Source organism: Psychromonas sp. (assembly GCF_047632995.1).
Classification (GTDB): domain Bacteria; phylum Pseudomonadota; class Gammaproteobacteria; order Enterobacterales; family Psychromonadaceae; genus Psychromonas.
On the sequence record NZ_JBLIEK010000022.1, the window covers coordinates 1 to 43,695 of the forward strand.

Here is a 43,695-nt window from a genome sequence, read left to right on the forward strand (position 1 = left end):
TTAATTCATTCATGGGGAGCCTCCGCATAGACGTGTTTTAACAGCGTTTCTACAGATTCAAAAGCCGCGGCCTGCGCAGCACCCACGGCTTCTTCAATCTCTTGATCAACCGCGTGTTCGATCGTCTGCAGTTCACCCGCTTCAATTTGATTATTATCTTCGAGCCAATGCGTTAATTGCACAATGGGATCTTTCTTTTTCCATGTTTCAACTTCACTGCTGTTACGGTAAAGCTGCGTATCAAACATCGAGTGACCACGGAAACGGTAGGTTAGACATTCAATAAATTGCGGCCCGCTGCCATTGCGTATGGCACTGCAAGCTGATTTGGCTGCCGCTTCCACTTCTATTACATTCATGCCATCAACCACTTGTGAGGTTAAACCGTAACTTTCCGCTTTTTGATAAATTTTTTGATTCGATTCTTCAAGCTCCAGTGCAGTGCCCATCGCATATAAATTATTCTCACAGACAAAGAGAATTGGAAGCTGCCATAACTTTGCAAGGTTTAGGCTCTCATGAAATTCACCTTCAGCAACCGCGCCATCACCAAAAATACAACAGGTCACAAGCGGACGCTGCTGCATTTTATCGGCTAATGCCAAACCAACCGCGAGCGGCAGGGCACCTGCGACAATAGCATTGCCGCCGAAAAAACGACGGCTACAGTCAAAGAGATGCATTGAACCGCCCCGTCCGCCGCTACATCCTGTTTCTTTTGCAAACATCTCTGCCATAACTGCATTCATCGGCAGTCCTCTTGCTAGGGCATGACCGTGTTCGCGATACGTTGATAATAGCGCGTCTTCAGCGGTCAGTGCTTGCATCAGGCCAACCGATATCGCCTCTTCTCCGTTATATAGATGTAAAAAACCGCGAATTTTTTCTTCGCTGTACAAGGTTACACAACGTTCTTCAAAGCGGCGAATGCGAATCATCTGCTTAAGTAGATGATGCAAATGTTCACGATTTATATGCACTTTATTATTAGTCATGAAATACTCCCCAAGTATTGCGCTTTAGCAATCGTTTATGATTCGTCGCTCTCAAGTGTGGAAATATCACCTTCAGGCAAGCCGAGTTCCCGTGCTTTGAGTAAACGTCTCATGATTTTTCCGCTGCGTGTTTTGGGCAAATTCTGACGGAATACTATTTCCCTTGGTGCGACGGCAGGACCCAATCGTTTACGCGCATGACCGAGCAGGGTTTTACGTAATGTCTCATCTTCCTCATAACCGGGTTTTAGTGCGACAAAAGCTTTTACTATCTCCCCGGCAACCTCATCAGGTAGACCAATAACCGCAACTTCAGCGACAGCGGGTTGCTCCATCAGTACACTTTCAACTTCAAAGGGGCCAATTAAATGGCCTGAGCTTTTAATCACATCATCGGCTCGACCTACAAACCAGTAATAACCGTCGACATCACAGAAGGCCAAATCGCCCGTTAAATACCAATCACCGACAAAACATTTTTGGTAGCGCTCATTTTCATGAAGGTATCCTCGAAACATAGAGGGCCAACCCCGTTTTAGTGCAAGTTCCCCAATTTGATTCGCTTCCGTTATGGGGGTTTTTATGCCGTTATTACCCTGCATAATGGCAACCTCTATACCCGGTAGTGGTCGCCCCATAGAGCCTGGCCGGACTGCTGAGGTTGCAAAGTTGGCGATCATGATGCCACCTGTTTCACTCTGCCACCAGTTGTCATGAAATGGTTTAGCGAAGACTTTTTGCCCCCATATTACCGCCTCGGGATTAAGTGGCTCTCCGACACTGGAGATAAAGCGTAAAGCACTGAGATCATACGCTTTTGCAAGCTCTTCTCCCGCTTTCATTAGCATGCGGATAGCAGTTGGTGCGGTATACCAGATATTGATTTTCTGCTCACTGAGCAGTTGATACCAGTGCTGAGCATCAAATTCGGCTTCATCTATGATTAAGGTGACTCTATTACATAAGGGCGAGATAATTCCATAAGAGGTGCCTGTCACCCATCCGGGATCGGCTGTACACCAATAATTATCCCCCGGCCTTAGATCAAGCGCATAAAATCCGGAAATACTGTGGTAAATAACCGCCTTGTGAACATGCATCGCCCCTTTAGGTTTGCCGGTCGTCCCTGATGTGAAATGTAATAAGGCGAGTTCTTCGGGATTGCATAAACGGGTTGCGAAAGCAGGACTCATTTGTGCTAATAAAGCATCTAGATCGTAGCAATTTTCAGCTAGGGGCTGCGTGACATTATATAAAAAGATCCATTTTAAGCTGGGTAATTCACTACACCAGCCATGCACTTTTTTACGATAAAGTGCCTCGCTTGTTACCAATGCCCGCGCTTCACCAATTTCCATGCGCGAACGGATTGGCTCGGGTCCAAATGCAGAAAAAAGTGGCGAAAATACCGCGCCGAATTTAAGCGTGCCTAATAAGGCGATGTAAAGTTGCGGAACGCGATTACATAGACCAAAAACTGTATCACCTGACTGTAAGCCAACCCCCTTTAAAATATTCGCAAAACGGTTGGTTTGCTCTTTTAAATCTGCGTAGCTAATATCTTTTTGCTGGCCTTTTTTACTTAACCAACGAATGGCTGTTTGTGTACCAAAGCCTTCTTCGACATGCCTGTCTACCGCTTCAAATGCGATATTTAATCCCTTTTCTCCTCCTTTTATACGCAGCTCTGCTGTTTTCCAATCAAATTGGTCGTAAATATCTTGATAGGAAGTTAAATTGTGATTCGAAGCCTGTAATGGATCTTTTTTTATTTCAGGAAAACGCATTTCAATCTCCTTAGGTTTAATCCTAAAAAAATAACTTTCTATTGAATAGTAGATGAAAGATAACAATATCGCCTAAATAAACAGCAGATTTACGGCGTATTGTTTGAATAAAATAAAAGTGGTGGGTGGAACTGGTTATGCTTATTTGGCTACTCGCCTATATTAATGTGTCCACTAAATTTATTGCTAATAGATTTTTACTGAATAGTTTGCTTGTCTGATTAATGCCAAAACCCTTTGCTACTGCCCAACAAGATAATTTTCGAACCTATTTTCATTAATTTGCAAGCGCTTTCTTTGTGTTTTATTTATACAAGTAATCGCTTTCTTTTTTTATCTTGTAAAAAGTGAATAGCAATCTTTATCTCATTTAGTTCGATTTTCAAGTGATTCATGTCACTTTATTCCTCTGGTTGTGTCTATTTTTTATTCGAAAATTGGTTTTTTATCTCATCCAAGAGGAATGGAAGTATTTTAGCCTCACTCAAAAAGAAAGCGCTTTCATTGCTTTTTTGTTAAATCAAGCGATATTTTCCATAAAAGATATTTTGAGGGTGACGTCGATCACAAAGATCAATTGAAGAATGTTTTATGAGATTTTAAAGGGATATTTCCACCGCTTGGATCACATCTTAAGCCGCGCTGATCCAATATGATTTGGCGTCGTAAAAGAGGAGTTTTTACTGTAATAACTACAATAATAATTATTTAATCATTAATAAAACAGGAATGATCAATGGAATTGAAAATAAAAACATTAGCGCGTTTTACCATGCCGCTATTCGTCGCTGCCACGCTAGCTGCATGTGGCAGTAGCAATGAAACTGTTGTTGTTACACCTGACGTTATACCTGACGTTGTTATAGCTGACAGTGACGCTGAGCTTAATTACCTGCGTAAAGATGCCAGTTATGATGGTTGGGGCTTGCATATCTGGAATGATGATCCCACTTGTAATGGTGCTGCTGACAGTGCGGTGACTAGCTGGGATGAACCTCTTTTGGCTTCTGGTACAGGTACTCATGGTGCTATTTATAATATTCCCTTAAAAGAAGGGGCTACTTGTATAACCTACATTATGCACAACGCAGGCGATAAAGAGCCTGGTGGTGATCGCAAGTGGGATATGAGCAGCTTAGGTAAAAAAGTTTATTTGGCACAAGGCAATGTAGATCTTTCTGCTACGCCCCTCGCATTGAGTGTTTACGAAAGTCAAAAAGGCGCATTAATTGATGCGACGACCCTCGTTTGGGATACAAGTGGCGATGATTCTTATGAAATTCATTATTTAGCAGAGGGTGGTTTTGAACTTGATGATGATACGGGTGAATTTGTATCTACCTCTACCCAAGTTCTTGCGCTTACTGACAAAGAGATGCCAGCTGGCGTCGCTAAACGTTACGAAAGCTATAAAGCATTTTCTTTTACACTGCCTGACGGTGTGACAATTGATACATTAGTGCAAGGTCAACTGGTTGTTGTTGCTAAAAATACCGAAGGCAAAGTCTTCGACGCAACAGGTGTACAATTAGCGCCAGCATTAGATGCTGTTTACGCAAATGCGGTCACTGATCCAGCAAAAGATGAAACATTAGGTGCGGTAGTTAATGGCACTGCTGCGATGTTTAAATTATGGGCGCCAACCGCTAAAAATGTAGCGCTTTACCTTTATGATGAAAATTTAGATCCAATAGGTGATGCTGTAGCCATGACGCGTAAAGCAAATGGTACTTGGGAAACGGCTGAAGTTGCAGACGCGCTGGGTAAATACTACCGCTATGAAGTTGAGGTATACCATGCTGCGCTAGATAATGTAGAAACACTACAGGTAACCGACCCGTACTCTTTAAGTTTATCGGTTAACAGTAAATACTCGCAAGTGGTGGATTTAGCAAATCAAGCTAAACCATCCGGTTGGGATACGCAAACTATACCTACAGTTGCTACACCAGAAGAGCTGGTTATCTATGAAACTCATCTTCGTGATTTAACCTCTGCTCCAAATGATTTTGGTACTGATGCGTTAGATGGCAAATACACGGCAATTACTGAAACTGATCGTGCCAGTGTTAAGCAGCTCGTTTCGCTTGCAGACAATGGTATGAATGTAATTCATCTAATGAATTTGTTTGATATTGCAACGGTTGATGAAGATCCGGCAAAACATGTTGAACTAAGCGATACAGTTGCAAAACTTTGTGGTCTGAATGCAAGTGCTGCTGTGTGTGCGGGTGATCAGAGTGTGACACTGCGTGAGCTGCTCGATGGTTTTGATCCGGAATCTGGTGAAGCACAAGCGTTAATGAATGATCTGCGTATGTATGACAGCTTCAACTGGGGCTATGATCCATTCCATTACACAACACCTGAAGGCAGTTATGCAACAGATGCTAAAGGCACTGTGCGTATTGAAGAGTACCGTACGCTGATTAAAACATTGCATGCCATGGGTTACCGCGTAGTAATGGATGTGGTTTATAATCACACTAACTCAGCTGGTACTGATGATAAGTCAGTTCTGGATAAAATCGTCCCTGGATATTATCAGCGTCTTAATGCCTCTGGCTATGTAGAGAATTCTACCTGTTGTTCAAATACAGCAACAGAAAATACCATGATGGGCAAGCTAATGACTGACTCTCTGGTTACTTGGGCTAAAGAGTACAAGATTGATGGTTTCCGTTTCGATTTAATGGGACATCAACCTAAGCAACTGATGGTTGATTCACTGGCAGCAGTTAAAGTAGAAGATCCTGACACTTATTTCTATGGTGAAGGTTGGAACTTTGGTGAAGTTGCCGATGATGCACTGTTTGTACAAGCAACTCAGGCGAATATGGCCGGTACTGAAATAGGTACTTTCTCAGATCGCTTGCGTGATGCTGTTCGTGGTGGTGGTCCCTTTGATGGTGGCGATACATTACGTGCAAACCAAGGTTTTGCTAATGCCGGTGTTTGGAATGAGATGCAAACAGATACTGATGCCTCAACACTTAAACTAAGACAAGATGGCGACATCATTCGTTTAGGTATGGCGGGTAACTTAGCTAACTTTGTATTACTTGATCAAGAAGGTCTTACTAAACGCGGCCAGGATGTTGACTATAACGGTCAAAAAGCAGGTTACACAGCCGATCCGCAAGAGAATATCTCTTATGTCTCTAAGCATGATAACCAAACGCTTTGGGATAACAATATGTACAAGATCGACGCCAGTGTAAGTTCTGCACAGCGTGCACAAATGCAGATATTGGCGTTAAGTACCAATATGTTGGGTCAAGGTATTCCATTTTTCCATATGGGATCAGAACTGTTACGCTCTAAATCAATGCAGCGTGATAGCTACGATTCTGGAGACTGGTTTAATACCGTTAACTACGATATGTTCAGTAATAACTGGAATGTCGGTCTGCCGCGTGAAGATAAAGATGGAAGTAACTGGCCATTAATCAAAACCATCATTGCGGATGTCAATGCAGAGCCAACCTCTGCTGATATCGTATGGACAGATGCTCGCTTTAAAGAGTTATTGAAAATCCGTACAAGCTCACCGCTGTTTAGTCTTGCAACTGAAGCTGAAGTTAAAGCACGTGTTGATTTCCAAAATACAGGCCCGACTTCAATTCCTGGTGTGATTGTGATGAGCATTGATGATGGCACAGGTGTTGCAGATTTAGATCCTGCTGCTGATGCCATTGTTACTGTGATTAATGCGACAGATCAAATGCAAACTGTCCCTGTAACAGGTGCGACTGGTTTTGCATTGCACAGCGCATTAGTTTCAGGAACTGCTTCTTTTGCTTCTGGTCAATTTACAGTGCCTGCATTAACCACCGCGGTATTTGTTAAAGCGCAAGTGGGTGCTCAAGGTGTTGGTCTTGCAGTTGATAATAGTACTAAAGACTTATCATCTATCCCGCCATTTGGTGATGATATCCCGCATATTCAAGGTGATATGAATAGTTGGAAAGCGACTGATGCAATGGAGTTCACTGGCGCTGGTGTTTACACATCAACAATGACATTAGATGCTGGTACTTACGGCTTTAAAGTGTCGGATCCAACTTGGGGCCCTATTAATTACGGCGGTTCAAGTGCTTTGACTATAGGTGAAGTATTCCCGCTAGATGGCGGAGATAATATCTCTTTAGTTTTAGACGTCAATTCGGTCGTTACTTTCAGCTTTGATGCAAGTGATAAAGATGCAGCAACGCTTACTGTGACTGCTGTTGAAGTTAAAAGCTGCTCAGTGCTTGCTGATAGTGCAGATGTAGGTCCTTTAGGTGACACTAAGATAGCTCTAATCGGTAATATTTCTAGTTGGAATTACGATGCTACTTACCAGTTCAGCTACAAAGGTAATAATACTTACCAGGCCGTAGTAACGGATGTGGCGCTTCTAGGTGCTGATGGTTTCAAGATGCGTGGTGACGCTGATTGGGATACCCAACTCAACGTGACTATGGATGATGTTGCTGTCGCTAACGTTCAAGCTGATGTTGAATATGACCTATCTGGTGCAGTGAATGTCTCTGGGATCAACTTAACAAATAACAACACAACAGTGGATACCAGTGCGGGTACTTATGCATACACAGTTGTCTTTAATGAAAGTGCTGACTTAAGTGCTGAAGCCGTACAAGGTACGTTTAGCATGTGTGAAGTTGCTGCTCAGTAAAATATAGAGTTAACAACTATTGAAAAATCGGTGCCTTGTGCGCCGATTTTTTTTATCTTAAAACGCTGTTCTTACTTTATTACCACTGGTGATGAATCTCTAATGGCCAATATTACAATGATAATTGAAGACAATTTACGCTTAGTAATAGCTCTTTATCTTATTTTTTATTGTAGAGAAATAGAGCTTAGTCAGAGGAACCGGGCATATAGTTTTGAGGCGTTATTTTAGGGGACGAAGTGGTTAATAAATAGAGGGAATCTATAGCCCTTTATTTATTTAATTATGCCTATTGAAGAGTTAACTTTATTACAGACATAAAAAAACCACGCTAATTAGCGTGGTTTTTTGTATCGCTCTATGAACAGGTTAGCTATTTATTAATCAGGTAAAACACCATTGTGATAGACATTCTGTACATCATCGCAGTCTTCTAGCATCTCCATAAACTTTTCAAATTTTTCAACATGCTCTGGTGTGATATCTGTATCGGTCTGCGCTACAAAAGTGATCTCTTCAACATCGAGTTCAAGATCTGGGTAAGCATCATTAAGCGCTGTTTTTGCTTTGTAGAAATCAGTGTGAGGACAAAATACAGTGATATTACCCTCTTCACTTTCAACGTCGCTTACGTCAACATCAGCCGACATTAATACTTCTAAAACAGCGTCTTCATCTGAGCCATTAAATACAAATACGGCTTGATGTTCAAACATGTGGGCAACGGTGCCTGTTGAGCCAATTTTAGCGCCTGTTTTCATAAAACAGTTACGCACATCAGTCCAAGTACGTTTATTATTATCCGTCAAGCAGTCGACAATAACCGAGCAACCACCCGGGCCAAAACCTTCATAAGTTGCGCGTTCATAATCTTCACCACCACCGCCTTTGGCTTTTTCAAGTGCTCGTTCGATTACATGGGTGGGGACTTGATCTTTTTTTGCAGCATCAATTAAACGTCGTAATGAAAGATTCCCATCGGGATCAAATCCGCCATTTTTTGCACAAACGTAGATCTCTTTACCATACTTTGAATAAACTTTAGTTTTCGCGCCCGCAGTTTTAGCCATAGACTCTTTACGGTTTTGATATGCTCTTCCCATCTAATCAGACTCTTTTTGTTAGTTATACCAATTATGCTATGCAACTATAACTGGTATAGGTGAAAATTGTTGGCAATAATTTTACCTTGTTAAGGTAGTTCTGCGCTAGTCTGACATCAATAAAAATTGAGTTGGCTGATAAATTGTCCATTACAATCAATATTTTTTGCTATTTAAGCAATGCAAGCTAAGCAGATATACAATAAAACAGCTTAAATATTCAAGCTGCTGAATAATATTTTACGGACAGAGAAAGTTACAAGTTACTTAAGGTAAGGCTCAGCTAACAATTTGTAGTTTTTTACACTGACTTTAGTCGGCCCGTAAGTTCGCGCAGAACGGAAACTATCCCGGCCGATGGTGATAGATACATCACTGTATAACTCTTTTTGTGTGATAACTTTTGCATTTTCAAAATAGAGCTGCAATTCAGCAGTATTATTTTCTAGCTCTGTTTGTAGTAGAGCTAATTGTATTTTTACCGCTTCTTTAGTCAGCATTAAACGTGCATCTAACATCTGTTTTTTTTCTGATGCGGGTAAGCAGTCTATTTTTCGTTGTGCAACGATTAAACTTTGTAATTTTTCTTGCTCTTGCACAATGTCGCTGTTGATCCGTTTTTTAGCGGCCATAAGTTCTGGATACAAACCGGTAAGATCAATAGTCGTTTTACTGCCCGCGCTGGCACCGAGTGTAACAGTATTAACCCCCTTATTGGTGGATAAAAAACCGCCTAAAATTACGCCTTTGTTACCAGCGTCATCTTTAACATTTATATTCCCTCCAGCGAACACATAGCAGTGTGATAATTGCTTTTGGATATTGACATCGAGGCCGGCGTTAATTTTTGAATATTGACTAAAGTTGGCAATCACCGCACCCTTACAATCTATATCGCAAGAAAAGTTGCCACCACCTAATTCTACTTGATGACCTAAAATACCTTTACCAACAATCAGATCGCCGCCACAATCAACGTGTGCAGATTCAATAAAACCGGAGACGGTAACATCACCCGTGGCAGAGACTTTCATCCCATCACAAATGTCACCTTCAACAATAACACTACCTTCATAATTAACATTACCATAAGTAACATCAACATTTTTGACCATTAAAACATCATCTACTACCATGCCATTATTCAATGCTTTGGGAATGCCCGGTATGCTGGCGATAAGTAGATTAGGATCAGTAGAGCAAACCTCTGTGTTTGTGCCTGCCTCTAAAGAGAAATCTTTGCCTGAAGTATGTTTAACGATTGCACCCGTAACATCAATACCCGCGAAGCCTTCGCTATGGGGGATTTTACGCATTAGCTGATCGCCAGGTTTTACGGTAATCAGTTGCCCGAGATTGCGCATATCAACGCGGCCATCTTCAATTTGTTGGGGTTTAAATAATCGTTCTCTAGGTGTCTCAACGAGGCGTTTAAAGGAGGCGTCAGTGCCGTTAACTGGTTGCTTCCCCTTGGCTATAGTCACTTGATAGATGCTACCAGGCTTTGCTTGTTGTGATTTATCGATCAGTAAAGTTAACGCTTTGTGATTAATTCCGTGCTTTATTTCTAATTTATCCATCTCATTTTTTAACTGCTCTGCAGTGACGGGCAAACCACCATAAGCGGAGATGATGTGTGCTTTAGCAACCATTTTAAGAGGATCAAGTGTTATGCTGAGTTGTGCATCAAGCCTGTCTGCAATGGCCACTGATTCTAATTCCGCACTACGTTCACTTTCATACTCAAGACGCTGAAAACTCTGAATTGCTTGATTGACACCTGAGATATTTAATTTGAGCTGAGAATAATCTGACTGCTGAAAAATACGCGATAAGCTGTCCACACTAACATCGTCTTGAACAGGGGTGATCAAAACCAGTAATTGCTGTTTATCGGGAGATAAACGCAGTAAGTTAGTTGAAAGTGGTTGGTTATTTTTCATATCATTTATTCTTTTAATTATGAAGCCAGATTATATTTAATCACAATGTAATAACCTATCTATAAAGCGCTTACAAGAGCGGTAGATGGAGATATTTAATACTATGCTGGAGCAGTAAACATGTTTTAATAGCAGCCTGCGGGAGGTTAGCTACTTTTTTTGTATTTTCTTATTAGAATATAGCGATTTTTATAAGCTAATGGAAAATAAAACAAATTACCGAATATTTAATAAAAACATTGGTGGAGCTAACAGTCTAAGCGAGTAAATGGTCAGATATTAAGCTTATATCACAACTTTATTAATTGTGATTTAACTGTGATTTAATTGTGACTGGCCCGCCTATAGTAATCAGTTATCTGTTTTTTATAACGCCAAAAATCCAGAAACTGTCGCACAGATGGCTAAATAAAGCGACTATCTAATAGAGGTCAACGACTAAATGATCGTTTTTAACGCGAACTTTACTTGCACCATAACTGCGTGAGGAGCGGAAAACATGGTCACCTATCAAAATATCGACATCACTGTGCAATGCTTTTAATACCAGCACATGGGTATTACTGAAGTATTCTTGTATTTCAATATAGTTATTTTCCCGTGCACGAGTATGTGTGATTAGCTGATTTTTTATCTCCTTTATCGTAAGCGTTAAGCGTTCATCTAATAATTGTACTTTCTCGGAATTACCTGCATTGGTGAGTTTACGTTGCGCGCCAAGTACTACCCGCAACTTTTCCTGTACCAAGTCTAGCGATGAGTTAATCTGTTTTTTGTTTTCCAATAACGCTGTATATCTGCCGATCAAATTAATAGTCGTTTTAATCCCTACCGGTGCGCCGAGCGTAACGGTACAAATACCTTTGCTGGCAGATACAACGCCACCAAAAATAGTTCCTTTTTTTCCTTCTTCATCTTTAACGTTTATATAACCTTTGCACTGCACATGGCTGTGCAATAACTGATGCTTTATATGTAAATCGTGACTAACTTTGACTGTTGCATACTGAATAAAATTAGCAAAAAGAGATCCTTTGCAATTTATCTCAGAAGAAAATTTATTCTCGCCTTTAATGGGATGGCCTAATATCCCTTTAGTGACGAACAGATCACCACCACATTGAACTTTTGACGAATCAATAAAGCCGATAACTGTAATATCACCAGTTGCAATTATCTCCTTACAACCGCGAACATCACCGGCAATAATAAGACTGCCTGTATGCTTGATATGCCCAGAATCAGCATTAAGGCTATCCATCATTAACAGTTGGTCGACCTTCATACCTCTGTCTAATATTATTGGTGTACCTACCTCTGTGGCGATGAGAAGGCTCTCATCAGAATTACAGATGGCAGTGTTTTTACCAACATTGAACGGATATTCTTTGCCGGGTGTATGTTTAATTATTTCGCCTGTCACTGTCATGCCATCGTGACCTATGCTGACAGGAATGCGTCGCATCAATTGATCCCCTGGTTTGACAGAGATCAAATTACTAATACTACTCATATCAAAACTACCATAGTCTAGCTTCATGGCATTTTGTAATATCTCTTTAGGTGTATCGAGTAAACATTCAAATTGGCTATCACAGCCATCGACGGCTGCTATGCCCTTGGCTATTGTGATCTGATAGGCGGTGCCCGCTGTTGCTAGTGCTGATTTTTCTAAAAGTTGTTTTATCGCAGGCTGTGAAATACCCACAGTAATGTGCCGCTGATTGATTGTATCCATCAGTTGCTGATAGGTTTTGTTTCCCCCCGCAAATGCAGAAATTATTTTTGCCTTTGCGGTGAGTTTTTCGGGATCGAAAGTAATGGATAATTGTGCATCACAGCGTTCTGCAATAACAATAGATTGAAATTCAGTGTTACTGGCTACGCCGCTTTTAATCTCTTTATAGCATCGGATCGCATCATTCAAACCCGCTTTGTTAAATTTGAAGTTTTTATAATCAGAGTCTTTAACGAGAAAAATTATATCTGCGCTACTGACCTCCTTTTTAACGTATGAAATTAAGAGTCGTAGTTGCTGTTTATCTTCCGATAAACTGAGTTGGGTTGCTGAAAGTGTGAGTGCTTTATCCATTGAATACTTCTTACTATAAAAATATAAGCTTGGCGTACAGCTCTTACAAGTCGTTTAATATAAAGAACATTTATATAATAATCTATTTGCAGTAGCCATCTTTTATTATTTTCAATTGGAAATAACTATCCCATCACCTGTTTTTGTTACCTAGTAACAGCAATGAATAACGATCATGATTATAAAATTTCTTATGATCTACAATATAGCATAGAGCTGCCAATTTTATTGTCTGCCCAATCAGGTCGCACAGATCGCTAAATAAAGGCCCCGGCAACTTAACCCCTGCATATTATTGGTAGGGATCAATGACTAAAAGATCGTTTTTAACGCGAACGTCACTTGCGCAATAGCTGCGCGATGAACGGAAAAGATGTTCACCTATTGAAATAGTGACATCACTATGTAACGCTTTTAATGCTAGAACATGGGTATTACTGAAGTATTCCTGTATTGCAATATAGTTATTTTCCCGCGCATCCGTGAGTGCTATTAGCTGGTTTTTTATCTCTTTTATAGTAAGCGTCAAACGTTCATCTAATAATTGTAGTTTCTCGGAATTACCCGCATTGGTGAGTTTACGTTGCGCACTAAGCACTGTCCGTAATTTTTCCTGATTCAAATCTAGTTCTAAGTTAATACGTTTTTTGTTATCCAAAAAGCTTTCATATGCGCCGATCAAATTAATGGTTGTTTTTATCCCTACCGGTGCGCCAAGTGTGACGGTACAAATACCTTTTTCGGCCGATAAAACACCACCAAAAATCGTCCCTTTTTTGCCATCTTCATCTTTAACATTGATATAACCTTTGCACTGCACATAACAGTGCAATAACTGGTGTTTGATATTTAAATCGTAACCAACATCGACTGTTGCATACTGAATAAAGTTAGCAAAAAGAGAGCCTTTGCAATTTATCTCAGAAGAAAACCTCTTATCGCCTTTAACCGGGTGGCCTAATATCCCTTTGGTGACAAACAGATCACCACCACATTGAACTTTTGACGACTCAATAAAGCCGATAACAGTGATATCACCGGTTGCAATTATCTCCTTACAACCGCGAATATCACCGGCAATAATAAGACTGCCTGTATGATTGACACACCCAGAAGTCGGATTAAGGCTATCCATCATTAACAGTTGATCGACTTCCATGCCCCTATTTGAAATTATTGGTGTACCTACTGCGGTGGCTATTAGAATATTCTCATCAGAATCACAAATGGCAGTATTATGTCCAACGTTGAAAGGAAATTCATTGCCCGGTGTATGCTCAATTATTTCACCGGTAACAGTAATGCCATCGTGACCATTGCAAGCAGGGATGCGGCGCATCAGTTGCTCACCTGGTTGGACAGAAATTAATTTACTAATATTGTTCATATCAAAACTGCCATAGTCCAGGTTTATGGCCGTTTTTAATATCTCTTTAGGAGAATCGAGTAAACATTCAAACTGGCTATCATAGCCATCAACGGCTTGTATGCCTTTAGCGATTATTATTTGATAAGCTGTACCCGGTTTTGAAAGTGCTGATTTTTCTATAATTTGATTTATCGCTGAGTGGGAAATACCTATGCTAATGTGTTGCTCATTGATGCCATCCATCAGTTGTTGATAAGTGATTTTTTTTCCCGCAAAAGGAGACGTTATTTGCGCTTTTGCTGTGATTTTTTGAGGATCAAACGTAATGATTAATTGTGCATCACGGCGATCGGCAATGATCACAGATTGCAGTTTAGTATGACGGGGTACACCGCGTTTAATCCCTTCATAGTGTTGAATCGCCTCCTGCAGGCCTGCTTTGCTAAATTTAAAGTTGTTATAATCTGAGTCTTTAACAAGGGCGATGATGTCTGCATTACTTACCTCCCCTGCAACGTCTGAAATCAAGAGTCGTAGTTGCTGCTTATCTTTTGATAACTGCAGTTGGGCGGGTGAAAGTGTGAGTGTGTTATTCATGGCATGCTTCTTATTACTATAAAAAATTTTTTGCGGCGAATAATTGCTTTAAGTCATTCTAATATAAAGAATATATTATTCTATTTATTTCTGTAATAAAATATTTGCAGCGGGCCTCTTTGATGATTTTTGAGTAAAAATGACTATCAGATCACTTGCATTCATTGCCTGGTAACTGCAATGAATAATCAGTATGACCATAATATAGTCGTTAAGAGCTACAAGATAACCTAGAACAGCCGATTTTATTGCGCGCCCAATCAGGTCGTTTTTTTGCGTAATCTTGATGATCCGGTTGTTCTTGATAAGGATTTTTTAAAATCATCTGTAGTTTTAAAATCTCACTAAAATCGCCTTGTTCGGCAAGCTCGATCGCTTGTTGGGCGAGGTAATTACGCAATACATATTTAGGATTGACCCTATTCATTTTTTGCGCGCGCGCGCGCTGCGTTAAACCGTCAACATTGATCCGCTTAAGGTAACCTGTTAGCCATAAACTAAAATCGTCTAAATACTTATTATCAAGCTTTTGCAGATCGTAATAGCAAGGAGCAAAGAGCTTTAACCACTGATCGTGTGATTGCAGATCGAGTTCATTGGGCACATTTGCAAGCAAGCGATAAAAAATAGTCATATCGGTCTCAACGGCACTTAACAGCTGTTCCAAAGCGTGAAACATCTGCAAGTCACTCTGCCCCTGAAATGCTTTAAAACCCAGTTTTTCAGCCATCATAGTGCACCAGCTGTTTTGATAGTTAACGGCATAATCACTTAATATGGCCTGTAATGGCTCAGCTTCACCAATCAATGGAAATATTGCGTTAGCTAATTGAAAAAGATTCCATTGCGTAATTTGTGATTGATTGCCAAAGCGATAGCGTTTTTCATGTTCGTCCGTTGTATTGGGTGTCCAGTTTAAATCAAAGTCATCAATCCAGCCGTAAGGACCGTAATCGATGGTTTCACCGAGAATAGACATATTATCGGTATTCATAACACCATGTACAAAACCCACGCGCATCCAGTGCACAACCATCTCACTGCTGCGGGCGCAAACTTCACTAAACCAGGCCAGGTAGGTCTCGGTAGTGAACTGCTTATCCGCGGTCAGTAGATGGCTAAAATCGGTTTCGATAGCGTGCTGCAGCAACTGTGTCAGAAGGTTTTCATCGCCTCGCGATGCGGGCAGTTGGAAACTCCCAAAACGCAGGAATGAAGGGGATACTCGGCAGACAATCGCGCAGGGTTCAAATGCCGGATGGCCGTCATACATTTTATCGCGCAGCACTTGCTCACCTGTTAAACATAAACTTAACGCGCGTGTTGTAGGAATGCCTAAATGAAACATCGCTTCTGAGCATAAAAATTCACGGATTGATGAGCGTAAAACCGCCATGCCGTCTGCATTGCGTGAGTAGGGCGTTTTACCGGCGCCTTTAAGTTGTAGAGTCTGGTTGCCTGTCGGGGTAACGAGTTCGCCCAGATTAATGGCGCGCCCGTCACCAAGCTGTCCCGCCCACTGACCAAACTGGTGTCCACCGTAGCAAAGTGCGTAACTTTTCATGCCCGGTAGCAAGCGATTACCTGTCATAACTTGCGAAAACTCAGGTGAGCGAATGGCTTTGTTTGAGAAACCTAATTGCGTGGCTAAATCATCTGTCACTGCAATTAATTTGGGTGCTGCCGTTTTAGCGGTTGAGACAAAAGAATAGGCGGCGTTTTCGACACTGCGGCAATAATTATCCGTTTGTGGATCTGCGGGTAAATTATTAATTAAGCGGTTGTTAAAAGAGAGGCTGTTCATAGGCATTCGGTTACTTTATTGGAAGCAGATATTAATAGTATACTAATTTACTAGGGTATTGCATAGATTAGTGTGCTTTGCATTTGTGGTCCTTGCTTAGTGCTGTTTAATTTCTGTTGCAGGCTAAAGATGAGTGTTACTTAAAACGGATGTTATAATAGCCGCAATTATTATTAATTTAAGTTTAAAACCAATGAAAGTGCTTCAGTATGTTAACCATTATCCTGCCAATATAGTGGACCAAGTTAAGTCGTTAATTGAGCAAAATAAACTCTCTGGTTATCTGCTAAGCAGATACCCAAGCAAGCATGCAATCAGCACTGAAAAAGCGCTTTATGAGTATGTGCTGGAGTATAAAAAACGCTTTTTAAAAAAGTCATCACCCATTAGTAAAGTCAGTTACGACGCTAAGTTGCAACTGGTAAAACATGCGTTAGGTACACATACCTACATATCACGTGTACAGGGGGGCAAGTTAAAAGCGAAACAGGAAATCCGTATTGCAAGTTTGTTTAAAGATGCGCCGCAGGCGATGTTAGATATGATTGTGGTGCATGAGCTGGCCCACCTTAAAGAGAAGGATCACAATCGGGCGTTCTATCAATTGTGCGCGCATATGCTCCCTGATTACCAGCAGCTAGAGCTGGATACGCGCTTATTTCTTATTGAAAATGAGCTGCACGGATCTCTTTATAAAAACGCTTAGCAAAGACGCTATTGCAACGAGGCTTGTAGTTTAAGCATGCCTTGCTCTATGCTCACAAGGGGCTGATAGTCAAGATCGCGCTTTGCGGCGCTAATATTGAAATAATGGCTGGTGGAAAGTTGTCGAGCGACAAAACGGGTCATCATCGGCTCCTCTTTTTTGCGCAGGCCTAAATAGATCCATTCTAATATCATGCCAACATTATAGGCTAATGCGGCAGGCAGACGTTTTGTAACAGGGGGTAATCCTTTGCAGGCAAGAATTTTGTTAAGCATCTCGGCCATTAATAGAGGTTGATCGTTACTTAAAAAGTAAGCTTTACCGGCGCAAACGGGTTGTGATTCATTTAATTTAACTGCCGCTAACAGGTGTGCGTAGACTGCATTATCGATATAAATGGTATCAACCAGCTTATCTGTTTTACCGACTAACTTGAGTTTCCCTGCCTCTGCACGTTGTAACACCCGCGGTACTAAATGCGGATCTCCCGGCCCCCAAATCAGGTGTGGGCGCAGTGCAACTGTTTTCAGCGCAGCACAATTTGCATCTAGCACTCTTTTTTCTGCAATCGCTTTAGAGAGGCCGTAAAAATTTAAAAACTGTTGCGCATAAGGCTGAGTTTCATCAATGCCGTTTTCATCCAAGCCGCAGAAGGTGACGCTCGGTGTACTGGTATAAACTAAACGCGGGATATTAAGCGCCTGACAGATCTGGATAATATTTTCAGTGCCGCTAACGTTCGGTTGAAAATAGGATTCTTTACTGCCCCATACGCCTGCTTTTGAGGCAACATGGAAAACCAGATCGCACCCTAGCATCGCATCTGATAGAGCGTGTTGATCGGCGATATCACCCTTAATCAACACCACCCCCATCTGTTTAAGCTCCGGGTAGTCAGAGCGTGCAAAACCGACCACCTCAATATTTGCCGCGCGTAAAGAACGACATAATGCTTTGCCTAAAAAACCACCGGCACCCGTGACAAACACACGCTTCACTTGATTTGCAAGCTGCTTCAATATAGCTTGCTGTTTTTCATCTAACTGTGAGAGTGGTGTTGTTTGAGTTGTCGGCATAGGTGCTACTCCAAATATTTATTGGCCAATTATTTATTGATTTGTTGCTGCGCCCAAACAGCCAATTTTTCGCGGAATATTTTTGCATTGTGGCGGATATCCATGGGAAAGCTAGGGTGAATCAAAAACTGCTGGATACCTGCTGTCTGCGGATATCTGCCCGCAATAAATTTTAATTCATTAAACAGTTTAGTTGGGCTTGTTGAAGGTTTGCTGAGTAGCTCAATACATAATAGCGGCACTGTTTTTTGATTGTGCTCAACGGCAACTAAGGCAGTGCGTTTAATTTCCGGATGGGTATTAAATATGCGCTCGCAGGGGATTGAAAAATAGTTTTTTATTTTATCCTGATAGACTGAATTAACGGCATGAGACTTACGTCCGCACATCCATAACTTCCCATGCTCATCAATATAACCCAGATCACCCATGCGGTGGCGTACTGTCTCACCATCCTTTATTTTACTGGCAATATTTGCCTGCTCTCTGCGGTAGTAGCTGCGGCTTACTTGCGGACCTTTAACAACAATCTCGCCAATCTCATAGGCGGGAAGAGCAAGCTGAGAGTGCCACTCTGTAATGCTTTTTTCACTGTTTTTAATGATTGAAATTTCCATACCATCAACCGCCAACCCGACACAAATACCGCCGCCCGTATCTGTTATTGCCTCTGTCCTGAGTAGCTGCTGGCTGCCTATTTTACTGATCGGTAAAGATTCAGTCGCACCATAAGAGTTTATTATCTCCACCTCTTTATTAAGTAACTTAGTAAATCGTTCAATGGAGGGTAGGGTAGCGGGTGCACCTGCTGAAATAACGCGTTTGATGCTAGGTAACCTTAGGCTTCGCGATACTCCTGCTTGCCCGAGCAGTTCAATTAATGCGGGGTTGGCAAAGAGATTTGAACACTGATATTTTTCGATGGCAGAAAATATATTATCGGGATTGGCAGTGATAGGTTTGCTGGCATCCATATCCGGGACAATCGATGCCATTCCGAGCGCGGGTCCGAACAGTGAAAATAGCGGAAAGGTAGCTAAGTCGCGTTCACCGTTGGCAATTGCATAATCATGCTTTAACACATTTATTTGTGATTCAAACATTGCATGACTGTAAACAACACCTTTAGGGGCACCAGTACTGCCACTAGTGAAAAGAATGGCCGCCATCTGCTGCGCCGCGAGTTTGACCATAGGGTAAGGTAGATCGGTTTTATATTGTTTTAATAACGAATTTAAACTGTGCCCCCATAAACTTGTTCCTGCAACCGTAATATTATGCTTTATGCTCACTTTTCCCCAGCCAAATAGGCGTCTGGCAATATGCGCTTTAGGGATGCCGATAAATATATTAGGCTGCGCTTCATTGAAACACTGTTTAAGATTTTTAATACCCATGCCAGGATCGACCAGAATAGGAATAATTCCCGCTTTAAAAAGGGCAAAGGTGATGGCGAAAAAATCGATGCTGGGGGTCACCATCAAAACTGCTTTGTCACCACTTTTTAAACCATATTGATTAAGCGCAAAAGCTATCTGGTCACTGCGTTGGTTAAGAGAATGAAAATCAATTTCTTGGTAAGTCAGTTTATTGAATCTTTTCTTTTGTACAGCAACTGCAAGTGCGTTGGGGTTTTTATCTGCGGCATCGACAAGATGCCGGCAAAGATTGGCTTGTTCACTGTTTTGCATAAGAGTATGAGTATCTAATGTTAAATGGTTTAGTTGATATTATCGCCATTAGGAATCAATGGCGACATAGATTTTTAATTTATGGATTATCGGCCATAAATGTTTCAATTAGAAGAATAACCTCATCGCTTGCATCTTCAAGAATATAATGTCCGCAATCAGTAAAAACATTAACGCCTGCATGCGGCATTTTTTCTTTCCAAAGATCTAAGAAATGTTTATCAAAAATAAAGTCTTTTAGGCCCCAGCAGATAATTGTCGGTACTTGTTGGAAGTGTATCAAACTTTTGTCAATATCAGAAACTAATTGATAGTTTTTATCACTGGTAAATAAGGGGATGTCCTGCACAAAACGTAATGTGGAGATGCGATTTTTCCAAGAGTTAAAGGGCATCACATAGGCAGCGCGAATATCTTTAGCCATCGCTTTGCGTTTAACACCAATATAAGATGCAATGGAAGAGAATGCATTAAAACCGCGCACTAATAGGGTGCCCAGCAGTGTATTACGGCAGATCCATAACGCTATTGGAAAAGATTTGGCTTTAGGAAGATGAAAAGCCCCGGTATTTAAAATGACTAACCGTTTGATGCGTTCCGGGTAGCGCGCTGCGTAGCCCATACCAATCATGCCGCCCCAATCGTGTACAACCAAGGTGATATTTTCTGTGATCTGCAGTGATTCGAGTAACGCCTCTAAATCATCAATACGGTTTTTAAGGGTGTACTCATACTCTTTATCGCCGGGTTTATCAGATAATCCGCAGCCGATATGATCAGGCACAATACACTGGTAATTTTTACTCAGTGCCCGCACTAAATTGCGGTAATAAAAAGACCAGCTTGGATTACCATGAACCATTACGACGGGCTCACCACTGCCTTCATTAAGATAATGATATTGCTGACCATTGCGATCTAAATAATTGCGTTTAAATGGAAATAAAGTATCTAAATTCATGTTACCACTCAAGTCCTAACATCATGCAGTTAAGGCCGCTGCCTATACCTAAAAAGCTAACATTGTCGCCTTTTTTTAAGAAACCTTGCTCATCTGCCATCGCTGCAGTTACAGGGAGAGAGACAGTACCCATATTGCCCAGTTTTTGGTAAGTTGGAAATTCTTTATAGGCAGGGATATTTAATGCCGCCAACACCTGTTTCTGATTGGCTGAACCCACTTGGTGGCAGATCACTTTATCAACCTGCTCAACTCGCCAATTGTGTTGATTCAAAAAATGTTTCCAAGTGTCATTGGCTAATGCGACACCCTCTTTAAGTAACGGCACTGCGTTGGTACGCATAAACTCGCGGTGCAGTTTCAGTCCGACTTCTTGTAATCCCCATTTGCAAAGATCATGATGCTCAGGGGCTGAGAGGTGACTTGCCCCTAATAATTTATGCTGGCATGAATTTTTTAGGGGTAAGCTGCCATCAGTTAATAAAACCGCAACCGCACCTGAGCCACCCGTCAAGGTTGCCAAAGACTGTGAAAAATTCTGAATCGTTGGATTTTCCAGCATATTGTCGATAGTGATATCAACAATATGGCGGGCTGATTCACAAGAAACGACTAAACCCGCTTTGATCTGCCCAAGCTCGATACGATTGGCAATATCTAATATGCCTGATAAAACGCCTAAACAGGCATTGCTGATATCGTATATTGCGGTATTTTTATTGACACCTAATTCGGCAGCAATACGGCAAGCTGTTGCTGGCTCGTGCTGATCCCGGCAAACACCGGTATAAACAACAGCGCCAATATCATTGATATTAATGGCAGTTTCATCGATGGTTTTTTTAGCCGCTGCAATGGCTCCATCTGATAAACGATGATCGGATGGCCACCAACGTCGCTCTTGAATCCCCGTTAAAGCAGCGAGTTGCCCCATTGGAATACGAAGTTTTTGATATAAAGGCGCAAGGCGCGATTCTAATTCAGAGCTTGAAATGGTATCTGGTGCCAGTTCATAAGCCAGGCTATTGATATAAACGCGGGAATATTTCATTAAACAGTTTTATTTCTCATCGGTTTCACTATTAAAAGATCAAATGTTAGGCGTAGCCTTAAATCGAGGGCGTAGATTAACGCAATTCTCAATTTTAACAAAGAGCTATCAGTAAAGAATCATAGCTTTCCCTCGATTTACACTACTCACGCATCGTATTTTTTAAAATTTCAATGGTTTACCTTTCTTCAGGTAATTTACCCATTGCCTGTTTCCCTGCAGCGATTTTAATATCACTTTACTCATGGGCAGGGGCTCATGGCAGATCTGTGCCGCTAACATTTCCGCGAGTAATGGCGCAGAGCACAATCCACGCGATCCCAATCCGGTCAACATATACAAGTTGTTGTGAAAAGGGGCGTTGTCTCCATTGAATGATTTTTGCGCATTGTGATAAAAGGCTTTTGTTGCCGCATAGTCTGGTATTGCCCCCACATAAGGGAAGTGATCGCGGCTGGTGCAGCGAATGCCGACAGTCGCTTTCTGGTGGGAGATATCGATCTGTTCAACCCAATTTTTACCGGGAATACATTTTGCCAATTTTTGTTTATTCTCAGTCTGTTCCTGTTGTGAAAACGCTTGCTCTGTCACATGGCGCTTAAACGTAGCGCCCATGCAATGATTTTGATTATAAGCAGGTGTTAAATAACCTTCATGACAGATTGGTACTTTTAATGGACTGAGCTGTTTAGTGCTGCTGACGTGTGTCACTTGGCCCCTGGCAGCTGATAACGGAATGGCTGCACATTGTCTGAATGCTAAGGTATCAAAGCCGCTGGCTAACACTAAAAGCGGGTGCTCAACGCTGTGCTTTGCAAAATTCAACTTCCAGCCTTGCTGCGTATCAGTAAAGGATTGTAATTTGTGATTAAAAAGAAGAGTTAATTTGCCCGACTGCAGGGCTTTATCAAAAACAGCGTTAACCATCTGTTTGGGGCTTAACCAGCCTGCAAGTGGATAATATAAGGATTGCTGACCAATATCTATATCTGCAATCGTGTTGCTCTGCTCGCTTGATTTATGAGTGACTAAACGCTTGGGAAATTGTGCGGCTATTATCCTGTCTAATTTTGCTGCCGAGATAGGATCGTAATAGAGCTGCAATAAGCCGGAGAAGTCAAAAGCGAAAGGATGAGACTCCGCTATCTGCTCTACATAATTTCGCGTAAATAAAAATGCATTGGCAAATAACTGACTGAGTGCGTCATGTTCACCATTCAATAGTGGGTATAACGCGCCTTGTTCATTAGCGGACGCGCCGGCCGAGAGTGATGCGTCTTTGCAATATAGCGTGACATTATAACCGCGTTTGATTAATGCAGTGGCCAGACAAGCGCTGGCAATACCGCCACCAATAATAGCGACATTACCCTCTAGGCTTGTAGCGCTTGCGCGGTAATCTGGACCCTGTTTTTCTGTTAAATAGGGGAATGGGGGGCCAGATAATTGACCGACCAGCATTTCTCGTTTTTTGCCGTAACCGTTACGTTTTTGGATAGTAAACCCGGCACTCATTAACCCTCTGCGTACAAAGCCTGCCGCACTAAAGGTGGCAATGGTGGCATCCGCTTTACAGGTTTTGGCTATCTCTTTAAATAGCTGTTCACTCCACATCTCTGGATTTTTGCTTGGCGAAAAACCATCTAAGTACCAGCAGTCAAATAGGCCTTCGCTATAATTATAAAGCGAAGGAAGCGTCTCTTTTACATCTCCGAACCAGAGATCCAGAGTGATATTAAATTTATCCAGCGTAATACGGTGGCAGCCTGTTAACGCCAGTGGATATTGCGCTATTAATGGCTTAATAAAATCGTCCAATAACGGCCAGCGATTAAGCGCACATTGTAAATCTTCAATACTTAAGGGGAATTTTTCGAAACTGCTAAAATGCAATCGGCGCAGAGGGGCACTCGTGTGTGACTGTTGGAATTGTTGAAACTGCAGGCAAGTCACTAAAAAATTCAAACCGGTGCCGAAACCTGTTTCGGCAATACAAAACAGCGGCGCTTTGCAGTTTAACCAGCGCTCTGACAAGTTATTGCCCTGTATAAAAACATATAAAGATTCATTTAATCCCTGCTCAGTATTAAAATAGACATCTTCAAATTGTGCGGAAAAGGGTTCACACTGATCAGACCAGTTTATTTGGGCATGCTTAATTAATTTGATTTTTCCTTCAGACAAGATATATTTCCTATTCTGTGCGATTATATTTTAGTTTTAATTCGGTGTGCCTTGAATTTATAACCAATGGCCACATTTCGATCATCATATAATTAGTCCCTCAAGCAATAAAGGCTTAATAATGAAAAGAGCAGTAATTACAGGTATTGGTATTGTTTCTAGTATTGGTAACAATAAAGATGAAGTATTAGCGTCACTTAAAAGTGGACAATCTGGCATCACATTCTCCGAACAATTTGCCGAGATGAAAATGCGCAGCCAAGTTTGGGGAGACTTAAAAATTGAGCCGAAAGAGCATATTGATCGTAAAATAATGCGCTTTATGGGCGATGCTGCTGCTTATACCTACCTTTCTATGCAACAAGCGATTGCGGATGCTAACCTTCCCGAAGAGATGGTCTCTAACGAAAGAACTGGTTTAGTGACCGGCTCTGGCGGCGGCTCTTCTAAAAACCAAGTGGAAGCTTGCCAAATCATGAAAGAGAAAGGCGTGCGCCGTGTTGGTCCCTATATGGTGCCGCGTACTATGGCCAGCACAACATCTGCATGTGTTGCGACGCCCTTTAAAATCAAAGGGATTAACTACTCAATGAGCAGTGCTTGTGCGACAAGCTCGCATTGTATCGGCAACGCGCTTGAGCAAATTCAACTTGGCAAGCAGGATATCGTTTTTGCTGGTGGCGGTGAAGAGTTAGATTGGACCATGGCGTGTGAATTTGACGCGATGGGCGCACTTTCAAGTAAATATAATGAGACACCTTCAAGCGCTTCTCGTACCTACGATGCAAACCGAGACGGTTTTGTTATCTCCGGCGGTGGCGGTATTGTTGTTGTTGAAGAACTTGAACATGCATTAGCGCGCGGCGCAAAAATCTATGCTGAAATAGTAGGTTACGGCGCGACATCTGACGGGTACGACATGGTTGCGCCATCGGGTGAAGGTGCGGTGCGTTGTATGCGCCAGGCATTAGCAACAGTTGATGGTGAAGTTGATTACCTGAATACACACGGTACTTCTACACAAGTAGGCGACGCGAAAGAATTAGAAGCAATTAATGAAGTATTTGCCGGTAAAGCGCCGAAAATAAGTGCCACTAAATCTCAAACAGGTCACGCACTGGGTGCAGCTGGCGTTCATGAAGCTATCTACAGCTTATTGATGATGGAAAATAATTTTATCTCTCCATCAATTAATATTGAAGAACTTGATGAAAAAGCTGTCAATCTGCCAATCGTTGCTAATAAAGCGATCGATGCAAAACTAAATGTTGTTATGTCAAACAGCTTTGGTTTTGGTGGTACAAACGCAACATTAGTATTTAAACGTTACCCATAGTTGTGTAGTAGACACGTAGTTGTTTACTACCAATTAGATTTTAAAAGGAGCTTTTTGCTCCTTTTTTCGTTGTTCAGGAAAAAAAATGAACATTTATATTGATGAAAATATTCCTTATGCAAAAGAATTCTTTGCAGACCTTGGCACGCTTCATTTTTTTGCGGGGCGAACGGTGACGGCTGATCAACTCGAAGATGCCGATATACTGCTGGTGCGTTCCATTACGCAGGTTAATGAACAATTATTATCGCTAAATAATTCATTAAAATTTGTCGGTACTGCAACGATCGGTACCGATCATATCGATCAAAACTATCTGAAAAATAGAGGTATTGCATTTAGCAGTGCACCGGGTTGCAATAAAATCTCTGTCGCCGAATATATATTAAGTAGCTTGCTGGTTTTAGCTGAAAAGCAGCAGTTTGAATTAACCGATAAAAGCGTTGCTATTGTCGGTGCGGGCAATACAGGCAGCGCCGTATTCGATCGTTTAAATGCACTTGGGGTTAACTGCCTGCTCTATGATCCCCCTTTACAATTAGCGGGTGATAAGCGAAATTTCTGCTCTTTTAAGGATGTGTTGGCAGCGGATATTATAAGCCTGCATGTGCCTAAAACGGTGCAGGGGAAATTTGCAACTGTGCATCTGTTTGATGAATCTGTTTTAAGACAACTGCACAGCAGGCAAATTTTATTGAATGCCTCTCGTGGTGAAGTGATTGATAATCAGGCTTTGCTTAAACTTGCACAACAAGGGATGATGCCCACATTGGTCTTGGATGTGTGGGAAAATGAGCCCAGTATAAATAAAGATCTGTTACCCTTTGTTGACATTGCGACACCGCATATTGCAGGCTATAGCTTAGATGGAAAGGTACGTGGTACTGAGATGTTGTACCATGGGGTATCTCGTTTACTGATGCTAACAGCAACGCATAGGCTGCAAGAGTTTGTGCCTTTACCTGCTGTTAATTCAGTCTCTATTTCGCAACGACTGGATCAAGCTTTATTAAAATCATTAGTGCATCTTATTTTTGATGTTCGTCGAGATGATGCTTTATTTCGACAACTGATTGATCAACCCGACGGTTTTGATACCATGCGCAAAACTTACCAAGAACGACGTGAATTATCGACATTAACAGTTCACTCAAGCGTAAAACAAAATTTATTATTAGCGTCGCTAGGTTTCTCAACCTGCGCGCTGAATGATACCAAGGAAAATGATGAAATCTGAATATAATATCGCCCTGATTGGTGAATTACACGGCTCTATCGAAGCAACCTTAGAAGTATTAGCGGCACGAGACTTTCCTGTTGCAAAATTATTTCCTTTAGTATCCGGCGCGGAACTATTCACTACGCCTAGTGCTGATGAATCGGAAGAAGATTTTGACGACAATGAATTTGAGTCTCAAACCAACACGGTTATGTTTGCAGGAAAGCCTATCGATGTGCTTGAGTTGGATGATTTTGATTGGCAACAAGTTGACATCGCTTTTTTCTTAACCGATATCGAAACAACCCAAAAATGGGCTGATATCGCCAGCAAGCATTGTGTTGTAATAGATAATAGCGGTGCATTTTTAAGCGATGAAAATGTGCCATTAGTACAAATAGGTGTCAATGAAGATAACCTTGGACGCTATGCACAAACGAATAAAATATCAATCCCAAGTAGTGAAAGCGCACAACTGGCATTGGCCATTAAACAGCTTCATCTGGAAGTGGGGTTAGTGCGTGTTAGTGTTGCCAGTTACCATTCCGTTTCAGTTGCGGGTAAAGCCGGCATAACAACGCTTGCGGGTGAAACCGCACGACTATTAAATGGGAAAAGTGTTGAAACGGTAACATTCCCTCAACAATCCGCATTTAACGTCTTCCCACAACTTGGAGACCTAAATGAAGAGGGAATAAGTTTCGGTGAGTTACGTTTGGTGAATGAGATTCGCTCGTTATTAAACGATCCGTCAGTGGTTGTTTCATCCACTCAGGTTGTTGTACCTATGTTTTATGGTTGTGCGCAAGCCGTTCATTTACAAACTCATTATCCTGTTGATTTAGAAGAGGTTGCACATTCACTGCATCACTCTGAAGGGCTTTCTTTAGCCGAATCTGTGTGCGATTACCCGGATATGATTAACGATGTAGTAGGTCACGCTGAGGTTAAAATTGGACGCCTACGTAAAGATATTTGTGATGCCAGCGGGATCAACTTATGGATCTGCGCAGATAATGTTTATTTTGGCATTGCCAGTAATGCGGTACAAGTTGCGGAAAGACTTATTCACACTTATCTGTAATCGTTTTAATATGATGATTTAGTGGGCTAGCTCGCAATTCTAGCCTTATTTTTTCTTTTATTTCACGACTATTGAGTGAGCGGGTTTATCATCTACTATTAATCAATAAAATGGTTAATTACTTATTTTTTTTGCTTTAAACAAGGAATGAATATGAAGCGCTTCCTGCTTACTCTTGTATGCTGCTCTCCTTTAGTTTTTTTACCATCAATTAGTTATAGCATTGATTTAACAGGGCCTAATGGCGAACAGTCCCTTTCATATGAACAGTATGGCCCGATCACTTCGGTTGAAACTTTGTGGGGAATTTCAACAAAATTACGCCCCGATGATTCGGTTAGCATCCAGCAAACCATGGTGGCAATTTACAAACTAAATCCTTACGCTTTCCATAATGGAAATATTAACAAGCTTATTCCTGAATCCGTTATTGCAGTTCCAACTTTTGAATTTGTTCAAGGGCAAACAAATAAAGAAGCCATCGCATTAATCAATAAATATTCACCACGTAAAAAAGCTAAAATTATTAAGCCAGCACCAACACCTGTTGTGCCTGAAAAAACGCAAGTAGAAGAAGCACAGTTAACAGAATCGATAGCACAAGAATTACAGCCTAAAGCAGCAGAATTAGCGGATAAAAAAGAATTAGTTGCAGCTGAAAAAATATCGGATGCATTGCAAAGTGAGTTGAACGCAGTTAAAGAACAATTATTAGTTTCTACAGAAACCAATCAGAGTTTAAAACTTAAATTACAACCACTGCAAGAGGAATTATCTGCGGTAAAAGAGCAAATCGACAGTGAACTAATCATCAATACAAAACTGCAAACGATCATTGATGACTATCGCGCGCAGCTCGATGCGGTAGAAGCACGGCCATTTAGCGGGGATGGATGGGTAAATGAAATATTACGCTCAATCACGTCATCCCTTACCAATTTGTTAATTACTATTATCTCTCCCATTTTAGTATTGATGGCCGTTTTTGTGGTGATAGTGCGAGTCAGATCTAAACGTTTATATGCAGAGCAAGAGAAAGAGCTTGCAGAATCAACGGCAATATTGATGGAGCAAACGGGTCAGTTTGACACTTTATTAACTGATAACGTTTCGGATGAAGCAGAGGAAGAGCTGGACTTCAGTGATGATTTAGACACGCAAGAGAAGAAGACGGACGCTCATCAAGAGGAAGCCGTTAATATAGATGAAGATGAAGATGAAGATGAAATAGAAAGTATTGATTTAACTGAATCAGAAGATGACGCATTTGATGTGGTGGATTTAACTGAAGCGGATGAAGATGAAACCAGTGAAGATGATCCGTTTGGTATTGAGGCATTAACAGACCAAGAAGATCTTATTTCAAGTGTCAAATCAAATGATTCAGAAAACGCGAACAGTGAAGATGATCCTTTTGCTGTCGGTGCGCAGCTTGATGAAGACGATTCTGCTTCCAATCCGAAAGTAGATAATTCGCAAGTTGTTTCCACAGCGGAGCAGGCCGATTTAGATTTAGCCGCAGAATGGGAGGCTCAGCTAGCAAATGACGCAGAGGGAAAGACAAATGATGTTGCGGATAAAGATAAATCCGAAGCAGATTTAACTGCAACATCAGAAGAGATAGACCCGCTCGACAGTGTAGCAAATGAAACGGTACTGGAAACTGATCTTTCTGCTGCCGATGAATTACAAACTGATTTAGCAACAGAAGAGAATGAATTAGATTTATCGGAAAGTGAAGTTGCTGATATTGATCAGATAAGCGACTTAGAGCTTGAAATTGCAGATACAGATGACTCAGTAGAGGTTGATTCAACTGAAGCAGATAATGCGCAATCGGACGTGCTTGAATTAGACGAAAGTCTCGAATTTGATGCGTCCGCATTAGATGATTTAACTGCAGAACCCGCTGTCGAAGAAACAGCGAAGGAGGAAAAGCCGGATCTCTTAGCTCAGCAATTAAGCGATGTTGCATTTAATGCTGATGTGCCGCTTCCTAAAGTTGATTCTAAACAAAAAGATGACTTTATCTCTATCGAAACGTTATTGGAAAATAATGACGAACATGGCAAAAGCGAACCTTATTCGGAAATGGATTTTGATTTAGATTTAGATGATTTCCCAGATGTGATTAATTCAGAGGGGAGCGTTGATATCGATGACGACGAAAATGGCATTGGTACTCAGTTAGATTTGGCTCGGGCATATCTGGAAATTGATGATAAAGAGGGGGCAAAAGAGATATTATTGTCGCTGGTTGATCTTAGTAATGGCGCTCAACGAACTGAGATTGATAAATTATTGGCTCGACTGCAGTAATTTACACGGCTTCTGTTTGAAGATTTTTCTGAAAAAAAACCAGCATTGCTGGTTTTTTGCTTTAATTAAAAAAGAGTTAGTAAATGCGACCATTAATTTTAGACGTTCAAGGTGTTGAGTTAGAAGCACAAGAAAAAGAGATATTGGGTCACCCATTAGTTGCTGGCGTTATTTTATTTACGCGCAACTTTGTCGATATTAAACAATTAAAAGAGCTTGTGCAGCAGATACGATTTTATGCGCGAAATGAGCTGTTAATTGCAGTCGATCATGAAGGTGGGCGTGTACAACGATTTAGAGATGAATTTACACACTTACCCAGCGCGGGCTCTTTACTTAAATTTAATAAGATGGAGGAAGCAAAAAAATTAGCCTTTAGCAGTGCATGGGTAATGGCAAGTGAATTAATTGCCTGTGATATCGATTTAAGTTTTGCACCCGTACTTGATTTAAACGGGATTTCTGATGTTATACAAGAACGCGCATTTTCACCCTCGATTGATCCTACCATCGAATTGGCGCAGGCATATATAAGCGGAATGAAGGCCGCCGGGATGTGCTCTACAGGTAAACATTTTCCTGGACATGGCAGTGTAAAGGCTGATTCACATATTGATTTGGCGGTCGACAAGCGCAGCAAAATTGAGATCTTTAATAAAGATATTTTGCCCTTTAGTCAGCTCATTAAATGTGCTTCGCTTGATGCGGTGATGCCGTCGCATGTTGTTTATCAACAATGTGACAATCTACCCGCTGGCTTTTCTTCCTATTGGTTACAGAATGTATTGCGTCAACAACTGCATTTTAAGGGGGCCATTATTAGTGATGATTTATCAATGCATGGGGCAAGCTTTGCCGGAAACCATCTTAGTCGTGCGGAAAATGCGCTTAAAGCGGGGTGCGATCTTATTTTAGCTTGTAACGACAGCAAGGGGGCGATTTCAATATTAGACAACCTGAGCGTTCCAATGCAGGCTGATTCTGTTATTAACAAGCTGCGCTATATTAAAAATTGCGTTGCTTTGCCTTTACATAAAAATCCAATCTGGATAGAAAACAATCAAAAGCTAAAACAGTTTGCTGAGCGGATCTAATTAGTTAGTGTGAATACTTGCACTCTACATAAATTTCCATAAACTTATAAAAATCCTATACAATATCAGTCTTCCAGAGGTTTTATAAAGAATCGCTAAATTTACCATTAAAAGAATAAAGGCGGAATAATTAAATGATCATTTATCTACACGGCTTCGATGCAACTAGCCCTGGTAATCATGAAAAAGTGATGCAATTAAAGTTTATTGATGACGATGTCCGTTTTGTTCATTACAGCACTATCCATCCTAAGCATGATATGAGCCATATTCTAAAAGAAGTGCATAAACATATTCAAAGCAGTGATGATAAATATCCGCTTATCTGTGGCGTAGGTCTTGGAGGATATTGGAGTGAACGGATCGGTTTTTTATGTGGCATTAAACAAGTTATCTTAAATCCTAATCTCCACCCTGAAGATAATATGGTTGGGAAAATTGAATGGCCGGAAGAGTATCTGGATATTGATACTAAGTGCGCCAGTGATTTCCGTATGCAAAACGAACAAAATTGTTTATGTATTCTTTCAAAAAATGATGACATGATTGATTCTCAAGAGAGTGATCATGAACTTTCTAAATATTACCGAATTATATTTGATGAAATGCAGGGACATAAATTTCAAGATATATCTCACCATCTACAGACAATTAAAAAATTCAAATCTTTGTAATATCATCGATAAAACAACCGGGCAATTGAACTGCCCGGTTTTTATAACCTACCTGTAACAAAATGATCACATCTCAATAAGAATAGCGGTAATTTTTACTTTTTTTGTTAATTTTATGTAACATAATTACATTTTCTTGTGCTATAGTTTTAATTTATGTTTAATTACATTAGCATTTTGATCCTCTTAAGCGCGCCTTAACAGAGTGGTAATGTAATCGAATCTAGCAAAAATTGAGGTCTATATGTATAAAATTGTTATTGTTGGTGGCGGGGCTGGTGGCCTGGAGCTTGCCACTGAATTAGGGAATAAATTAGGACGAAAAAACAAAGCGAATATCACGTTAGTTGATAAAAATAGAACGCATTTGTGGAAGCCCTTACTACATGAAGTTGCTGCAGGCTCTTTGGATGATGGTATTGACGCATTAAGCTACCGCGTACATGCCAAAAATCATGGTTTTAATTTTAAACTGGGTGAGTTAGCTAATATTGACCGGGAAAATAAGATCATTCACTTAGCCCAACTGATGGATCAAGAGGGCATACAAATCTTACCTGAAAGTGAACTCAGTTATGACATTCTAGTGATGGCGATTGGCAGTGTCAGCAATGATTTCAAAACCAAAGGTGTATCGGATCACTGCATATTTTTAGATAGTCCGCAGCAGGCCAAGAAGTTTCACCATCGTATGTTGAATAAATATCTGCAGCTTGGCGTACATCAAACCAATCAAGTCAGTGTTGCTATTGTCGGTGCGGGGGCAACGGGGGTTGAATTATCTGCCGAGCTTTATAACTCACTGCAACAAGTCTCCAGCTACGGTTTTGAGCATATTAAGACGACTGATTTAAAAGTGAGTCTTGTGGAAGCGGGCGATAAAATTTTGCCGGCACTTCCAGAGCGGATATCCGCTTCCGCGCATAAAGAGTTAGTAAAATTGGGCGTTGATGTACGCACCAAAACTATGGTGATAGAAGCCACTGCACAAGGCTTACTGACTAAAGAGGGCGAACTCATTCAAGCCGACCTAATTGTCTGGGCTGCGGGTATAAAAGCACCTGATTTCCTCAAAGAAATTGCCGGCCTTGATACTAACCGAGCAAATCAACTCGTCGTTAAAGCAAATCTACAAACTACTCTGGATGATTCCATTTATGCAATCGGGGATTGTGCCAGCTGTGCCTTGCCTGATGGGAAATTTGTACCGCCTCGCGCGCAATCTGCACACCAGATGGCTTCCTTAGTTGCTAAAAATATTACTGCGACGATTAATAATAAGCCGTTAGTTGACTATAAATACAGAGATTACGGCTCACTGGTTTCATTAAGTAACTACAGCACCGTGGGTAGTCTAATGGGTAACTTAATGAAAGGGTCGATGAAAATCGAAGGTCGTTTAGCACGTTTGGTTTATATCTCTTTGTATCGCATGCATCAAGTTGCACTTCATGGTTATCTGCGTACCGGATTAATAACCTTAGTTGAGCGTATTAATCGAGTGTTACGCCCGCGTCTAAAACTACATTAAATTCAGTTATATTCGTAAGAGCAGCGCCTTGTTGCTGCTCTTTTTATTCTTAAGTGGCTGGCCAGAAATTACTTATGGCGTATAAAACTTGCCTTTAACTGTCTGCTACGGACACTGTATAAGAATATCCAAATGATGATAACCAGTTGCAGCGATGCCTGCAATGAGTAGTGGAAGTGGTTAATAGATAAATAATAAAGCTGCAGAGCAAAATCCCCAATAATACTACTCAGTAAAAATAAAAATCCCCTTTGCCATAATTTAGATAAGATGCGTTGTTTATCATGATCACGTCCTGAGAGAAAAAAGAGCAACAACGCGATAAAACTAGAAATCAAACCAAAATATAAATGTGATTGTACAGGATAAAACAGCGTCAACATCTCCCCGCCAGTGTCTGGAGAAATCTGCGAAATAATGAATAAAGCCCAAGCCCTTGCCAGAAACAGTAAGCTAAGGTAAAAAAACAGTGGCGGTTTTAGGTTGCCTGACTCTGTGTAGCAGTGCAGTGGAAAGATAGGAATATGCATCAGAAGCCGATTAATAGTTAATAGAAAGGGGCGGTTCGCCCCATTCTATTTAATTAATAATACACATAGGGCAGTATGCGTACCGACCTTGTGGATCATTAAACTTGGTTAATATTGCGGTTTGCGATTGCAGTGAGTTAATTGCCTGATATAAAACCGGGCTTATTTGCACACCTTGCGGTAAGAACTGTACAGCCGATGTGAAAAGATCATTGAGTAACTGCTGTTTTGTAGACAGTGCAGGGGCGATCTCTTTTACTTCATATTGTGTTAATTGAGCAAGCTCTGCTGCTTGGGTAATCGCATCTTGTAGATTCCCTAATTGATCCACAAGACCTCGCTGTTGTGCATCAATACCTGTCCATACTCGACCCTGAGCAACATTATCAACCTCAACTAGCGACATATCACGTCCATCCGCTACAATCGTTAGAAACTGTTGATAGCCGTGTTCGATACCTATCTGCATAATTTCAGCAAGATCCGGATTAAGAGCGCGGGTTGGATCTATGGTCGACAATTCACTTGTACCCACTCCATCGTTATAGATACCAAATTTGTTTAGCGCTTTCTCTGCACTGGCGAACATACCGAAGATACCAATCGAACCGGTCAAGGTTGTGGGTGATGCGACGATATGATCCGCCGCCGATGCTATCCAATACCCCCCTGAAGCGGTCACGCTGCCCATGGAAACCACCACTTTTTTACCTGCTTTTTTCAATGCTAATACTTGTTGGCGGATTTTTTCGGAGGCAAAGGCACTTCCTCCAGGTGTGTCAAGACGAATAACGACGGCTTTAACGCGATTATTGTTGAGGGCTTTTTCTAATAATTGACTGAAACTATCACCACCAATGGCATCTCTGTTTTGCTCTCCAGCTAATATTTCACCACTGCCATGAATAAGTGCAATCTGATCATGGCTTGACGGGCTTTCATATAGACGAGGCAGAGTCGATTGATAATCGTCGTAACCGAGTAAGTTGAAATCAGTACCATCCGATTTTGCTTGTTCTTTAAACTTAGTGATTATTTCGAAACGATTATTTAAAAAATCAACTAAACCAGCTTGTTTTGCATACTGCGCGGTATCTCCGCCTGTGTTTTGTAGTGCTGATTTTAATTGTGCTAGAGAAGGGGAGAGGGACTGCGCTGTAATGGTGCTTTTATCTTTGCGCTCGCTGATAACCGTAGCGATATAATTTTGCCACAATTGGTTTAACCAATGACGGTTTGCTAATTTACTCTCTTTTGACATCTGGTTTTGGGTAAAAGGTTCAACAAAAGATTTGTAGGTGCCGACCTTAAATATATGTGGGGTAATTAATAGATTATCCAACGCTTCTTTGAAGTAAAGACGGTATACCGAAAAACCTTGTAGGAAGACTAAACCTTGTGGATTGAGATAAATCTTGTCAGCAAAACTTGCTAATAAATATTGCGTTTGAGAGTAGTTATCGGAAATAGCAGTCACTGCTTTTCCCTTTTCTTTAAACTCATTGAGTGCCTTGCCAATATCGGTTAAATGGTTGAGGCTTGCGCTGCTTAAGCCATCTAATTCTAACAGTATGCTTTTTATTTTAGGCTCATCTTGTGCGTAACGAATGACCTGAAGTATCTCATCAATTTGATATTCATTTACTTGGGACTGCTGCGCGGAAAGTAGCTGTTTCGAGAGTTCAGAAGAAAAATCAACCGGCTGTTTTTGCTCAACAATGTTACCTTGGAAATTGAGATGAAGGATTGAATTATCTGCGATGGCAACTTGCTGCTCGTCGACATTAATCGCAACAACAATCAGTATTATAATAATTAAAAAGATCGTATTAACAATAAATAAACGAGTGAAATTTATTAGCTGAGCAAGCTTTTTTAACCATGAATATATCTGTTTCATTGCCTATCCTTGTAAAAAATAAAGCACTGGATATTCACATATATACCCAAGCTACTTCAAAATGCAGATTCAGAGCTTCGCCCGGACGCTAGAACAAGGCGCAATATGATGAGAATGGTTATTCCCTTTTCAAGTGTTGCAACGCAGTGCTAGCTTTCGGGCGAAACTCCCATAGGGCAAGGCGATAAACAATGATCTTCGTTGTTAGAAGGTTTCGATTTAGAATGACTAGATCATCAACCTTCTGCCTAGAATCACATCATTTATCGACTTGCTGATTCCTGCATATTGAAGTGGTTTGGGTATACAGTGCTTTAAAAAATTGATTTAAGCTAGCTAATATTAGAAGTTTGAAGTATCAACAAATAAACCAACTTTAAGATCTTCTGCGGTATAAATTGCTTTACCATCTACTTCTACAACGCCATCAGCGATACCCATAACAAGTTTACGCATAATTAACCGTTTAATCGTGATTCGGTAGGTTACTTTTTTAGCCGAAGGTAGCACCTGACCGGTAAATTTAACGTTACCCACTCCTAATGCACGTCCTTTACCAGGACCACCGCTCCAACCAAGGAAGAAACCAACTAATTGCCACATGGCATCAAGACCTAGACAGCCGGGCATAACGGGATCATTAGGGAAATGACATTTAAAGAACCAGAGTGCCTTATCAATATCTAATTCTGCAACCAACTCGCCTTTACCGTACTCACCACCATCAGATGTAATGGTGACGATACGATCTAACATCAGCATATTATCCACTGGAAGTTGACAGTTACCTTCGCCAAATAGCTCACCTTGACCACATTTCACTAATTCTTCTTTTGTGTAAGAGTTTTTTCCCAACTCTTTTTGGGATACGGTTTTAGTCATAATCACTTTTCTTGTTATAGATAGAAACTGCTGCGACATTTCAAATAAAGAAACTGAAATAGCATAAAAATTGTGTTGTCATATTTTATATGACTGCCTACTAACAATCAACTTTAATCAAAATCGCCGTGAGCGTAAGTTGTTTGATTTTCTAGCGAAATAGTTTCAACAACTTATGTAGCAGACCAGATTCATGCTCTTCTCTTTCTTCTTTTTGAAGATCTTCAACTCTTTTATGAATTAACTTAACAATATTTTCAAATGGTCGGTTCATGGCAAGCGGAAATGCATCATGGCAGTGATCAATCCCGTAAATGTTAATTTTCTTATCACTTATCAGCTTAAGGGTATCAACATCCAAGGTGAGATTGATTTGATTCGCTTTAGGGATCAAAACAGTGACAGGTTCATTCAATAGACCGACCAAAAATAAGCGCGTAACCGATTTTATTTTTTGATTAATACCGCCAATGGCTAGCACATTGCCGTGTTGATCTAATGCGCCGGTCACGAATAAATTTTGCGATAGGGGTAATTGTGAATAACAAGAGGTTACAGCCAAAAATATGGCTAACGAGGCGCTGTCGCCATCACTTTCCTGATAAGACTGTTCAAACACGACGTTGCAAGATAATGGAAAATTTTGAATATGAGTAAAAAAATGATTTAAATAACCTTGTACTATTAAAATACTTTTAGCATGTATATTACCCGCTAATTCAACTTTGCGCTCGACATCAACTATTTCGCCATCACCGAGCATATCACTTGCTGAAATTCTAAAAATCTCACCAAATTCTGTTGGATAACCCATTAGTTCAACAACGGACATACCATTGATTTGGCCTATTTCCTGGCCTTTAAGTTGAATCTTTAACTGTTTTTCCATCAAAGCTTGATCACTAAAGCTTTCAGCTAAGGAGCGGGACTGAACTTGGATATCAAGTGCTTTTTGTAAACTATCAACCGATAGTGGGGTTTGCTCGGCATTAAACAGTTGTGCATAACGAAGTAGATTTTCAATTATTTCGGGAGAAAAAACAATTCTTTTCTGGTGCTCACATTTACTCGAAAGATGATGAAATAATAGCGCCAGCGCTTCGGTTGACACCTCGGTTAAACCCCGTTGTTTTATTAAGCTATGACAATAACGTTGCAGTGAGTGGATATTTTCATCGGTTGCTTGTATATCACTGGATAATTCGGCAAATAATGAGCCAACTTGATTGTATTCGGGATCAATCTGCGCCAACTCATCAAGCTGATAGCGGTTTGATACCAAAATTATTTTTGTATCTAATTCTGCTAAGGGTGCGATCGGATATTCACCTTTTAGTTTATCGCCATTGACCGCTGAAGTTGCAGGCAGTGTATGATTAATTAAATAGGCTTTAAGCAGGAACCATAAATTTGGATTTATAAGCAGTGGACTAATATGCAGGATTAGCGAACCATGATTACAATCATAAATTTCACCTTGTATAAATTCTGCTTCTTGCTCTTTGAATATGTTTAGGCGGCCAAATAGTCTTTGCTGATCGTAATTTTGTAACGCTTTTAGTTTGTAATTATTGTCTGATGCTTCTGTTATCACGGCTACCGCTGCTTGCCAGCAACGCGCATTAAAGATAAGTAAGGGTTGCGGTAACTGAATAAAATGCCTGATAAGTTGTGAAACGATGGGGTAGATAGATATCCAACTATCGCCATGCACATTTGGTTGAGATAATAGGGGCAAAAAGTCTGGAGTGCATTGCATCACCGTTAATGGCACTAATGAATTAGCATTCCGATCGATTTTTGGGGATTGGTTAGTAACTGGATTATTTATCGGCAAAGTGGCAACTCTAAAATAGGTTATTATATGTAGTCCAAGTGGATGATGCAATGAGTATGGTTAAATACTCGCTGTAACTGCCTAGATGAGATAGGCGCTTACGAGATGGTTGTTAATTTAGTGATGTACATTGCTAAAAATAACAAACTATTGTGCTTTTTTATCACCGCCCTAACACTTCAAGACAGGTCAAATAGAGTGATTAACTCAGAGGGTTTTCCTGCTGTCAGCGCATAATTCGTCGTTACAGTTTGTACTCATTATGTTTTTGTTTTTTATATCTGTTTTCACAGGCTAAGCAACGCTGGGTTGTTGGATCAATATTCAGGCGTGTTATCTCTATCGGTTCTTCACAGTCTGAGCATAAACCATACATGTCGATTTGAATATTATTCAACGCCGCATCGATACTTTTCATGGTTGATATTTTATGAGTAATAGAGGGGATTTCTATTTTCAAAGCCAGCTCAATTAAATCATCCGTTGAAATTTTTTGTAACTGTTGAGCCGATAGATTATGGCAGGTATGATTTGAGCGCATTAAAATATCGGTCATGCTATGACGTAACGTTTCAAGTGAATTTAAAAGGAGGAGTTGGTACTGATTTAGCTGTGTTTCACTGATATGTTGCATAAGAGCTCACTTTAACGAAATTATTCTCTTATGTTAAAGTCAGACGCTGAGTAACCTTATGATTTAAATCAACTGTTGATAGTTATCTATTGCTGATAAAAGCTCGCTTGATATAGATCAGGTTTATATTGATTTGACTAAGTTTTCATTCTCAGTGGCAGGCGTTGAACCAGATTAATCAAAGCAGGATAAAAATAAGGGTTTGCTATTGCTATTGCTATTGCACTACTGCATTTGGTTATTGTATCGATATGGAGGGTACACGGAATAGACGCAATACCCCTATAATTTATTAAAGAGTTATGCTGTAAGTGATCACCATTTTTTCTTATCTTGAAAGATAACATCAAGGTCGTTTTTCTTCTCTTCTTCGCGCGCTTTTATTGCTTGCAGCTCTTTATCACTGTGCTTAACCAAGTAAGATTTTATCTCACTTTTTGTCTCCAATAGTTGCTGCTGTTTTTTCTCCAGATAACTATCTTTATCTGGAATGCCGTTGAGAATGGTGATTAATTTGTTAATCATCTGATTAGCACTACCGAATTGTTTGCTTAATTTAGCATCAATTATCCGTTTAATACTGTTTTCCAGATTGATTTTTAACTGCATAATCTCTAGGCGATGATTTTCTGCAACAAAAACCTCTGTATTTATTTTCCCTTTGGCATGTTCAGAACGCAGTACCGCTCTGATTTTTTTGGTGACTTGCAGTAATTGCAGCGCTTCACCGTCGTTGTCTGGAGTGCGGAAAGCACTTTCATCTGGCGGCGTATAATTGGTTCGGACCTGTTGAATCTGCGCATCTGTATTTTTTAGATGGTCACGAATTTGCGAACTGGCGGGTGAACTTTGAAGCATAATAGTTAATGCATTACGTATACGGTTTTGAAGAATTAATAATAGTGATTTACTAAAGGGCATTCGGGTCGCGTTGAGCAGCAGTTCGTCAACTTCGGTAATAACGGCGCGTTGTTTGCTGATTGCGATTCTTCTTTCGGCTTCAATCTTTTGTTTATATTGCTGAATAATATTGTAGCCGATTAAGACAAATAATAATAAAGCGATCAGGGATAGAATTAATGGAAATAGCATAAGTTCTCATAATACAAAGTAATAAAAATAGAAGTCACCGAAAATAAGGCATCTGAGGCCCTAGTGTGCATTAAGGCAAGCGTAAGGTAAATATACTTCCGTCAGATTCATTTTTGTTTTCTAGCAAAATGTGACCTTGCAGCTGCTTTGTTTTATGCTCACTCGCTATTTTCTTAGCAAACAATAGGCCAAGACCACTTCGTCCTTTACCGGCATTGAATTGTGATTCGGCATTCTGATTGATAGCAAGCATATGCTCTGGATAGCCATCGCCATCATCTTCGACTTGAATATTTACATATTCTTTGTCGATGAACGCTCGCAATATGACATTTTTTTTTGTATGGCGAAGGGCATTAATAAAAATATCCCCAATTAAATAGGTAATTAAATCCTGATCAAAATAAGCCGTTAAATCCTCATCGACGTCCACTACTACTTTAACATGATGGCTGTTTAAATAAATCCTATTTCTATCAAGCACTTCTTGCAGCATCTCGGCAACTGAGTTTTCTTCAATATAAATAGGCAGCTGATTTTTTTCATCCCGATACAGAGCAAGTAATTGCATTAAACTGCCGTTAATTCTTGATGTTTGGTAATGCAGATCTGCAAAAGCTTGATGCTGTTTAGGTGTTAAATTGTCGGCAAGATCTAAATGTTCAATGGATTGCAACAGCATAAAAAGGGAATTTTTCATGTCATGTGCACTGGTTGCTAAAATGGTACTGAAATCAAGATCACTTTGTTTGCTCATTTTAACCTCTGAATGCTTTTGCTAAATTACCATAGTATGAAATATATGTGTAGAATATCAAGCAGGTAAAGTAGCTCTTTCTGTTTATTGGAACTCTGCTAGAATAATAAACCATAAAATATTGGATAACTCTTGGCTTTGATATGAAATTACAACAATTACGTTATATCGTTGAAGTAGTAAATAATAATTTGAATGTTTCAGCTACAGCTGAAAATTTATTTACTTCACAACCTGGAATTAGTAAACAAGTTTGTATGCTTGAAGATGAGCTAGGTATTCAAGTTTTTGAGCGTAGCGGTAAGCATTTAACTCAAGTTACGCCTGCCGGTAAAGAGATAATACGTTTTGCATCTGAAATTTTAGGAAAAGTGGAAAGTATAAAAGCGGTGGCATCTCAATATACCCAACCTGATCAAGGCTCACTTAATATAGCCACAACCCATACTCAAGCCCGCTATGCATTACCTGATGTAATAAAGGGATTTATTAAACGTTATCCAAAGGTCTCTTTGCATGTGCATCAGGGCACACCGACGCAAATTAGCGAATCGGTAGTCAAAGGAAAAACTGATTTTGCGATTGCCACTGAAGCATTACATTTATATCAAGATTTGATTATGCTGCCTTGTTACCACTGGAACCGCTCGGTGATCGTACCGAAAAATCATCCTCTTGCGAGTATACAAAATATTAGTATTGAAGATATTGCTAACTACCCAATTGTTACCTATGTCTTTGGGTTTACAGGACGATCTGAATTAGATGATGCATTTAATGCCGCGGGTTTTACGCCCAATGTTGTGTTTACTGCAACTGATGCCGATGTGATTAAAACTTATGTGCGTCTTGGTGTCGGAGTGGGGGTTATTGCCAGCATGGCGGTGAATGAAGTTGATGACGATTTTTGCGTGATTGATGCAAGCCATCTATTTAAATCCAGTACAACAAGCATTGGCTTTAGAAAAGGATCCTTTTTACGTGATTATATGTACGAGTTTATGGTGCGTTTTGCGCCACACCTAACCCGTCCGCTTGTTGAAAAAGCGATTCAGCTAAAATATAGCGCGGAAGTAAGCAAGTTATTTGAAAATATAGAGTTACCCACACGTTAATGACTGCCTTGATAAATGTGAATCACGTGATTCACATTTTGACTATTTACAATGGTTATTTAACGCTTCAAGGCAGGGCAAAATTTTGCTGACTTTATCGAAACACTCCTGATACTCTTGTTCAAAAACAGACTCTGCAACTAAACCGCCACCCGCCCAGCAAAATATTTTTTGTTTATGGCATACCAATGTTCGGATTGATATGTTCGTATCCATCTGTCCGTCCCCGTTTATATAACCAATACTGCCACAGTACTGATGGCGTCTATCTGGCTCGAGTTCCGCAATAATCTCCATTGCGCGTATTTTCGGCGCGCCGGTAATTGAGCCGCCCGGGAAACACACGCGCAGCAACTCTTCTGTACTGTAGTTTGTGGCTAATTTTCCTAATACAGTACTGACTAAGTGGTGCACTGCAGGAAAACTTTCCAGATCAAATAATTTCGGCACGCTGACGCTGCCCGGTTCGCAGACGCGGCCAATATCATTGCGCAGTAGATCAACAATCATTAAGTTTTCAGCCCGATCCTTTTCTGAATCGATTAACGCTTGTCGGCTATTTTTATCTTGTATTGCATTTTTAAAACGCGGACGCGTACCTTTGATAGGCTTACTTTCAACAACCCCGTTGTGCAATTTTAAAAAGCGCTCGGGTGATAAGGATAAAATAACCTGCGAGGGGAGACGTAAAAAAGCGCCGAAAGGCGGCTTGTTATCATTAAAGAGTGCTTGATAAGCTTGGTATTCATCTCCTTGATAAGCGGCTTGAAAGCGTTGCGCCAAATTAACTTGGTAACAATCTCCACTGAGGATGTAATTTTGAATTTTATTAAATTTTTTCCGATAAAGCTGCTTATCCATATTTGCAGACCAGCTGGAATCTAATTTAAAGCGTGCTGAAGCGGGGGGGATTCGGCTTTGTTTTTTTAACCAAGTAAGGCGTGCCGACCATAAATCAGTTATCTTTTTAACTTTGTCTTTGGTTTTATGAACGATCAGATGAAACTGTGAATCTTGGTTATCATAGACTAACGCCCAGTCATAAAAACCAATGGCCATATCAGGTAAATTCAGACCTTGTGGTTTGTGCGCATCTGTTATTTTTTCAAATTGATAACCCTGTTCATAAGCAATACTGCCCAATGCGCCACCCGTGAAGGGCTTGTGGTCAGTGGCTGTGTCGTGAAATAATGCGCTGCGCAGTGAGTGCAATATTTCAAAAGGATCATTTTTTTGCTCTGAGCAGTGATTGTTTTGCTCTACCTTAGTTATTCCATTAAATGTTTGCAGTGTGGCAATGGGTTGGGCACTGTAAATTGACCAACGGCTGTCAATATGCGCGGTATCCGCTGACTCTAATAAAATCCCCCAGTCACGTCCGGCGATTTGATGTTTTAGATTGGAAAATTCAATGTGTGTTAATGAAATCGGTTTGATCAGTATATTGGCAGTGCAATTAGTCATAGTTTTTCGAATTTAGGCAACAGTTTTATAATAAATAGGTTGGTGAATATTAAGATGCAGATTAACATTCTCTTTATACTCAAGCCACTTATATACCCATGTTACTTCAAGATGCAAAATCAGCAAGTTCAAATTGTACTTAGATGCTAGGCATAAAATTGAAGTATAGTTATTCTACATTGAGATTTTA

The 43,695-nt window shown here is 40.5% G+C and carries 30 protein-coding genes; 10 read left to right on the plus strand and 20 right to left on the minus strand.

Annotation, left to right across the window (positions count from 1 at the left end):
- Nucleotides 1-5: 5 nt before the first annotated feature.
- Nucleotides 6-995 (minus strand): pyruvate dehydrogenase (acetyl-transferring) E1 component subunit alpha, encoded by a 990-nt coding sequence (gene pdhA / locus ACJAT7_RS05870; RefSeq protein WP_415225873.1) that lies wholly within the window; start codon nt 993-995, stop codon nt 6-8.
- Nucleotides 996-1,030: 35 nt separating this feature from the next.
- Nucleotides 1,031-2,782 carry an acetate--CoA ligase gene (acsA, locus tag ACJAT7_RS05875; protein WP_415225874.1) on the minus strand — a complete coding sequence of 584 codons (1,752 nt, stop codon included), beginning with the start codon at nt 2,780-2,782 and terminating at the stop codon, nt 1,031-1,033.
- Between the two features lie 736 nt (nt 2,783-3,518).
- Between acsA and pulA the strand changes: the two genes are divergently transcribed.
- Nucleotides 3,519-7,460, plus strand: coding sequence for a pullulanase-type alpha-1,6-glucosidase (gene pulA, locus ACJAT7_RS05880; protein ID WP_415225875.1), 3,942 nt, complete (start codon nt 3,519-3,521; stop codon nt 7,458-7,460).
- Nucleotides 7,461-7,840: 380 nt separating this feature from the next.
- Here the strand turns inward: pulA and ACJAT7_RS05885 are convergent, their stop codons facing one another.
- From ACJAT7_RS05885 to ACJAT7_RS05905, 5 genes are all read right to left on the minus strand, one after another.
- On the minus strand, nt 7,841-8,563 hold the full coding sequence (locus tag ACJAT7_RS05885) for a YebC/PmpR family DNA-binding transcriptional regulator (RefSeq protein ID WP_415225876.1): 723 nt from the start codon (nt 8,561-8,563) through the stop codon (nt 7,841-7,843).
- Between the two features lie 263 nt (nt 8,564-8,826).
- Nucleotides 8,827-10,506, minus strand: a complete 1,680-nt coding sequence (locus ACJAT7_RS05890; RefSeq protein ID WP_415225877.1) for a DUF342 domain-containing protein — start codon at nt 10,504-10,506, stop codon at nt 8,827-8,829.
- A 421-nt stretch (nt 10,507-10,927) separates the two neighbouring features.
- Entirely contained in the window at nt 10,928-12,598 is a 1,671-nt protein-coding gene (locus ACJAT7_RS05895) for a DUF342 domain-containing protein (protein WP_415225878.1), read from the minus strand.
- A 292-nt stretch (nt 12,599-12,890) separates the two neighbouring features.
- The gene (locus tag ACJAT7_RS05900) at nt 12,891-14,564 is read right to left on the minus strand and encodes a DUF342 domain-containing protein (RefSeq protein WP_415225879.1); all 1,674 of its coding nucleotides are present in this window, start codon (nt 14,562-14,564) and stop codon (nt 12,891-12,893) included.
- 211 nt (nt 14,565-14,775) lie between these two features.
- Nucleotides 14,776-16,374 carry a protein adenylyltransferase SelO gene (locus ACJAT7_RS05905; RefSeq protein ID WP_415225880.1) on the minus strand — a complete coding sequence of 533 codons (1,599 nt, stop codon included), beginning with the start codon at nt 16,372-16,374 and terminating at the stop codon, nt 14,776-14,778.
- A gap of 187 nt (nt 16,375-16,561) precedes the next feature.
- Here ACJAT7_RS05905 and ACJAT7_RS05910 point away from each other — a divergent pair, with 187 nt between their 5' ends.
- Nucleotides 16,562-17,074: a M48 family metallopeptidase gene (locus tag ACJAT7_RS05910; RefSeq protein WP_415225881.1), complete on the plus strand. Its 513-nt coding sequence runs from the start codon at nt 16,562-16,564 to the stop codon at nt 17,072-17,074.
- 8 nt (nt 17,075-17,082) lie between these two features.
- Here the strand turns inward: ACJAT7_RS05910 and oleD are convergent, their stop codons facing one another.
- The 5 genes from oleD to mnmC form a co-directional block, all read right to left on the minus strand.
- A complete protein-coding gene (gene oleD, locus ACJAT7_RS05915; protein ID WP_415225882.1) occupies nt 17,083-18,150 on the minus strand; it encodes a 2-alkyl-3-oxoalkanoate reductase in 1,068 nt (355 codons plus the stop codon).
- A 29-nt stretch (nt 18,151-18,179) separates the two neighbouring features.
- Nucleotides 18,180-19,841 (minus strand): olefin beta-lactone synthetase, encoded by a 1,662-nt coding sequence (oleC, locus tag ACJAT7_RS05920; protein WP_415225883.1) that lies wholly within the window; start codon nt 19,839-19,841, stop codon nt 18,180-18,182.
- Nucleotides 19,842-19,920: 79 nt separating this feature from the next.
- Nucleotides 19,921-20,802 carry an alpha/beta fold hydrolase gene (locus ACJAT7_RS05925; protein WP_415225884.1) on the minus strand — a complete coding sequence of 294 codons (882 nt, stop codon included), beginning with the start codon at nt 20,800-20,802 and terminating at the stop codon, nt 19,921-19,923.
- 1 nt (nt 20,803) lies between these two features.
- Nucleotides 20,804-21,853: a 3-oxoacyl-ACP synthase III gene (locus ACJAT7_RS05930; protein ID WP_415225885.1), complete on the minus strand. Its 1,050-nt coding sequence runs from the start codon at nt 21,851-21,853 to the stop codon at nt 20,804-20,806.
- A 162-nt stretch (nt 21,854-22,015) separates the two neighbouring features.
- Entirely contained in the window at nt 22,016-24,037 is a 2,022-nt protein-coding gene (gene mnmC / locus ACJAT7_RS05935; protein ID WP_415225886.1) for a bifunctional tRNA (5-methylaminomethyl-2-thiouridine)(34)-methyltransferase MnmD/FAD-dependent 5-carboxymethylaminomethyl-2-thiouridine(34) oxidoreductase MnmC, read from the minus strand.
- A 121-nt stretch (nt 24,038-24,158) separates the two neighbouring features.
- Here mnmC and fabB point away from each other — a divergent pair, with 121 nt between their 5' ends.
- From fabB to ACJAT7_RS05970, 7 genes are all read left to right on the plus strand, one after another.
- Nucleotides 24,159-25,373 (plus strand): beta-ketoacyl-ACP synthase I, encoded by a 1,215-nt coding sequence (gene fabB, locus ACJAT7_RS05940; RefSeq protein ID WP_415225887.1) that lies wholly within the window; start codon nt 24,159-24,161, stop codon nt 25,371-25,373.
- An 85-nt stretch (nt 25,374-25,458) separates the two neighbouring features.
- Complete coding sequence (locus tag ACJAT7_RS05945; protein WP_415225888.1) at nt 25,459-26,610, plus strand: 4-phosphoerythronate dehydrogenase; 1,152 nt, start codon at nt 25,459-25,461, stop codon at nt 26,608-26,610.
- Nucleotides 26,600-27,676 carry an aspartate-semialdehyde dehydrogenase gene (locus ACJAT7_RS05950; protein WP_415225889.1) on the plus strand — a complete coding sequence of 359 codons (1,077 nt, stop codon included), beginning with the start codon at nt 26,600-26,602 and terminating at the stop codon, nt 27,674-27,676. Before ACJAT7_RS05945 ends, ACJAT7_RS05950 begins: the two co-directional genes overlap by 11 nt.
- Before the next feature lie 153 nt (nt 27,677-27,829).
- Entirely contained in the window at nt 27,830-29,995 is a 2,166-nt protein-coding gene (locus tag ACJAT7_RS05955; protein ID WP_415225890.1) for a FimV/HubP family polar landmark protein, read from the plus strand.
- An 83-nt stretch (nt 29,996-30,078) separates the two neighbouring features.
- Nucleotides 30,079-31,089 carry a beta-N-acetylhexosaminidase gene (gene nagZ, locus ACJAT7_RS05960; RefSeq protein ID WP_415225891.1) on the plus strand — a complete coding sequence of 337 codons (1,011 nt, stop codon included), beginning with the start codon at nt 30,079-30,081 and terminating at the stop codon, nt 31,087-31,089.
- 134 nt (nt 31,090-31,223) lie between these two features.
- A complete protein-coding gene (gene ycfP, locus ACJAT7_RS05965; RefSeq protein WP_415225892.1) occupies nt 31,224-31,763 on the plus strand; it encodes an alpha/beta hydrolase YcfP in 540 nt (179 codons plus the stop codon).
- A 244-nt stretch (nt 31,764-32,007) separates the two neighbouring features.
- Nucleotides 32,008-33,294, plus strand: a complete 1,287-nt coding sequence (locus ACJAT7_RS05970) for an NAD(P)/FAD-dependent oxidoreductase (RefSeq protein WP_415225893.1) — start codon at nt 32,008-32,010, stop codon at nt 33,292-33,294.
- 68 nt (nt 33,295-33,362) lie between these two features.
- On the opposite strand, the gene ACJAT7_RS05975 is transcribed toward ACJAT7_RS05970, so the two are convergent.
- The 7 genes from ACJAT7_RS05975 to ACJAT7_RS06005 form a co-directional block, all read right to left on the minus strand.
- Nucleotides 33,363-33,824: a DUF2919 domain-containing protein gene (locus ACJAT7_RS05975; protein WP_415225894.1), complete on the minus strand. Its 462-nt coding sequence runs from the start codon at nt 33,822-33,824 to the stop codon at nt 33,363-33,365.
- 49 nt (nt 33,825-33,873) lie between these two features.
- A complete protein-coding gene (sppA, locus tag ACJAT7_RS05980; RefSeq protein ID WP_415225895.1) occupies nt 33,874-35,724 on the minus strand; it encodes a signal peptide peptidase SppA in 1,851 nt (616 codons plus the stop codon).
- A gap of 342 nt (nt 35,725-36,066) precedes the next feature.
- Entirely contained in the window at nt 36,067-36,606 is a 540-nt protein-coding gene (fabA, locus tag ACJAT7_RS05985; RefSeq protein WP_415225896.1) for a bifunctional 3-hydroxydecanoyl-ACP dehydratase/trans-2-decenoyl-ACP isomerase, read from the minus strand.
- A 151-nt stretch (nt 36,607-36,757) separates the two neighbouring features.
- Entirely contained in the window at nt 36,758-38,443 is a 1,686-nt protein-coding gene (locus ACJAT7_RS05990) for an AAA family ATPase (protein ID WP_415225897.1), read from the minus strand.
- Between the two features lie 244 nt (nt 38,444-38,687).
- Nucleotides 38,688-39,077 (minus strand): TraR/DksA family transcriptional regulator, encoded by a 390-nt coding sequence (locus ACJAT7_RS05995; RefSeq protein WP_415225898.1) that lies wholly within the window; start codon nt 39,075-39,077, stop codon nt 38,688-38,690.
- A gap of 315 nt (nt 39,078-39,392) precedes the next feature.
- Nucleotides 39,393-40,169 (minus strand): DNA repair ATPase, encoded by a 777-nt coding sequence (locus ACJAT7_RS06000; RefSeq protein ID WP_415225899.1) that lies wholly within the window; start codon nt 40,167-40,169, stop codon nt 39,393-39,395.
- Between the two features lie 70 nt (nt 40,170-40,239).
- Nucleotides 40,240-40,926 carry a sensor histidine kinase gene (locus tag ACJAT7_RS06005; protein WP_415225900.1) on the minus strand — a complete coding sequence of 229 codons (687 nt, stop codon included), beginning with the start codon at nt 40,924-40,926 and terminating at the stop codon, nt 40,240-40,242.
- Between the two features lie 143 nt (nt 40,927-41,069).
- Between ACJAT7_RS06005 and cysB the strand changes: the two genes are divergently transcribed.
- Entirely contained in the window at nt 41,070-42,041 is a 972-nt protein-coding gene (cysB, locus tag ACJAT7_RS06010; protein WP_415225901.1) for an HTH-type transcriptional regulator CysB, read from the plus strand.
- 42 nt (nt 42,042-42,083) lie between these two features.
- Here cysB and pabB read toward each other — a convergent pair whose 3' ends face one another.
- Nucleotides 42,084-43,505: an aminodeoxychorismate synthase component I gene (gene pabB, locus ACJAT7_RS06015; RefSeq protein WP_415225902.1), complete on the minus strand. Its 1,422-nt coding sequence runs from the start codon at nt 43,503-43,505 to the stop codon at nt 42,084-42,086.
- Nucleotides 43,506-43,695: the final 190 nt, after the last annotated feature.

Coding starts and splice junctions, on each gene's coding strand:
- pdhA (WP_415225873.1), bottom strand. CDS start 995: ATGACTAATAATAAAGTGCATATAAATCGTGAACATTTGCATCATCTA.
- acsA (WP_415225874.1), bottom strand. CDS start 2,782: ATGCGTTTTCCTGAAATAAAAAAAGATCCATTACAGGCTTCGAATCAC.
- pulA (WP_415225875.1), top strand. CDS start 3,519: ATGGAATTGAAAATAAAAACATTAGCGCGTTTTACCATGCCGCTATTC.
- ACJAT7_RS05885 (WP_415225876.1), bottom strand. CDS start 8,563: ATGGGAAGAGCATATCAAAACCGTAAAGAGTCTATGGCTAAAACTGCG.
- ACJAT7_RS05890 (WP_415225877.1), bottom strand. CDS start 10,506: ATGAAAAATAACCAACCACTTTCAACTAACTTACTGCGTTTATCTCCC.
- ACJAT7_RS05895 (WP_415225878.1), bottom strand. CDS start 12,598: ATGGATAAAGCACTCACACTTTCAGCAACCCAACTCAGTTTATCGGAA.
- ACJAT7_RS05900 (WP_415225879.1), bottom strand. CDS start 14,564: ATGAATAACACACTCACACTTTCACCCGCCCAACTGCAGTTATCAAAA.
- ACJAT7_RS05905 (WP_415225880.1), bottom strand. CDS start 16,374: ATGCCTATGAACAGCCTCTCTTTTAACAACCGCTTAATTAATAATTTA.
- ACJAT7_RS05910 (WP_415225881.1), top strand. CDS start 16,562: ATGAAAGTGCTTCAGTATGTTAACCATTATCCTGCCAATATAGTGGAC.
- oleD (WP_415225882.1), bottom strand. CDS start 18,150: ATGCCGACAACTCAAACAACACCACTCTCACAGTTAGATGAAAAACAG.
- oleC (WP_415225883.1), bottom strand. CDS start 19,841: ATGCAAAACAGTGAACAAGCCAATCTTTGCCGGCATCTTGTCGATGCC.
- ACJAT7_RS05925 (WP_415225884.1), bottom strand. CDS start 20,802: ATGAATTTAGATACTTTATTTCCATTTAAACGCAATTATTTAGATCGC.
- ACJAT7_RS05930 (WP_415225885.1), bottom strand. CDS start 21,853: ATGAAATATTCCCGCGTTTATATCAATAGCCTGGCTTATGAACTGGCA.
- fabB (WP_415225887.1), top strand. CDS start 24,159: ATGAAAAGAGCAGTAATTACAGGTATTGGTATTGTTTCTAGTATTGGT.
- ACJAT7_RS05945 (WP_415225888.1), top strand. CDS start 25,459: ATGAACATTTATATTGATGAAAATATTCCTTATGCAAAAGAATTCTTT.
- ACJAT7_RS05950 (WP_415225889.1), top strand. CDS start 26,600: ATGAAATCTGAATATAATATCGCCCTGATTGGTGAATTACACGGCTCT.
- ACJAT7_RS05955 (WP_415225890.1), top strand. CDS start 27,830: ATGAAGCGCTTCCTGCTTACTCTTGTATGCTGCTCTCCTTTAGTTTTT.
- nagZ (WP_415225891.1), top strand. CDS start 30,079: ATGCGACCATTAATTTTAGACGTTCAAGGTGTTGAGTTAGAAGCACAA.
- ycfP (WP_415225892.1), top strand. CDS start 31,224: ATGATCATTTATCTACACGGCTTCGATGCAACTAGCCCTGGTAATCAT.
- ACJAT7_RS05970 (WP_415225893.1), top strand. CDS start 32,008: ATGTATAAAATTGTTATTGTTGGTGGCGGGGCTGGTGGCCTGGAGCTT.
- ACJAT7_RS05975 (WP_415225894.1), bottom strand. CDS start 33,824: ATGCATATTCCTATCTTTCCACTGCACTGCTACACAGAGTCAGGCAAC.
- sppA (WP_415225895.1), bottom strand. CDS start 35,724: ATGAAACAGATATATTCATGGTTAAAAAAGCTTGCTCAGCTAATAAAT.
- fabA (WP_415225896.1), bottom strand. CDS start 36,606: ATGACTAAAACCGTATCCCAAAAAGAGTTGGGAAAAAACTCTTACACA.
- ACJAT7_RS05995 (WP_415225898.1), bottom strand. CDS start 39,077: ATGCAACATATCAGTGAAACACAGCTAAATCAGTACCAACTCCTCCTT.
- ACJAT7_RS06000 (WP_415225899.1), bottom strand. CDS start 40,169: ATGCTATTTCCATTAATTCTATCCCTGATCGCTTTATTATTATTTGTC.
- ACJAT7_RS06005 (WP_415225900.1), bottom strand. CDS start 40,926: ATGAGCAAACAAAGTGATCTTGATTTCAGTACCATTTTAGCAACCAGT.
- cysB (WP_415225901.1), top strand. CDS start 41,070: ATGAAATTACAACAATTACGTTATATCGTTGAAGTAGTAAATAATAAT.
- pabB (WP_415225902.1), bottom strand. CDS start 43,505: ATGACTAATTGCACTGCCAATATACTGATCAAACCGATTTCATTAACA.